At 72.5% G+C, this 57297-nt stretch carries 51 protein-coding genes and 1 pseudogene (1 of these 52 cut by a window edge); 17 read left to right on the top strand and 35 right to left on the bottom strand.

Going from position 1 to position 57297, the window contains the following annotated elements; translation table 11 throughout:
* Positions 1–700, top strand: the final stretch of a protein-coding gene (locus tag IH54_RS0119450; protein ID WP_052397641.1) for a hypothetical protein. It extends 1235 nt beyond the left edge of the window; only the last 700 of its 1935 coding nucleotides appear in the window; its start codon lies beyond the left edge, outside the window; it ends in the stop codon at positions 698–700.
* Positions 701–1239: 539 nt separating this feature from the next.
* On the opposite strand, the gene pulA is transcribed toward IH54_RS0119450, so the two are convergent.
* The gene (gene pulA / locus IH54_RS0119445) at positions 1240–6729 is read right to left on the bottom strand and encodes a pullulanase-type alpha-1,6-glucosidase (RefSeq protein ID WP_420711784.1); all 5490 of its coding nucleotides are present in this window, start codon (positions 6727–6729) and stop codon (positions 1240–1242) included.
* A 440-nt stretch (positions 6730–7169) separates the two neighbouring features.
* On the opposite strand from pulA, the gene IH54_RS0119440 reads away from it, so the two are divergent.
* The 6 genes from IH54_RS0119440 to IH54_RS39995 all read left to right on the top strand — a co-directional run bounded on the left by IH54_RS0119440 (position 7170) and on the right by IH54_RS39995 (position 14533).
* Positions 7170–8471 carry an extracellular solute-binding protein gene (locus tag IH54_RS0119440; protein WP_031518356.1) on the top strand — a complete coding sequence of 434 codons (1302 nt, stop codon included), beginning with the start codon at positions 7170–7172 and terminating at the stop codon, positions 8469–8471.
* A gap of 163 nt (positions 8472–8634) precedes the next feature.
* A complete protein-coding gene (locus IH54_RS0119435; RefSeq protein ID WP_078862354.1) occupies positions 8635–9633 on the top strand; it encodes a carbohydrate ABC transporter permease in 999 nt (332 codons plus the stop codon).
* A gap of 13 nt (positions 9634–9646) precedes the next feature.
* Complete coding sequence (locus IH54_RS0119430; protein WP_031518354.1) at positions 9647–10549, top strand: sugar ABC transporter permease; 903 nt, start codon at positions 9647–9649, stop codon at positions 10547–10549.
* 112 nt (positions 10550–10661) lie between these two features.
* Positions 10662–12398, top strand: a complete 1737-nt coding sequence (locus tag IH54_RS0119425) for an alpha-amylase family glycosyl hydrolase (RefSeq protein WP_031518353.1) — start codon at positions 10662–10664, stop codon at positions 12396–12398.
* A 34-nt stretch (positions 12399–12432) separates the two neighbouring features.
* On the top strand, positions 12433–13542 hold the full coding sequence (locus IH54_RS0119420) for a LacI family DNA-binding transcriptional regulator (RefSeq protein WP_052397640.1): 1110 nt from the start codon (positions 12433–12435) through the stop codon (positions 13540–13542).
* A gap of 37 nt (positions 13543–13579) precedes the next feature.
* Positions 13580–14533, top strand: a complete 954-nt coding sequence (locus IH54_RS39995) for a phosphatase PAP2 family protein (protein WP_078862353.1) — start codon at positions 13580–13582, stop codon at positions 14531–14533.
* A gap of 28 nt (positions 14534–14561) precedes the next feature.
* On the opposite strand, the gene IH54_RS0119410 is transcribed toward IH54_RS39995, so the two are convergent.
* The gene (locus tag IH54_RS0119410; RefSeq protein ID WP_031518350.1) at positions 14562–17567 is read right to left on the bottom strand and encodes a bifunctional [glutamine synthetase] adenylyltransferase/[glutamine synthetase]-adenylyl-L-tyrosine phosphorylase; all 3006 of its coding nucleotides are present in this window, start codon (positions 17565–17567) and stop codon (positions 14562–14564) included.
* Positions 17568–17661: 94 nt separating this feature from the next.
* Entirely contained in the window at positions 17662–18423 is a 762-nt protein-coding gene (locus IH54_RS0119405; RefSeq protein WP_031518349.1) for a group II truncated hemoglobin, read from the bottom strand.
* 76 nt (positions 18424–18499) lie between these two features.
* Between IH54_RS0119405 and IH54_RS0119400 the strand changes: the two genes are divergently transcribed.
* Positions 18500–18877, top strand: a complete 378-nt coding sequence (locus tag IH54_RS0119400; RefSeq protein WP_078862352.1) for a winged helix-turn-helix transcriptional regulator — start codon at positions 18500–18502, stop codon at positions 18875–18877.
* Between the two features lie 51 nt (positions 18878–18928).
* On the opposite strand, the pseudogene IH54_RS0119395 reads toward IH54_RS0119400, so the two are convergent.
* Positions 18929–19441, bottom strand: a pseudogene (locus tag IH54_RS0119395) (UTRA domain-containing protein); the annotation flags it as partial.
* A gap of 195 nt (positions 19442–19636) precedes the next feature.
* Here IH54_RS0119395 and IH54_RS0119385 point away from each other — a divergent pair.
* The 7 genes from IH54_RS0119385 (at position 19637) to IH54_RS0119355 (ending at position 27235) form a co-directional block, all read left to right on the top strand.
* Positions 19637–20164, top strand: a complete 528-nt coding sequence (locus tag IH54_RS0119385) for a hypothetical protein (protein WP_031518346.1) — start codon at positions 19637–19639, stop codon at positions 20162–20164.
* A 170-nt stretch (positions 20165–20334) separates the two neighbouring features.
* On the top strand, positions 20335–21231 hold the full coding sequence (locus IH54_RS46215; RefSeq protein ID WP_052397639.1) for a hypothetical protein: 897 nt from the start codon (positions 20335–20337) through the stop codon (positions 21229–21231).
* Positions 21232–21255: 24 nt separating this feature from the next.
* On the top strand, positions 21256–21927 hold the full coding sequence (locus IH54_RS0119375; protein ID WP_031518344.1) for a response regulator transcription factor: 672 nt from the start codon (positions 21256–21258) through the stop codon (positions 21925–21927).
* Entirely contained in the window at positions 21924–23468 is a 1545-nt protein-coding gene (locus IH54_RS39990; protein WP_043181530.1) for a sensor histidine kinase, read from the top strand. The genes IH54_RS0119375 and IH54_RS39990 overlap by 4 nt, the downstream gene beginning before the upstream one ends.
* A gap of 168 nt (positions 23469–23636) precedes the next feature.
* On the top strand, positions 23637–24506 hold the full coding sequence (locus IH54_RS0119365) for an alkaline phosphatase family protein (RefSeq protein WP_031518342.1): 870 nt from the start codon (positions 23637–23639) through the stop codon (positions 24504–24506).
* A 3-nt stretch (positions 24507–24509) separates the two neighbouring features.
* On the top strand, positions 24510–25877 hold the full coding sequence (locus IH54_RS0119360; RefSeq protein WP_031518341.1) for an MFS transporter: 1368 nt from the start codon (positions 24510–24512) through the stop codon (positions 25875–25877).
* 335 nt (positions 25878–26212) lie between these two features.
* The gene (locus tag IH54_RS0119355) at positions 26213–27235 is read left to right on the top strand and encodes a TolB family protein (RefSeq protein ID WP_031518340.1); all 1023 of its coding nucleotides are present in this window, start codon (positions 26213–26215) and stop codon (positions 27233–27235) included.
* Between the two features lie 106 nt (positions 27236–27341).
* Here IH54_RS0119355 and IH54_RS0119350 read toward each other — a convergent pair whose 3' ends face one another.
* From IH54_RS0119350 to IH54_RS0119210, 29 genes are all read right to left on the bottom strand, one after another.
* Positions 27342–27569 carry a DUF6059 family protein gene (locus IH54_RS0119350; RefSeq protein ID WP_031518339.1) on the bottom strand — a complete coding sequence of 76 codons (228 nt, stop codon included), beginning with the start codon at positions 27567–27569 and terminating at the stop codon, positions 27342–27344.
* 48 nt (positions 27570–27617) lie between these two features.
* Positions 27618–28199 (bottom strand): hypothetical protein, encoded by a 582-nt coding sequence (locus tag IH54_RS0119345; RefSeq protein ID WP_031518338.1) that lies wholly within the window; start codon positions 28197–28199, stop codon positions 27618–27620.
* 6 nt (positions 28200–28205) lie between these two features.
* The gene (locus IH54_RS0119340) at positions 28206–28658 is read right to left on the bottom strand and encodes an SRPBCC family protein (RefSeq protein ID WP_031518337.1); all 453 of its coding nucleotides are present in this window, start codon (positions 28656–28658) and stop codon (positions 28206–28208) included.
* Positions 28634–30082, bottom strand: coding sequence for an MFS transporter (locus IH54_RS0119335; protein ID WP_063762332.1), 1449 nt, complete (start codon positions 30080–30082; stop codon positions 28634–28636). The genes IH54_RS0119340 and IH54_RS0119335 overlap by 25 nt, the downstream gene beginning before the upstream one ends.
* 126 nt (positions 30083–30208) lie before the next feature.
* Complete coding sequence (locus tag IH54_RS0119330) at positions 30209–30967, bottom strand: SDR family oxidoreductase (RefSeq protein WP_043181529.1); 759 nt, start codon at positions 30965–30967, stop codon at positions 30209–30211.
* A 37-nt stretch (positions 30968–31004) separates the two neighbouring features.
* Positions 31005–31949, bottom strand: coding sequence for an aromatase/cyclase (locus IH54_RS0119325; protein ID WP_031518334.1), 945 nt, complete (start codon positions 31947–31949; stop codon positions 31005–31007).
* 21 nt (positions 31950–31970) lie between these two features.
* Positions 31971–32756 carry a 3-oxoacyl-ACP reductase FabG gene (gene fabG, locus IH54_RS0119320; protein ID WP_031518333.1) on the bottom strand — a complete coding sequence of 262 codons (786 nt, stop codon included), beginning with the start codon at positions 32754–32756 and terminating at the stop codon, positions 31971–31973.
* Positions 32753–33016, bottom strand: coding sequence for an acyl carrier protein (locus IH54_RS0119315; RefSeq protein WP_031518332.1), 264 nt, complete (start codon positions 33014–33016; stop codon positions 32753–32755). Before IH54_RS0119315 ends, fabG begins: the two co-directional genes overlap by 4 nt.
* Positions 33016–34269, bottom strand: a complete 1254-nt coding sequence (locus tag IH54_RS0119310; protein WP_052397638.1) for a ketosynthase chain-length factor — start codon at positions 34267–34269, stop codon at positions 33016–33018. The genes IH54_RS0119315 and IH54_RS0119310 overlap by 1 nt, the downstream gene beginning before the upstream one ends.
* Positions 34266–35537, bottom strand: a complete 1272-nt coding sequence (locus IH54_RS0119305) for a beta-ketoacyl-[acyl-carrier-protein] synthase family protein (RefSeq protein WP_031518330.1) — start codon at positions 35535–35537, stop codon at positions 34266–34268. Before IH54_RS0119305 ends, IH54_RS0119310 begins: the two co-directional genes overlap by 4 nt.
* 2 nt (positions 35538–35539) lie before the next feature.
* Entirely contained in the window at positions 35540–35863 is a 324-nt protein-coding gene (locus IH54_RS0119300; RefSeq protein WP_031518329.1) for a TcmI family type II polyketide cyclase, read from the bottom strand.
* 66 nt (positions 35864–35929) lie between these two features.
* On the bottom strand, positions 35930–37549 hold the full coding sequence (locus IH54_RS0119295) for an NAD(P)/FAD-dependent oxidoreductase (RefSeq protein WP_052397637.1): 1620 nt from the start codon (positions 37547–37549) through the stop codon (positions 35930–35932).
* 35 nt (positions 37550–37584) lie between these two features.
* Positions 37585–38160, bottom strand: coding sequence for an NADPH-dependent FMN reductase (locus tag IH54_RS0119290; RefSeq protein WP_031518327.1), 576 nt, complete (start codon positions 38158–38160; stop codon positions 37585–37587).
* An 88-nt stretch (positions 38161–38248) separates the two neighbouring features.
* Positions 38249–38827 (bottom strand): ester cyclase, encoded by a 579-nt coding sequence (locus tag IH54_RS0119285; protein ID WP_107060205.1) that lies wholly within the window; start codon positions 38825–38827, stop codon positions 38249–38251.
* Positions 38824–39372, bottom strand: coding sequence for a nuclear transport factor 2 family protein (locus tag IH54_RS0119280; RefSeq protein ID WP_052397636.1), 549 nt, complete (start codon positions 39370–39372; stop codon positions 38824–38826). The genes IH54_RS0119285 and IH54_RS0119280 overlap by 4 nt, the downstream gene beginning before the upstream one ends.
* Complete coding sequence (locus IH54_RS0119275; protein ID WP_031518324.1) at positions 39369–40862, bottom strand: FAD-dependent monooxygenase; 1494 nt, start codon at positions 40860–40862, stop codon at positions 39369–39371. The genes IH54_RS0119280 and IH54_RS0119275 overlap by 4 nt, the downstream gene beginning before the upstream one ends.
* A gap of 82 nt (positions 40863–40944) precedes the next feature.
* The gene (locus tag IH54_RS0119270; RefSeq protein ID WP_031518323.1) at positions 40945–41328 is read right to left on the bottom strand and encodes a hypothetical protein; all 384 of its coding nucleotides are present in this window, start codon (positions 41326–41328) and stop codon (positions 40945–40947) included.
* Positions 41329–41433: 105 nt separating this feature from the next.
* Complete coding sequence (locus tag IH54_RS0119265) at positions 41434–42345, bottom strand: MarR family winged helix-turn-helix transcriptional regulator (RefSeq protein WP_052397635.1); 912 nt, start codon at positions 42343–42345, stop codon at positions 41434–41436.
* A gap of 38 nt (positions 42346–42383) precedes the next feature.
* Positions 42384–43370 (bottom strand): questin oxidase family protein, encoded by a 987-nt coding sequence (locus IH54_RS0119260; RefSeq protein WP_031518321.1) that lies wholly within the window; start codon positions 43368–43370, stop codon positions 42384–42386.
* 224 nt (positions 43371–43594) lie between these two features.
* Positions 43595–44773: an acyltransferase family protein gene (locus tag IH54_RS0119255; RefSeq protein WP_078862349.1), complete on the bottom strand. Its 1179-nt coding sequence runs from the start codon at positions 44771–44773 to the stop codon at positions 43595–43597.
* Positions 44774–44895: 122 nt separating this feature from the next.
* Positions 44896–46368 carry an MFS transporter gene (locus IH54_RS0119250; RefSeq protein ID WP_063762331.1) on the bottom strand — a complete coding sequence of 491 codons (1473 nt, stop codon included), beginning with the start codon at positions 46366–46368 and terminating at the stop codon, positions 44896–44898.
* Between the two features lie 31 nt (positions 46369–46399).
* Positions 46400–47050: a hemerythrin domain-containing protein gene (locus tag IH54_RS0119245; RefSeq protein ID WP_031518318.1), complete on the bottom strand. Its 651-nt coding sequence runs from the start codon at positions 47048–47050 to the stop codon at positions 46400–46402.
* Positions 47051–47203: 153 nt separating this feature from the next.
* The gene (locus IH54_RS0119240; RefSeq protein ID WP_031518317.1) at positions 47204–47617 is read right to left on the bottom strand and encodes a VOC family protein; all 414 of its coding nucleotides are present in this window, start codon (positions 47615–47617) and stop codon (positions 47204–47206) included.
* Between the two features lies 1 nt (position 47618).
* Positions 47619–48056 carry a nitroreductase family deazaflavin-dependent oxidoreductase gene (locus tag IH54_RS0119235; RefSeq protein WP_031518316.1) on the bottom strand — a complete coding sequence of 146 codons (438 nt, stop codon included), beginning with the start codon at positions 48054–48056 and terminating at the stop codon, positions 47619–47621.
* A 111-nt stretch (positions 48057–48167) separates the two neighbouring features.
* On the bottom strand, positions 48168–48746 hold the full coding sequence (locus IH54_RS0119230) for a flavin reductase family protein (protein WP_234343628.1): 579 nt from the start codon (positions 48744–48746) through the stop codon (positions 48168–48170).
* 2 nt (positions 48747–48748) lie between these two features.
* Positions 48749–50443 (bottom strand): NAD(P)/FAD-dependent oxidoreductase, encoded by a 1695-nt coding sequence (locus tag IH54_RS0119225; protein WP_031518314.1) that lies wholly within the window; start codon positions 50441–50443, stop codon positions 48749–48751.
* 15 nt (positions 50444–50458) lie between these two features.
* Entirely contained in the window at positions 50459–52147 is a 1689-nt protein-coding gene (locus tag IH54_RS39985) for an FAD-dependent monooxygenase (protein WP_107060204.1), read from the bottom strand.
* A 5-nt stretch (positions 52148–52152) separates the two neighbouring features.
* On the bottom strand, positions 52153–52470 hold the full coding sequence (locus tag IH54_RS0119215) for a hypothetical protein (protein WP_031518312.1): 318 nt from the start codon (positions 52468–52470) through the stop codon (positions 52153–52155).
* 412 nt (positions 52471–52882) lie between these two features.
* Positions 52883–53395: a MarR family transcriptional regulator gene (locus IH54_RS0119210; RefSeq protein WP_159011953.1), complete on the bottom strand. Its 513-nt coding sequence runs from the start codon at positions 53393–53395 to the stop codon at positions 52883–52885.
* Between the two features lie 958 nt (positions 53396–54353).
* Here IH54_RS0119210 and IH54_RS0119205 point away from each other — a divergent pair.
* Positions 54354–55538 carry a sensor histidine kinase gene (locus IH54_RS0119205; RefSeq protein ID WP_052397631.1) on the top strand — a complete coding sequence of 395 codons (1185 nt, stop codon included), beginning with the start codon at positions 54354–54356 and terminating at the stop codon, positions 55536–55538.
* An 81-nt stretch (positions 55539–55619) separates the two neighbouring features.
* Entirely contained in the window at positions 55620–56234 is a 615-nt protein-coding gene (locus tag IH54_RS0119200; RefSeq protein WP_031518309.1) for a response regulator transcription factor, read from the top strand.
* A gap of 119 nt (positions 56235–56353) precedes the next feature.
* Here the strand turns inward: IH54_RS0119200 and IH54_RS46965 are convergent, their stop codons facing one another.
* Together IH54_RS46965 and IH54_RS39975 are read right to left on the bottom strand one after the other, a co-directional pair.
* Complete coding sequence (locus IH54_RS46965) at positions 56354–56617, bottom strand: helix-turn-helix domain-containing protein (RefSeq protein ID WP_234343627.1); 264 nt, start codon at positions 56615–56617, stop codon at positions 56354–56356.
* The gene (locus tag IH54_RS39975) at positions 56614–57123 is read right to left on the bottom strand and encodes an OvmZ protein (RefSeq protein ID WP_159011951.1); all 510 of its coding nucleotides are present in this window, start codon (positions 57121–57123) and stop codon (positions 56614–56616) included. Before IH54_RS39975 ends, IH54_RS46965 begins: the two co-directional genes overlap by 4 nt.
* Between the last annotated feature and the right edge of the window lie 174 nt (positions 57124–57297).

Raw genomic sequence — 57297 nt, 5'->3', positions numbered from 1 at the left:
CACGACCGGGCCCGTCCGCACACCCGGGGCGGGCGCGCCGGCCGGGCAGTGCGGTACGGCGTGGACTGCGGTCCAGCTGCGCTCCTCGACGAAGGTCGCCGAGCAGCACGCCTTCCTGCTCACCGACCTCGGCGACCTCAGCCCCGTCCACCTGACCTTCACGCCGCCGCCCGCGGCCGGGGTGCCCGCCGGTTCGCCGCGCGAGGCGACCGGCACGCCGGCCCTCGTGAGCTGGGCGCACAGCGCGTGCCGGCTCGGACAGCTGCGGGGCGAGGGCGTACGTGCCGTCAACGACTGGCAGTTCGCGCGCACCGCGCTCCCGGAGAAGGCGGGTGAGGCCCTCTGGACGTGCGACCGCGCCGACACATGGCGCGGGCCCGGCCGTGCGACCGTCCAGTTCGTGCCGCCGAGCGCACTCGCCGGGGCGCCCGGCACGCTTGCCGGGCAGCAGAGCGACGGAAGTGCTTGCAGCAGCTTCGGGCGGAACGTCATGGCGGGCGTGATGTGGCAATCGCCCGCGGGCAAGTGGTATCTGCTGGCCGCGGGCAGCCGTGACGTCACCTCGATCACCGCGTCCGGCGGCGTCAAGGCCCGCGCGACGGCCCCGGCCCTCGCCGCCCCCGCCACCCGCGGTGCCCGCGCGACCTTGACGGCGACGACGAAGTCGGGCCTGACGCTGCATCCCCTCACGGGGAACTGACCCGTACGCCGGCGGCTTCCCCGCCGCAGGGGTGCCCGCGCCTCCGGCGCGGGTGTTTCCCACCCCCACCCGTGCAAGTAGGAGCGAAAACTTCTGTCCACCTGCGGGGGTGACCCACCGTCGGGGCAACCCGCAGTCCCCGAAAACAGCACCCCCACCGGCAGGCAGCCGCCGACGAGACCCCGGGAAGGGGACGATCACCCCACCCACCCCCACCCCCACCGGCAGGCAGCCGCCCACGAGACCCGGGAGGGGGACGATCCGGGGGTGCCCCCGCAGGAATGCGCTTCCCAGCCCCTCAACAGCTCGGGAAGAGGGCGAACGCGCATTCCGAGGAGGTACCCCCGGAGTGGCCCCCGACCCCACCCCGTACGGACAGCGCGATGCCCCGCCGGGTAACACCAGGGGCGCGTGGGGGCACCCCCAGGCGAAGCTCTGGGGGAGAACGGCGCGAGCAACCACCCACGCACAGAAGGTCGCGCGGACTACCGCAACAGGCAGCCCGGGGCGCAGCCCCGACGACCCCGCGCCCAAGCGGGTCAGCCGGCCCGGAAGACGGCCACCGTGCGGGCCGGCACGGTGAAGGTGCCGGTCGCGGCGGTGTCGGCCGCGGCCTTGACCACCGGGTCGGAGCCGCGGGCCTGCACCGGGTGCAGGGCGTACGAACGCCCGGCCAGCGAGGCGACCCGCTGCGAGGTCACGTCAGGCGTCGCGTTGAACACCACCACGAGATCACCCGCGGTCATGGTGATGACCCCCGGCGTCTCGTCCGCCCCCGACAGGGGGAAGCCCACCTCGCGCTGGACCTCCTCCGCGGTCGTGAGCCGGAAAGCGGGCTCGGCGGTGCGGATCCGCAGCAGGTCCTGGTACGCGGCGGAAGCGGAGCCCATCTCCGCGCATCCCGGCACCGCCGCGGAACCGGTGAGCAGCGGCGTGGCGTAGGGCCACTTGTCCTGGTTGTCGGCGGCGGGGGGCAGCCCCCGCCCGATGCCGTTGCCCTGCGTGCAGTCCCAGTGGATCGCGTTGAACCAGTCGCCTGAGTCGAAGGAGTTGCGGTCCAGCGACTTGGACCGCAGCAGGTCGGATCCGGCCTGGTAGAGCGCGGGCCCCTGGGAGAGCGCCGAGGTGGCCTCGGCGAGGACCTGCATGCGGGCCCGGTCGGCGGCGGAGGTGTCCGCCGGGAGCTTGTAGGTGAGCGCGTCGTAGAGGGATTCGTTGTCGTGCGCGTCGGCGTACGCGAGCGCGTCGCCGGGCGCGTCGGCGTACCCCGCGGGGGCGCCGTTGTAGTCGATCTCCGCGCCGGTGACCTTCTTGCCCGCGGAGTCGGTGAAGCTGAACTGCCGCAGGTTGCCGGTGAGTCCGACCTCGATGAGGTCCTGGTAGTGCAGGAGGCGGGCCTTCTGCTCCGCCGGGGCCCCGTTCGCCGGGGACGCGTTGGGGTCGGTGTACAGGCCGGAGGCGAAGCCCTGGACGCCGGGGTCGGCGTCGAAGGGGCTGCCGCCGCGGACGGCGTCCCGCGAACGGTCGGAGAACGTCGCGATGCCGGTCCCGGCCATGTTCGCCTGCGTGGCCTGGACGAAGCGCGCGTTGTCGGCGACCTCGCCGAAGTTCCAGCCCTCGCCGTAGAGGATGATCTTCTTGCCGTCGACGCCGTCCTTGGCGAGGGTGAGCGCGTCGAGGGCCTTGCGGACGGCGAGGATGTTGGCCTTGGGGTGGTGGCCCATGAGGTCGAAGCGGAAGCCGTCGACCTTGTACTCCCTGGCCCAGGTGACGACGGAGTCGACGACGAGCTTGCCCATCATCGCGTTCTCCGGCGCGGTGTTGGCGCAGCAGGTGGAGTTGGCGACGGAGCCGTCGGGCATGAGCCGCTGGTAGTAGCCGGGCACGATCTTGTCGAGCACGGAGGTGTCGGCCTGGCCCGCGGCGGAGGTGTGGTTGTAGACGACGTCCATGACGACCCGCAGCCCGGCGCCGTTGAGCCCCTGCACCATCTGCCGGAATTCCCGGGTGCGGCCGGCGCCGTCCGGGTCCTTGGCGTACGAGCCCTCGGGCACGGTGAAGTGGTAGGGGTCGTAGCCCCAGTTGTACGCGTCGGTGGCCTGCTGCGCGGTGACGCACGCCTGTTGGGCGTCGCTCGCGGGCCCGTACGAGGCCAGGTCGCAGTCCGGGGTGGTCTGGTCGGCGGTGCGCTCGGGGACGGTCGCGAAGTCGAACGCCGGGAGCAGGTGGATGTAGTTGATGCCCGCGCCGGCGAGGTCGCGCAGATGCGTCATGCCCGCGGACGAGGTGTCGGTGAAGGCGGCGTACTTGCCGCGGTCGGCGGCGGGGACGGTGCTGTCGGCGGCGGAGAAGTCCCGGATGTGCAGCTCCTGGATCTGCGCCCGGCTCATCGGGACGGCGGCGGGCTTGTGCTCGCCGGTCCAGCCCTTGGGCGCGAGCTTCGGGTCGTCGAGGTTCACCAGCAGGCTCTGCTTCGAGTCGGCGGTGAGGGCGACGGAGTAGGGGTCGGTGACCTTGTTGACGACGAGTTGCCGGACGCTGGGCGCCCACACGGTGACGTCGAACAGATACGCCTTGCCCGTCCAGGACGTGGGGCCGCTGACCGACCAGACGCCGCTGGCGGCGTCCTCGCGCATCGGGACGGTCTTCCCGCCGATCTCCAGCGCGACCTTGTGCGCGGTCGGCGCCCACACCGACACGCTCGGCTTGCCGTGGGCGTCGAACACCGGGCCCAGCGTGGCGTGTTGGGCCGATCCTGCGTAGAGGTCGTCGAGCACGCCCTGGGTCTGCACGCCCGTCGCGGCCAACAGGGCCCCATTGGCCGCCCGCTGGGTCGCGACGATCTGGCCGCGCAGCGCCTCGCGGACCCGGGAGCGGTCGCGCGGGTCGACACTGAAGGCCGAATACCCCTTCAGCTGCGGGAATTCGGCGAGTTGGGCCGCGGTGAGGCCGCCGGGGACCTTCGCCAGTCGCAGCCACTTGCCCCCGCCGGACAGGGCACCGTCCTTGACGGTGATGCCGCCGTCCGCCGCGTAGACGAGCTGCTGGGAGGCGGAGGGGGCGGTGGTCTGCCAGGCGACGGTGTCGCGGTCGATCCACTGGGCCTGCGCCTTGCCGAGGTCCAGGTCGGCGCCGCTGCCCTGGGGCTGCGGCAGCAGGTAGGCGGGGGTGGCGTCCAGCAGCCACACCTCGTGGCCGGTGCCGGTGAGGTCGAGGGACTGGTCGCTGGGCAGGTCCTTGGTGTCGCCGTTGTGCAGGATGTAGCTGAGCGACGTGGCGCCCGCGGCGAGCGGCACCTCGAAGACGGCGCCGTAGGAGTCGATCCTGGTGGGCTTCAGCGGCGCGGTCCAGTCGGTGGGGTTCGCGGCGCCGGTCCAGGTGTGCAGGCCCCAGCCGTCGTAGTTTCCTCCCCCAGAGCCTCCGGCCTGGGAGGTGCCCCCAGCCCGGTGGTAGTGCAGTACGGCCTTCGCGGTGTCCTGCGGCGGGTAGGCGCCGTCCGGTGCGCTGGTGGCCACGGCCGAGCTGCCCTGGCTGATCCACACCTCGCCGCTGGTGGTGAGGTCGATGGTGCGGTCGCCGTCGGTGTCCTTGACGCCGTCCTTGTTCACGACGATGAAGCCGACGCCGGACGCCCCGGGCTTGAGCTTGACGTACGCGAAGGCGCCGTAGGCGTCGCGGCCGGTGAAGGCGTGCCCGGCGGGCCAGGTCGTGGCCTCGCCGTCGGCGATGTCGCCCCAGGCGTACAGGTTCCAGTCGGCGTAGTTCCCGTCCGACCTCGCGTAGTGCACGATCGCGTAGTCGTGGCTGACCGCGGTCGGCGGCGCCGTCACGGGGGCCGTGCCCGTCACCGTCGCGGCGGTCGCGGACGCGGTGCGTCCGCTGGCGTCCACCACAACGGCCTTGTAGCGCACGGGCGTTCCGGCGGGCGTGGCGGCGTCGACGACCTGCGCGACCCGGTACGGGGCGTGGTCGGCCGAACCGAGCACCTTCCAGGGGGCGTTGCCGACCTGCGCGGCGAACACGACGCGGTTCAGGCCGCCTCCGTTGACGTCCGCGGACAGCTCCACGGTGCCGGTGGCACCGGCGGCGGGCGCGGTGAGCGTCAGCTTCGGGGCGGTCGCGGGCTTCGGCAGCGGCTTCGCGGCGTGCAGCACGACGGCCTGGAGCGGCGGCACGGTCACGGTGAGGCTGCCGCCGTCACCCGTCACGAAGGAGCCGGTCGTGCCGTAGAGGCCGGTGTAGGCGGCGCCCGCCGTGTTGCCGGTCGGCACGGTCACCTTCTGCGCGGTGGTGGCGTTGTTGACGGCCACCAGGTAGTCGTCGCGGCTCGCCGTGTCGGTGCGGGAGTAGGCGTAGACGCCGGGCCCGTCGCCGGGGGCGGTCCAGCGCTCGGTCTGGACGCCGTCGCGCAGCGCCGGGTGGGCCTTGGTGAGCTGCGACAGCGCGGCGATCGTGCGGTAGAGGGGGTGCTGCGGGTCGTAGGCGTCGCTCGCGGCGGTGCGGTCGGTGCCGATCTCGTCGTCGTCGAGGTAGTCGGCGACCTGCGAGGCGAACATCGTCTGCCGGGCGTTCTTGTCGCCGCCGGGGCCGCCGGTGAAGCCCTGCTCGTCGCCGTAGTAGACGACAGGGTTGCCGCGGCCGAGGAACATCACCTCGTTGGCCAGCTCGTCGCGCCTGAGCAGCTCGGCGTCGCTCGCGCCCGGGTTGTCCTGGGCGAGGAAGCTGCCGATGCGGCCCATGTCGTGGTTGCCGAGGAAGGTGACCTCCTCGTACGCGTTGGCCTTGTCGGTGGTGTAGCGGTAGTCCTGGCCGTAGACCTTCCCGAGCTTCGCGGGCGAGGCGCCCTGCGAGGCGTAGGCGCGGGCGGCGTCCTGGAAGGGGAAGTCGAGCGTCGCGTCGAGGCGGCCCTGGGTGACGTACGGCGAGGTGACGGCGGGGTCGGCGTCGTAGGTCTCGCCGAACATGAAGAAGTTCTTCCGGCCGTGCTTCGCGGCGTAGTCGTCGAGCGCGGTGGCCCACTGCGTCCAGAACGGCATGTCGACGTTCTTGACGGTGTCGATGCGGAAGCCGTCGACCGCGAAGTCCTTGACCCACTTCTCGTAGATCTGCTCCATGCCGCGCACGACCTCGGGGCGCTGCGTCCACAGGTCGTCCAGGCCGCTGAAGTCGCCCTGGTCGGCGCTCTCGCCGGCGAAGGTGGAATCCCCGCGGTTGTGGTACATCGTCGGGTCGTTGAGCCAGTCCGGCACCTTGGCGTGCCGCTGGTCCGCGGGCACGGTGGGGGTGCGCGGGAAGGACGCGGCGGTGACCTTCGGGAAGGTCTTGGCGCCGTCGGCGTAGGTGTCGTCGTCGAAGGGGGTGCCGTCGGCGGCGATGTACGGGAAGGCGCCCTTGGCAAGGTAGTTGTACGTGCTGTCGGTGTTGCCGATGACGTCGGCGGTGTGGTTGGTGATGACGTCGAAGAAGACCTTCATGCCCTTGGCGTGGGCCGCGGAGATGAGGGTGCGCAGGTCGTCGTTGGTGCCGAAGTGCGGGTCGACCTGGGTGAAGTCGGTGATCCAGTAGCCGTGGTAGCCGGCCGAAGCATCGGCCCCCGTCCCCTGCACGGGCTGGTTCTTGAAGATCGGCGCCATCCAGATGGCCGTGGTGCCGAGGCCCTTGATGTAGTCGAGCTTCCGGGTGAGGCCCTTGAGGTCGCCGCCCTGGTAGAAGCCCTTGTCGGTGGGGTCGTAGCCGGTGGCGAGGCGGCTGCCGGTGAGGCCGCCGCGGTCGTTGGACGGGTCGCCGTTCGCGAAGCGGTCCGGCATCACGAAGTAGAACTGCTCGCGGGTGTCGTCGTGCCGGGCGGCCTGCCCGGCGAGCGCCCCGTCGGACGGCGGTGCGGGCGGCTGCGGTGCGCCGTGCGCGGCCGCGGCCGGTCCGAGGGGGACGAGGGCGGCCAGCGCCGCGAGGGCGGTGGCCGTGGCCACGCGCCGTATACGGCGGCGGCGTCCGATCCGGTACGCGGGCAGCCTGAACTCCAGGGCCACGGGCGGTTCTCCTTGCTGGGGACAGCCTCGCGCCCGGGTCCACGCGCATGAACCGGTCGCCACTGCGGCGTCGGTGCCGAAGCTGTCCGGGAAGGTATCCCCGCAAGGGTGCTTGCAGCAAGAGTCTGTAACCACTTCCCTTGATCAGGCAGTTCGCACCACGCCCGCACCCCCTCCCGCGCCGGTCGTACGGGCCGGGCACCCGCCCGTACGGCACGGGCTTGCGTACGAGCCGCCCGCCGTACGGCGTACGCCGGAGCACGTCCAGGTCACGGCGGCATCACGGATGAAGGATCTTGCAGAAAATTTCTTGCAGCCTCTTTCGCAAGGCATTACAACGCTGTTACCTTCCTGCCCAGCCCGACGGCCCGCAGGGACGACATGGCCGGCAGCAAGCCTGGCCAGGGCGAACGGGCACTTCCCTCATCAAGGAGTCAGGTATGCGACGCGGCATATCCGCCGTGGCGATGGCCGCGGCCATCGTTCTCGGGGCGACCGCCTGTGGCGGTAGCGGTAGCGACGACAAGAGCGACAAGGGGGCGCCCGCCAAGGACCCGGCGGCGGTCTCCGGGACGATCACCTACTGGGACACCTCGGACGCCAAGAACGAGGCCCCGACCTACCAGGCCCTCATCAAGGACTTCGAGGCGAAGTACCCGAAGATCAAGGTCAACTACCAGAACGTCGACTTCACCACCGTGGAGCAGAAGTTCAAGGCGGCGGCGCAGAGCGGCAAGGGCGCGCCCGACGTGGTCCGCACCGACGTCGGCTTGATCCCGGAGTACGCCTCGCTCCACTACATCGCCCCGCTGGACGGCACCGCGGCGCTGAGCGACACGCAGGACTTCCTCGCCGGCCCCATGAACACCACCAAGTACGAGGGCAAGACCTACGGCGTGCCGTCGGTCACCGACACCCTGGGCCTGCTCTACAACAAGGACATCTTCGCCAAGGCCGGCATCACCAAGCCGCCGGCCACGTGGGACGAGCTGATCGCCGACTCCGCCACGATCAAGGCGAAGGTGCCGGGCGTCGCGGGCACGTACGTCAACCCCGACTCGTACTTCCTCTTCCCGGTGCTGTTCGGCGAGGGCGCCGACCTCGCCGACCCGGCGGGCAAGAAGGTCACGGTCAACTCGCCGGAGGCCGTCAAGGCGGTCACCGAGGCGAAGAAGATCTACGACACCTCCTCGCTCAAGGTCGACTTCGCGAGCGCGTACGACAACATGCAGACGTCCTTCAAGACCGGCAAGGTCGCGATGCTGGTCCAGGGCCCCTGGTCGGTCGGCGACGACCTGACCGGCTCGGCCTTCCAGGGCAAGGCGGACAACCTCGGCTTCGCCCCCGTCCCGGCGGGCTCGACCGGCAAGGCGCAGGCCCCGACCGGCGGCCACGACCTCGCGGTCTACCAGGGCTCCAAGAACATCGACGCGGCCTACCTCTTCACGCAGTTCATGACGTCCTCGGCCAGCCAGCAGACGATCGCCGCGAAGAACGGCACGCTGCCCACCCGGACGTCGGCCTACACCGCCGAGGTGCTGAAGAACCAGACCATCGCGGGCTTCAAGCCGATCATGGACACCGCCCGGCCGCGCGTCGCGCTGCCGCAGGTCGGCAGCCTGTTCACGCCGCTGCAGCAGGAGTACATCAAGATCCTCCAGGGCAAGAGCTCGGTCCAGGACGGCCTGGACGCGGCGGCCAAGGAGTTCGGCAAGCTGCTGCCGGGCTACGCCGTGCAGTAGCCGCCCGTGCACTCCGGACCGGCCGGCCGGGGCCCCCGCCCGCACCGCGGGCAGGGGCCCACGCGCCCGGCCGGCCGGTCCGGTCCCCCGCCGCCGCACCCCACCGCCGCAACCCCGCCATCCCCACGCACCGCCGTGGCACAGCCGAGAGAGCCGAGGAGCGATGACCACCGCCACCATGGACGACCCCGCCCCGGGGACGGCCGCCCGCCCGCCGCGCCAGCCGCGGCCCGGCCTGATGACGACCCTCAGGCGCTCCTGGGACCGGTACTGGTACGCCTGGGCGATGGTCGCCCCGGTCGTCATCGTGCTGGCCGTCCTGGTGCTCTACCCGCTCGGCTACGGCACGTACCTGTCGCTGACGAACGCCAACGAGACGAACGTCGCCAAGGACATCGGCCCGGTGCACATCGGCGCCAGCTACCACTGGGTGGGCCTGCACAACTACTGGCAGATCCTGTCCGGCAAGGACGGCGACTTCTACCCGCGGCTCGAGTGGACGCTGGTGTGGACGGTCTCCTGCGTCGTGGTCACCTACGCCATCGGCCTGGGCATGGCGATGCTGCTCAACCGCAAGGTGAAGTTCCGGCTCTTCTACCGGCTGTGCCTGATCATGCCGTGGGCGGTGCCGGCCTTCATCGGCGTCTTCGCCTGGCGGCTCATGCTCAACTCGCAGTACGGCGTCTTCAACGACATCCTCACCAGCGTCGGGCTCCCCGCCCAGGACTGGCTCGGCTCACCGACGTCGCAGAAGATCGCCGTGATCATGGTGAACATCTGGGTCGGCGTGCCGTTCATGATGGTCGCCCTGCTCGGCGGCCTCCAGGCGATCCCGGGCGAGCTGTACGAGGCCTCCGAGATGGACGGCGCCTCCCCGTGGCAGCGCTTCCTCAACGTCACCCTCCCGGGGCTGCGCCCGGTGACCAGCACGGTGGTGCTGCTCAGCACGGTGTGGACGTTCAACATGTTCGCGATCATCTACCTGCTGCTGGGCAACAACACCACCGGCGACACGGACATCCTGGTCACCTACGCCTACGAGAAGGCGTTCACCGGGGTCTCCGACTACTCGGGGGCGGCCACCTACGGGATCGTCATCCTGCTGATCCTCGTGGCCTTCTCCACCTTCTACCGCCGCAAGCTGAAGCCCGAGCAGGCCTAGGAGCCGGATCACCATGACCGCCACCACCCACACCGGCCGGGCCTCCACCGCCGCGTCCGCCCGGCCCGCCGCCGCCACCCGCCGCCGCTCCCGGAACGAGCGCAGCCGCGGCGCCTCGATAGCCCTGCACGCGACGCTGCTGGCCGCGAGCGCCATCGCCGTCTTCCCCGTGCTGTGGATCCTCTTCATCTCGCTCGGCCCCAGCACCGCCTGGCAGGAGCCGCACGAGGTGCTGCACCACCTGGGCCTGGGCAACTACCGCTTCGTGCTGCTGCACTCGCACTTCCCGACCTGGTTCCGCAACTCGCTGATCGTGGCCGGCGCCACGACCGTGCTGGGCGTGCTGGTGTCCGCGAGCGCCGGCTACGCGATCTCGCGCATGCGCTTCCCCGGGCACAAGTCGCTGATGTGGACCTTCCTCGTCACGCAGATGTTCCCGATGGCCGTGCTGATCGTGCCGCTGTACAACCTGCTGGCGCAGCTCGACCTCATCGACACCTACGCCGGCCTGGTCCTGGTCTACTGCACGATCGCGGTGCCGTTCTGCGCCTGGATGCTCAAGGGCTACTTCGACACCATCCCGCGCGACATCGACGAGGCGGGCCGGGTCGACGGGCTCACGCCGTTCGGCACCTTCTGGCGGCTGATCGTGCCGCTGGCCCGGCCGGGCCTGGCCGTCACCGCCTTCTACAGCTTCCTGACCGCGTGGGGCGAGGTGGCCTACTCCACCCAGTTCATGAGCAGCGACCACTACACCCTGGCGTCGGGCATCCGCACCTTCGCCTCCGACCAGCGCGCGGACTGGGGCTCCATGACCGCCGCGTCGGTGCTGATCGCGATACCCGCCTCGATCGTCTTCCTGCTCGTCCAGAAGCACCTGGTGACCGGTCTGACGGCCGGCGGCACCAAGGGCTGACCCGCCCCGCGCATCCCCCCGCACCCGCACCGCACGCACGTACGTACGTCCGCCGCCCGCCCCCGGTCCGCTCCGGGGCAGGGCAGCGGACCCGCACCCGACAAGGGAATCCATGAGCCAGCACCTCTCCGACGCGCCCCGCTCCGCCGCCGCTCCCGCTGCCGCCGCCGGGCACAGAGACTGGTGGCGCGATGCGGTCATCTACCAGGTGTACCCGCGCAGTTTCGCCGACGGGAACGGTGACGGCATGGGCGACCTGCCCGGCATCACCGCCCGGCTGCCGTACCTGCGCGACCTCGGCGTGGACGCGGTGTGGCTGTCGCCGTTCTACGCCTCCCCGCAGGCCGACGCGGGCTACGACGTGGCCGACTACCGCGCGGTCGACCCGATGTTCGGCACCCTCAGCGACGCCGACGACCTGGTGCGCACCGCCCACGGGCTGAACCTGCGGGTCATCGTCGACCTCGTGCCCAACCACTGCTCCGACCAGCACGAGTGGTTCAAGCAGGCGCTGCGCGAGGGCCCCGGCAGCGCGATGCGGGACCGCTTCCACTTCCGTCCCGGCAAGGGCGCGGACGGCGAACTGCCGCCCAACGACTGGGAGTCCATCTTCGGCGGTCCCGCCTGGACGCGCACGACCGACCCGGACGGCACGCCCGGCGAGTGGTACCTGCACCTCTTCGCGCCCGAGCAGCCGGACTTCAACTGGGACCACCCGGCGGTGCACGAGGAATTCCGCTCCGTGCTGCGCTTCTGGCTCGACCTCGGCGCGGACGGCTTCCGTATCGACGTCGCGCACGGCCTGGTCAAGGCCGCGGGCCTGCCCGACATCGGCCACGCCGAGCAGCTCTCGCTGCTGGGCAGCGCGCCCATGCCGTACTTCGACCAGGACGGCGTGCACGAGATCTACCGCGGCTGGCGGCGGATCCTCGACGAATACCCCGGCGAGCGCATCGGCGTAGCCGAGGCGTGGACGCCCACCCTGGAGCGCGCCGCGCTCTACCTGCGGCCCGACGAGCTGCACCAGGCCTTCAACTTCGAGTACCTGGGCACCTCGTGGGACGCCGCCGAGCTGCGCCGGGTCATCGACCGCTCGCTGGCCGTCATGGGCGCGGTCGACGCCCCCGCCACCTGGGTGCTGTCCAACCACGACGTCACCCGGCACGCCACCCGCTTCGCCAATCCGCCGGGTCTGGGCACCCAGCTGCGCGAGGCGGGCGACCGCGAGCTGGGCCTGCGCCGCGCGCGGGCCGCGACGCTGCTGATGCTCGCGCTGCCCGGCTCGGCGTACCTCTACCAGGGCGAGGAGCTGGGCCTGCCGGACGTCACCGACCTGCCGGACGAGGTGCGGCAGGACCCGTCGTTCTTCCGCGCCGCCGGGCAGGACGGCTTCCGCGACGGCTGCCGGGTGCCGATCCCGTGGTCGGGCAGCGAGCCGCCGTACGGCTTCGGCCCGGTCGCGGGCGGCCCGAGCTGGCTGCCGCAGCCGGCGAGCTGGGCGGGGCTGAGCGTCGAGGCGCAGACCGGCGACCCGGACTCGACGCTGGAGATGTACCGCTCGGCCCTGGAGCTGCGCCGAAGCCTTCCGGCGCTGGGCGCCGGCACCGAGGTGGCGTGGCTGGACGCGCCCGAGGGCGTGCTGGCCTTCCGGCGGGACGCGGCGGACGGCGGCGAGGGCTTCGTGTGCCTGGTGAACCTCACCGCGCGGCCGGTCACGCTGACCGTGCCGGACGGCCGCGCGCTGCTCTCCAGCACGTCGGGGGGCGCGGGGACGAACGGTGATCTTCACGGCACGGACGGCGCTGCCGTCACAATCGCCGCTGACACGACAATTTGGTGGGCGATCTGACGTGGTGGCATTCCGTCCAATAACATCCGGTGGTGTGACCGCGCGGCTCGCAGACATCGCAGCGCAGGCGGGGGTCAGCGAAGCGACGGTCAGCCGGGTTCTCAACGGCAAGCCCGGCGTGTCCGCGACCACCCGCGAATCAGTGCTGGCCGCGCTCGACCTGCTGGGGTACGAGCGTCCCGTCCGGCTGCGCCAGCGCAGCGCGGGCCTGGTCGGGCTCATCACGCCCGAGCTGGAGAACCCGATCTTCCCCGCGTTCGCGCAGATCATCGGGCAGGCCCTGACCCGCGAGGGCTACACGCCGGTGCTGGCCACCCAGACGCCCGGCGGCTCCACCGAGGACGAGCTGGTGGAGATGCTGGTGGAGCGGGGCGTGGCCGGCATCATCTTCGTGTCGGGGCTGCACGCCGATTCCACCGCGGACATGGAGCGCTACGCCCGGCTCCAGGGCCAGGGCGTGCCGTTCGTGCTCATCAACGGCTTCACGGAGAAGGTCGACGCGCCCTTCGTGTCGCCCGACGACCGCGGCGCGATGCGGCTGGCGGTCACCCATCTGGCGGCGCTGGGGCACCGGAAGATCGGCCTCGCGGTCGGGCAGAAGCGTTTCATCCCCGTTCAGCGCAAGATCGAGGGCTTCGTCGCGTCGATGACCGAGGTGCTCGGCGTGTCGCAGGACGAGGCGCACGGGCTCATCCAGCACTCGCTGTACACCCTGGAGGGCGGGCAGGCCGCGGCCGGGGCGCTGATATCGGCGGGCTGCACCGCGGTCGTGTGCGCCTCCGACATGATGGCGCTCGGCGCGATCCGGGCGGCCCGCCAGCAGGGGCTGACGGTGCCCGGTGACGTGTCGGTCGTCGGCTTCGACGACTCGCCGCTCATCGCGTTCACCGATCCGCCGCTCACCACGATCCGGCAGCCCGTCACCGCGATGGGCCAGGCCGCGGTCAACGCGCTGCTGGAGGAGGTCGCCGGCACCCCGGCGCCGCACAGTGAGTTCGTCTTCCTCCCCGAGCTGGTCGTGCGCGGATCGACGGCGGCGGGCCCGAGCGGGCAGGGCGGACAGGCCGGACAGGCGGCGGCGCTGCCCGCGCAGGGCGGGGTGGCTCGTACCACCCGGTCAGGCGACGACCCGGCCGGAGTCTGAGCCTCACCAGGGGACACATCTGGCAGACTGGGGTCCTATGGGGGAACCGACTGCGAAGACCGCGAATGAGGCGGATGACCACTCCGGCTCGGCGCAGCGCTCCAGCGGATCCCGGGCCGCCCTCGACACGACCGGCACGTCCGGCGAGAGCGGCACCGGTGAGCCGGGCCTGGCCCGTACGCTGCTGGAGCGGCTGCGAACCCCACGTCAGCCCAAGTTCTGGTTCGAGATCCTGCTGATCGGCGTCAGCTACTGGCTGTACTCGCAGATCAGGAACGCCGTCCCGGAGCAGCAGGTCGCCGCGCTGCGGCACGCCGACGCCATCTGGGCCCTCGAACACCACCTCGGCCTGGCGTTCGAGCGCTCGGTCAACCACGCCGTCAACTCGGTGACGTGGCTGATCGTGGGGATGAACTACTACTACGCCACGCTGCACTTCTTCATCACCATCGGCGTGCTGACGTGGCTCTACCTCTACCATCCGTCGCGCTACGGGCCCGCCCGGCTGGTGCTGTTCGTGACCACCTGGGTGGCGCTCGTCGGCTTCTGGGCCTACCCGCTGGCGCCGCCGCGGCTGATGACGGGCGGCGGCTTCATCGACACGGTGCTGGTGCACCACACCTGGGGCTCGCTGTCGCAGGGCAGCCTGGCGAAGGTGTCCAACCAGTACGCGGCCATGCCGTCGATGCACATCGGCTGGTCGCTGTGGTGCGGGATCACGATCGTCACGCTGGCCAAACCGCTGTGGGCGAGGATCCTGGGCGGCCTGTACCCGGTGTTCACGCTGCTGGTGATCGTGTCGACCGGCAACCACTTCTGGATGGACGCGGTCGGCGGCGCGGTGTGCCTGGCATTCGGCTTCGGCGTGGTGTGCCTGATCTACGGGCGGTGGGTGTACGCGCTGCCGAAGTATTCGACGGGCGCGTTGATACTGGAGGACAAGGCCGGCGACGGCGGCTACATCGTGCGCGGCCGCAAGAGCCGGCCGTGAGGGCTCGGCCTCGTAGCGGCTCGTTGCGTCACCCCTCGTAGAAGAGCCGCTCCACGACCGCCCGCGCGCGGCGGGTGCGGCGGCGGTAGTCGTCGAGCATGTCGCCGACGTGGCCGGGCGGGAAGCCCAGGTAGCGGCTCACCGCGGCCAGCTCGCGGCCGTCGCCGGGGAAGGTGTCACCGGGGCGGCCGCGGACCAGCATGACGGCGTTGCGGACCCGGGTGGCCAGCACCCACGCCTCGTCCAGCACCTCCGCGTCCGCCGCGTCGACCAGGCCCGCTCCCGCCGCGGCGGCCAGTGCGGTCCGGGTGCCGGTGGTGCGCAGCTCGGGGAGCCGTCCGGCGTGCTGGAGCTGGAGCAGCTGCACCGTCCACTCGACGTCGGAGAGCCCACCGCGGCCCAGCTTGGCGTGCAGCGTCGGGTCGGCGCCACGCGGCAGCCGCTCCGACTCCATCCGTGCCTTGAGCCGGCGTATCTCGCGTACGGCCTCGTCCTCCAGCCCCCCGGCCGGGTAGCGCAGCGGGTCGACGAGCGCGGCGAAGCGCTCGCCGAGCCCCTCGTCGCCGGCGACCGGGGCGGCCCGCAGCAGCGCCTGGCTCTCCCACACCAGCGACCAGCGGCGGTAGTAGGCGGCGTAGGAGGCGAGGCTGCGGACCATCGGGCCGCTCTTGCCCTCGGGCCGCAGATCGGCGTCGACGAGCAGCGGCGGGTCGGCGGTGGGGATCTGCAGCAGCCGGCGCAGCTCGTTGGCGACGGCCAGCGCGGCGCGCCCGGCCTCCTCCTGGTCGGCGCCTTCGTGCGGCTCGTGGACGAACAGCACGTCGGCGTCCGAGCCGTAGCCCAGCTCGCGGCCGCCGAAGCGGCCCATGCCGATGACGGCGAAGCGGGTGGGCAGCGGCCGGGCGTCGTTGTCGGTCACGGCGTTGACGGCGGCCCGCAGCGCGCCCGCGACGGTCGCGGAGGTCAGACCGAAAACCGCGCAGCCGACCCGGTCGACCAGCGCGGCCGGGCTCACCCGGTCGCCCTCCTGCTCGACGTCGTCGCCGTAGGTGTCGATGAGGTCGGCCGCCGCGGTACGGAACAGCTCGCGGCGGCGCACCCCGCGGGCGGCGGTGACGGCCTGCTCGGGGCCCTCGGCGCGGCCCACGGCGGCGAGCACCTCCTGCTCCAGCGCGGTGTGGTCGCGCGGGGCCAGGCCCTCGGCGGACCCGAGCGTCGCGACGGCCTCGGGGGCGCGCATCAGCAGGTCGGGGGCGAGCCGCCCGGAGGAGAGCACGCGGGCCAGCCGCTGGGCGGTGGCGCCCTCGTCGCGCAGCAGCCGCAGATACCAGGGCGTCTTGCCGAGCGCCTCGGAGACCTTGCGGAAGCCGAGCAGGCCCGCGTCCGGGTCGGCGGAGTCCGCGAACCAGCCGAGCAGCACCGGCAGCAGGGTGCGCTGGATGGACGAGGCGCGGCTCACCCCGCTGGCGAGCGCCTCCAGGTGGCGCATCGCGGCGGCCGGGTCGTCGTAGCCGAGGGCCTGGAGGCGCTGCCGCGCGGCGTCGGTGCTGAGCCGGGTGTCGTCGGTGCCGAGCTGCGCGACGGACTCCAGCAGCGGGCGGTAGAACAGCTTCTCGTGCAGCCGCCGCACCTCCATGGCGTGCCGTTTCCACTCCCGGTTGAGGCTCGCGACCGGCTCGGAACGGTAGCCGAGGCCCCGGCCGAGCCGGCGCAGGCCCGCCTCGTCGTCGGGGACGAGGTGGGTGCGGCGCATCTTGTGCAGCTGGATGCGGTGCTCCATGAGCCGCAGGAAGCGGTAGGCGGCGTCGAGCGAGGCGGCGTCGGCGCGGCCGACGTAGCCCCCCTCGGCGAGCTGCCCGAGGGCGGTGAGGGTGGTGGCGCTGCGCAGCGAGGCGTCGGTGCGCCCGTGCACGAGCTGGAGCATCTGCACGGCGAACTCGACGTCCCGCAGGCCGCCGGGCCCGAGCTTCAGCTCGCGCTCCACCTGGGCGGCGGGGATGTTGTCGACGACCCGGCGGCGCATCTGCTGCACGTCGGTGACGAAGTGGTCGCGCTCGGCGGCCTGCCACACCAGCGGGCGGATCGCGGCCAGGTAGTCGGCGCCGAGCGTCGGGTCGCCCGCGACCGGGCGGGCCTTGAGCAGCGCCTGGAACTCCCAGGTCTTCGCCCAGCGCGCGTAGTACGCCAGGTGGCTGGACAGCGTCCGCACCAGCGGGCCGTTCTTGCCCTCGGGCCGCAGGTTGGGGTCGACCGGCCAGATCGTGCCCTCGGCGGTGGTGTCGGAGCAGATCCGCATCATGCGGACCGCGAGCCGGGTCGCGGCCTGGAGGGCCGCGTTCTCCTCGGCGGGCTCGGCGCCGTCGGCGGGCTCGGCGACGAAGATGACGTCCACGTCCGAGACGTAGTTCAGCTCGTGTCCGCCGCACTTGCCCATGCCGATGACGGCGAGGCGGGCGGCAGCGGCGTCCTGCGGGGTCTCGGCGGAGGCGATGGCCAGGGCCGCACGCAGCGTGGCGGTCGCGAGGTCGGCCAGCTCGGCGGCGGTACGCACCAGGTCGCTGGTCCCGCACACGTCCCGGGCGGCTATCCCGAGCAGGCAGCGCCGGTACGCCGCGCGCAGCGCGTCCGGGTCGGTCGCCGAGGCGAGGCCCCGCTCGAACTCGGCGACGCCCGGGTGCAGGTCGGCGGCCTCGTACGTGACGAGCGCGTGCCAGTCCGCGGGATGCCGGGCCAGGTGGTCGCCGAGGGCCTCGGACGCGCCCAGCACGCCCAGCAGCCGGTCGCGCAGCGGCTTCGCCGTCGTCACGGTGTCCAGCAGCGCCCGGCGCTCCTCGGGAGCGAGCGCCTCGACCAGCCGGACGAGCCCCAGCAGCGCGAGGTCGGGGTCCGCGGTGGCGCCCAGCGCCTCCAGCAGGACCGGATCGGTACGGACCTCCGCGAGCGCGTTCCCGTCGAGCAGCCGCTCGGCCCCCGCGGGGTCGGTGAACCCGTGCCGGAGCAGCCGGGTGAACGTACTGCTGCGGCGTCCCTGCATCGGCCCTCCCGGTCCGTCCCGTCCACCATATCGGCCCGCCCTGCGACCCGCGCCCCGGCCGGGCGCCGGTCCCGGGGCGGGCCGGGAGGCCGGGTCAGCCGCGGTAGGGCGGGGTGATGCCCCAGTCCCAGCGGGGCATCGGCGACTCGGGCAGCGGCGGCGGGTTCGGGCCGGAGTAGAGCAGGGCCATCCGCGTACCCCACTCCAGGTAGTACGCGAAGACGGCGCGGAATTCCGGGTCGGCCGGCAGCCCGACCTCGTCGGCGGTGTCGGTGAGCAGGGCGATCCAGCGCCGCCGCTGCTCCTCGGTGAGGCCGCGGCCCAGGTGCCGGGAGGCCATGTGGCGGTGGCCGCCGTGCTCGGTGCTGTAGCGGGCCGGGCCGCCGAAGACCTCGCCGAGCCAGGCGGCGACGTGCTGGGGGTGTTCCGGGTGCATCCCGGCGAAGACCGGCGCGAGCACCTCGTCCTCGGCGACGCGCGCGTAGAAGCGGGTGAAGAGCTTGTCGAAGGCCTCCGCCCCGCCCGCCCACTCGTACAGCGTCGGCAGCGAGCCGCCCTTCCCGGCCACATCGGTGACCTCGTAGTGCCGCATCTCCTCGACGGCCTCGACGTACGGCCCGACCGCGGCGAAGAAGGCCGGGAAGTGCTCGCCCTTGCGGAAGCCTTCGAGGTGGTCGGCAGCGGAGGTCCAGCGGATGCGGAGGGTGTAGGCGCCGGGATCGTCGGCGCACCGGGCCAGCTCGTAGTCCACGCAACTCTCGGCCTGCCCGAGCGGGACGGCGGCCCGCGCGTAGGCCTGCTCGAACGCCTGCCGGTCGGGTTCGGCGATCCGGTAGCGGATGTACTCGACAATCATGGGACGACCCAAACAAGGCGCCCGCCCGGTGGCAAGAACCCACCCCGTGGTGAGTACCCGGAACAGGACACAGCCGATGACGACCGCACCACCGCCGAGGAACGCCCCCGCGGACCGCCGGGGCCCCTCCTGCCCCGTCGAACTGACCCTGGAGGTGATCGGCGGCAAGTGGGCCACGGTGCTGCTGGCCCATCTGAAGGAGGGCGTCCACCGCTACGGCGAACTGCGCCGCCGGGTCCCAGGGGTGAGCGAGAAGATGCTGGTCCAGCGTCTGCGCGGCCTGGAATCCCGCGGCCTGGTCGAGCGCCGCGCCGCCGGGCCGAAGGGCTCCGAGGTCGTCGAGTACCGCCTGACGGAGGAGGGCGCGAGCCTGGTTCCGGTCCTGGAGGCCCTCTACGTCTGGGGCCAGGACCGGGCGGCCAGGACCGGTGTCCGGTTCCCGCCCCCGGAATGAGTGGTTCCGCTGCCGCGGGACCGCGGGAGGGTCGTTCTTGCGCCACAGCGCTCAGCTCTCGAAGGCGTACTCCAGGACGTAGGCGGCGGAGTCGAGCACCATCTCGTTGACCTCGACGGGGGTGCCGTCGCCCGTGTACGCCGTGCGGCAGACGAGCACCACGGGCGTGCCCGGCCCGAGTTCCAGCCGCCGGGCCTCCTCGGCGGAGGGCATCCGGGCGCGGACCTCCTCCCGGAAGCGCACGGGCTCGTGGCCCAGCTCGGCGAGCCGGGCGTAGACCCCGCCGGGTCCGGTGTCCTCCTCCGTGACGCGGGAGCCCGCGACGATCCCCGCGGGGAAGTACGAGACGGCGAGCAGCACCGGCTTGCCGTCCAGCACGAAGCGCCGCCGCCGCACGAGCACGGCGCCGGTCCCGAGCACTCCGGCGACCCCGTCCGGCGCTTCCGCCTCCCCGACCTCCCCCACCTCGACGACGAGCTCCCGCCCCTCGGCGTCCGCCTCCCACACCGACCGCCCGCCGCTCCACCCCTCCCGCGCGAGCCGTGCGATCCCCCGCCGCCGCACCGCGACCCCCGACGACGAGTCGCACCGCGGCCTCGCCCTTGTGGCAGCCCTCGCCGTCCGGCACGGCGTCACCCCGCGCCCGCACGGGATCGGGAAGACGGTCTGGGCGGAGATCGGAAGCGAGGCGGAGGGGTGAGGCGGAGGGCAACGCAGGGGGGCGTCGGAGCGGCCGCCGCGCGCGCATAGCATCCCGCCGTGGACCTCTACTTCGACGCGATACCTCTGCTCGGCGACGCGCGCGACGCGTTCCGGGGGCAGTGGTCGGAGCGGCAGTGGCTCAACGTGCCGGGGCCGTTCTACGGCGCCGAGACCGACAACTGCGGCACGGGCCGGATCCACGCCCCGGGGCTCGTCCTCTACGAGGCCGACTACTTCACCGAGTACGTGTACCGGCAGCCGCGGACCCCGGGGGAGCTCCGGCAACTGGTCGACGCGGCACAGGACGAGGTCTTCGGCGGTTACGGCTGCGACGGGGACAGCCACTGGACGCCGACGGGGGTGCGGGAGTGGTGGCGTGAACGGCGGCGGGTCAGCGAGTACCTGGCGGCTCGGCGGGCCGACTGGGAAGCCGATGACGCGAAGTTCGGGCAAGGGGTGGCGGCCGCCGCCCTGGAGTACGCCGCCTGCATCGAGGGCGAGTTGGCATCGCACCTCCGCGTCTACCTCTTCTGGCTGGAGGAGCGGCGCTCTCCGGCGACCACGGATCGGCTGCCCGTGCTCTGACGGGTGGAAGCTCTCCGGCCCACCAGCAGGAGAACGCGGGGCCCACCGTGCGCACGGCGGGCGTACCGCCGCGTCTGCACCCGACTTCCAAGGAAGTCCTAAGGTGCGGCGAGGGCGGCCCGAAGTGCCGGTTGGTGTGCTGGAGGCAGCCAATCGAGAGGAGGCGCACGATGCGCCACAAGACCACCGCGCTCGCCGCCGCGACCGCCCTGCTCCTCACCGCCGGGGCCACGGCCGCCACCGCCGCCAGCGCCGGGACCGGGGGCGCCAAGGACTCCGGCAAGCCCGGCGTCTGCGCGCCGGACCGGCCCGACAGCAGGCTGGAGAACGCGCTCCGGAACGTCAAGATCGCGCTGGGCGCGAACGGCGGGAAGCTCACCGACAAGGTCGTCGCGGGCTTCGCCAAGGACATGGGGATCTCCACGGCCCAGGCCCGCAAGCAGCTCACGGCCCTGTTCCTGGAGGCGAAGCCCGGTGAGGGCGGCAAGCCCGGCGACGGGAAGGTCCGGTTCCCCTTCACCGCCGCGCAGTTGGCCAAGGTCCTGGGCGTCCCGACGGCGAAGGCGCAGGCCGCGCTGGACGCCCTGGCGAAGCTGGCGACCGGCCCGAGGGGGTTCGTCGACGAGAGCACGCCCGCCTACGCGGCCGTCGCCCACCGGCTCGGGGTGAGCCCGCAGCAGCTGTCGAAGGCGCTCTTCCAGCTCAAGGTGGCCGCGGGCAAGTCCGCGTCCGGCGGGGACAGCAAGGGAGACAAGGGCGGCAAGGGAGACAAGGGGACCCAGGACGGCAAGGACAAGGGAAACGGTAAGGGGAAGGGCCAGGGCCAGGGCCAGGGCAAGGGCAAGGGCAAGGACCAGGGCAAGGGCAAGGGCAAGGGTCACGACAAGGGCAAGCCCGTCCCGTGCAAGCCGGGTGACGTCAAGCCGGCCCCGGGCGACTCCGGCAAGGGCACGGGCTCGGACGACGGCAAGGGCACCGGCAAGGGCACGGGCGGGAAGTCCGCCTCGGCGGACTCCGCGCCGGAAGCCGCCAAGCAGGCGGCCGTGCGCACGCTGATTCCGCGCTGACGCGGCATACGGCACCCTTGCGCCATGCGGCTGCTGGTGGTTGACGACGATGACGCGGTGCGCCGTTCGCTCGCGCACGCCCTGACCCGGGACGGGTACGAGGTCACGGTCGCGGTGGACGGTGCCGCCGCGCTCGCGTCGCTGGCCGCCGGCCGGCAGGACGCGGTGGTGCTGGACATCCTCATGCCGGAGCCGAACGGCCTGGAGGTGTGCCGCCGGCTGCGGGCGCGCGGCGACCGCACTCCGATCCTGATGCTCACCGCCCGCGACCTGGTCGACGACCGGGTCGCGGGCCTGGACGCGGGCGCGGACGACTACCTCGCCAAGCCCTTCGCGCTGGAGGAGCTGCGCGCCCGCATCCGCGCCCTGCTCCGGCGCAGCGGCGCGGACCAGGAGGTGCTGCGCTTCGCCGACCTGGAGATGGACACCGCCGCCTGCAGGGTGACCCGCGGCGGCCGCGCGCTGGAGCTGACGCGTACCGAGTACGCGCTGCTGGAGCTCTTCCTGCGCAACCCCCGCCGGGTGCTGAGCCGCAGCCTCATCTTCGACTCCGTGTGGGGGTACGACTTCGGGCCGTCCTCCAACGCCTTGTGGGTGTACGTGAGTTACCTGCGCGGCAAGCTGGAGGCGGACGGCGGCCCGCGGCTGGTGCAGACCGTGCGGGGGCTGGGGTACGTGCTGCGGGAGGAGCAGTGAGCCTGCGCAACCGGCTCGCGCTCGCGGGCGGCGCGGTGGTGCTCGCGGCGCTGGTGCTGGCCTCGCTCGTGCTCTACCCGGCGCTGAGCGCGAAGCTCAACGAGCAGCACGACGCCGACCTGATCACGGCCGCGGGCCAGGCGCCGGACCTGATCCGGGCCTTCAAGCAGAAGAGCCAGGCAGCCGCCGATGAGGCCGCGTCGGGCGGCGCCACGGACGGCACCAAGGACCCGGCCAAGGGCGGCACCAAGGGCGCCGCCCCGGAAGGCTCCGACGAGGGTACGTCCGGTGGTACCAAGGACCCCGCCAAGGACGGTTCCAAGGACGGTTCCAAGGACAGCAGCGGAGACGGCGGCGGGGTTTCGCCGCAGGTCGTGTTCCCGACCGTGCCGGTACAAGTCGGCTCGGCGCTGCTCCAGTTCGTGCTGCCGCCGGTCGCGGCCGGCCCCACCGACGACTTCGTCGAGGTCAGCCCAGTGGATGTGCTGGTCGCCCAGGGCACGAGGCCGGCGTACTTCCACGACGCCGACTACGACGGGCGCCACTACCGCATCTACACCACGGAGATGGCGGACTCCCCCGGCGTCCTGGTGCGTACCGCCGTGCTGACGGCGGTGGTGAACAGCACGCTGCGGCGGCTCGCGATGCTGCTGGTCGCGATCACCGCGGGGGGCTGCGTGCTCGCCGCGGTCGCCGGGCGGCTGGCGGCCGGGCGGGTGCTGCGGCCGGTGCGGCAGCTGACCGAGACCGTCGAGCACGTCACGGCCACCCAGGACCTGACGGCCCGGCTGACGTCGGACGGGCGGGACGAGATCGCCCGGCTCACCCGGTCGTTCGCGGCGATGATGGCGGCGCTGGAGGAGTCGGTGGGCGCGCAGCGGCGGCTGGTCGCCGATGCGTCCCACGAGCTGCGCACCCCGCTGACCAGCCTCACGACCAACCTCGAACTGCTGGGCGAGGGCCCGGGGGTGGCCGATCCGCAGGCGCCCGCGCTGGTGGCCGAGGCGCGCGCGCAGGCCGCGGAGCTGACGTCCCTCGTCAACGACCTGGTGGACCTGGGGCGTTACGGGCAGGCGCGGCCCCACACCGAGGACGTACGCCTCGACCTGCTGGCGGGCCGGGTGCTGGAGCGGGCGGCGGGGCGCTCGCCGCGGCCGGAATTCGCGGCGGAGCTGCTGCCGTGCCTGGTGCACGCCGACCCGGACGCGGTCGAGCGGGCGATCGGCAACCTGGTCGACAACGCGGTGAAGTGGAGCCCGGCGGGCGGCCGGATCACGGTGGCCACCGATGCCGCCGGAAACGTCACGGTGAGTGACGAGGGGCCCGGCATCCCGGCCGCGGACCTGCCCTTCGTCTTCGACCGCTTCTACCGCTCCCCCGCCGCGCGCTCGCTGCCCGGATCGGGGCTCGGGCTTGCGATCGTGCGGCAGGTCGCGGAGACGTACGGTGGAGGGGTCGCGGCGGAGCCGCTGCCGCAGGGCGTACGGATGCGGCTGTGGCTGCAGCCGGTGCAGCCGGTGAAGCCGCCCGCCGGGAGTTAGGCCGGAAGCCGGGCCGGCGGTACGCGGGGGGCTCACCCCGCGTACACCGGGCGTACCGCAGCGTTCGCCCGTTCTTCACCCGGCGCACCGTTCGCGCGTCTCCGGGGGCTCCTAACTTTGGCATGCACATCGCACGTCCTTCCCCCACCCCCTCACCGGAGGTAATCCGTGCGCAGCCGTAGCCGTACCGCCCTGTTGACCGCCTGCGGGATCGCCGCCGCCTCCGCCGGCCTGTGGGCCGGGCTCGGCGGGAACGCCCAGGCGGCCGGTTCCGTTCCCACGCCCGACCACACGGTCGTGGTCGTCCTGGAGAACCACGCCTACAGCCAGGTGATCGGCAGCTCCAGCGCCCCGTACATCAACTCGCTCGCGACCGGCGGCGCCAACCTGACGCAGAGCCACGCGATCACCCACCCGAGCCAGCCCAACTACTACGCCCTCTTCTCCGGCTCCACGCAGGGCATCACCGACGACAGCTGCATCACGATCGGCTTCAGCTCGGCAGCGAACCTCGGCTCCGAGGTGGCCGCCGCGGGCAAGACGTTCGGGAGCTACAACGAGACGCTGCCCAGCCAGGGTTCGACCACCTGCAAGAGCGGCAACTACGCGCAGAAGCACAACCCGTGGTTCGGCTTCTCCAACGTGCCGACCTCGTCCGCGAAGACCTTCGCGCAGTTCCCGACCGACTACTCGACGCTGCCCACGACGTCCTTCGTGGTGCCCAACCTGTGCAGCGACATGCACGACTGCTCGGTGTCGACCGGCGACACCTGGGTCAAGAACAACCTGGGCGCGTACGCGACCTGGGCCAAGACGCACAACAGCCTGCTCGTCGTCACCTTCGACGAGGACAACTCGCTGAGCGGCAACCGCATCCCGACGGTCTTCTACGGCCAGCCGGTCAAGGCGGGCTCGTCGACCTCGACCACCTACAACCACTACAACCTGCTGCGGACGCTGGAGGACCTGGCGGGCACGTCCTCGCACGCCGGGCAGGCCGCCTCGGCGTCGGACATCACCGGCATCTGGTCCAGCTGACCGATGTACGTCAGCGAGAGCCGCGCGAGCACACCCGCGGTGGCCTCGCCGGCCGTCGCCCGGGGCGGGACACGACGCCCCGGGCGGCGGTCCGCCGTGGCCTCCACCGTGCTCGCGCTGGGCGCGGTCAGCCTGATCACGGACGTCTCCTCGGAGATGGTCACCGCGGTGCTGCCGCTCTACCTGGTCACCGGACTCGGCCTGTCCCCGCTGGGTTTCGGTCTGCTGGACGGCGTCTACAACGGCTTCAGCGCGCTGGTGCGGCTCGTCGGCGGCCACCTCGCCGACCGCGGCGGCCGGCACAAGCGCGTCGCCGTGCTCGGGTACGGGCTGTCCGCGCTGTGCAAGCCGCTGCTGCTCGCCGTCCACACCCTGCCGCTGATCGGTGCGGTGCTCGCCGCCGACCGCACCGGCAAGGGCCTGCGCACCGCGCCGCGCGACGCGCTCATCTCGCTGTCCAGCGAGCCGCAGGCGCGCGGCCGGGCCTTCGGCGTGCACCGGGCGATGGACACGACGGGCGCGCTGCTCGGCCCGCTCGCCGCCTTCCTGATCCTGCGCCAGGCCGCGGAGGGCTACGACGCGGTCTTCACGGTGAGCTTCTGCGTGGCCGCGGCCGGCGTGCTGGTGCTGCTGCTTTTCGTGCCCTCACGGGTCCGGCAGGAGGGTGCGGCGCGCGCGGGAGGCGCCGTCCGCGGGGGTACGGGTTGGGGTACGGGTGGGGGCGCGGGTCCCGCCGCGGGCCCGGCGGGCAGGGGCGCGGGCGGCGGGGGTGACGCGCCGCGGGCCTCGCTGCGGGCCGCGGTCGCGCTGCTCGGGCGGCGCGAGCTGCGCGGGCTCGCGCTGTGCGCGATGGCGCTCGGGCTCGCGACCGTCAGCGACTCCTTCGTCTACCTCATGCTCCAGCGCCGCCTGGGCGTGCCCGACCGCTGGTTCGCGCTGCTGCCGCTGGGCACTGCGGCCGCCTTCCTGCTGCTGGCGGTGCCGCTCGGCCGGTGGGCGGACCGGGTGGGCCGCTGGCGCGTCTTCGTCGGCGGCCACCTCGCGCTGCTGCTCGCGTACGGGCTGCTGCTGTCGCACCTGCGGGGCGGCTTCCTGCCGTACGCGGTGCTCGCGCTGCACGGCACGTTCTACGCCGCCACCGACGGCGTGCTGATGGCGGCCGCGGCCGGTTCCGTACCGGCGGAGCTGCGCTCCAGCGGGCTCGCCCTGGTCCAGACCGGCCAGGCGGCCGCCCGCTTCTTCTGCTCGATCGCCTTCGGCGCGGCCTGGACCGCGTTCGGCGACCGCTCGGCGCTCAGCGGTGCGGCGGTCGCGCTGCTGGCGAGCGTGCTGCTGTCGATACGCCTGCGACCCGCGGAGAAGCTGTCATGAGCGAGGAATTCCCGGGGGTCCCGGGCGAGAGCGCCCCGACGACCGGTGGCGGCGGCCCGGCGGACGACCGCGGGCACGGCTCCCGTACGGGCGGCGGGGACGGCGGGCACGGCTCCCCCAACGGCGGCGGGGACAACGGGCACACCCCCCGCACCGACGACCGGGACAACGGGCACGGCGAGGGCCGCCCGGCTTCGGGCGCGGGCACGGACCCGGCCGCGGGCACGGACCCGGCCGCGGACCCGGACCCGGCCGCGGACCCGGCTTCGTGCGCGGGCGAATCCGGCGGCCCCGAGGGTGGCCCGGGCCAGGAGGGCGCGCCCGAGGACGCGCCCCTGAGCACGCGCGGCAAGCTGCTCGTGCTGCTCGCCGGGGTGCTGGTGCTCGCGCTCGTCGGCGGCGTCGCGGTGTGGCGGGCGGCGGACCGGGCGCACCGCAAGGACCAGGTGCAGGCCGGGGGGCCCGCCGTGCACGCCGGGGACGTGTCGCTCGCCCCGGGGGCGGGCCCGCGGATCGTCTTCCGCTCCATGGCGTGGGGGCCGCACCGCGACGAGCTGGCCACCGTCCCGGCGGCCGACCCGAACGGCCCGCGCACCGCCTCCGGCGTGAAGTGCCTGCGCTTCTACGCGGCGGGCGGCACCGGGGTGTGCCTCCAGGCCGAGCGCGGGGCGGTCAACGACAGCTACCGCGCCCTCGTTCTCGACCGGAACCTGCGCACCACCCGGCACGTCGACCTCGCGGGCATCCCGACCCGCGCCCGGGTCTCCCCCAGCGGGCGGATGGCGGCCTGGACGGTCTTCGTCGGCGGCGACTCGTACGCGGGCACCGACTTCTCCACCCGCACCACGATCCTGGACACCCGCACCGGCGCCCTCCAGCCCACCCTGGAGGACTACGCCCTGACCCGCGACGGCAAGCGCGTGCGCGCCACCGACCTCAACTACTGGGGCGTCACCTTCGCGGACGACACCCACTTCTACGCGACGGCCGCGGCCGGCGGCCACACGTACCTGATCCGCGGCGACGTGGCGACGCGCACCGCGGTCACGCTGCGCTCCAACGTCGAATGCCCCTCCCTCTCCCCCGACGGGACGCGCATCGCCTTCAAGAAGCGCGTCCCCGGCCTCGACCCCGACGCCCCCTGGCGCCTCTACGTCCTGGACCTGGCCACCCTGAAGGACCACCCCACCGCGGAGGACCGCGACGTCGACGACCAGGCGGTGTGGGTCGACGACCGCACCCTCTCCTACTCCCTGCCCGGCGACTACGGCTCCGACCTCTACACCGTCCCGGCGGACGGCAGCGGCGCCCCGGCGCTCCTGACCCCCTCGGCGCTCTCCCCGGCCTGGCTCGGCTGAGCCCGGAGAACACCCGGAGAGCGCCCGGAAAACAAAAAAGACCGCGCGGCACGAGGCCGCGCGGTCAGGGGTAAGTCCGGTCGTCGGTCGGGGGTCGTCCGGTCGTTCAGTGCGGTCCGGGTCCGTCGGCGGAACTGCCGTCGGCCAGGCGGGTTTCGAGGTCCTTCCACCACCGCAGCTCGTTTACGGGCAGCGGCACCACCCGCTCCGGGTGGCCCGGCGCGGGCGGCGCCCCGGGCTGCGGGGGCAGCGGCGGCGGGCAGACGTGGAAGTAGCCGTAGTCGCGCAGGGCCCGCCCCAGGAAGAGCAGGACCCGGCGCAGCGGTGCGGGCACGGGCGCGCTCTCCCTTCCCCGGGCGCTTCCCCGGGTGGACGCGGGCGGTCAGGCCAGGCAGTCCGCGGCGATCCAGCCGATCGCCGCCGGGACGGGCAGGGAGCGGTGGGCGGCCGCGACGGCGGCCGGGCGGACGGAGATCTCCCAGCGCGGCATGTACGGGTCGCGCGCCGTCGCGGAGGCGTAGGCGCACTGCAGCCCCGCCTCCGGGCGTACGGTGACGCCGAATTCGGCGCTCGGGCCGTCGCCGTCGATGTCGCCGAGGCCGAAGACCAGGGTCGCGCAGCGCACGGCGTCCACCGTGCCGCGGCGCAGCGGCAGCGGCACGGGGCCGAGCCCGGACAGGCGCAGGCTGCCGCCGGGGCCGGGCTCGATGGCCGCGTCGAGGTCCAGCGCGCCGGGGTCGGTGGTGTGCGGCGTGGTGCCGGTGCGCAGCCGCACTCCCGTGTGCCGGGGGCCGGTGGCCAGGTGCAGGGTCAGCGGGTGGATCAGCGCCCGGGTGACGCCGTAGCCGCGGTAGTCGCCGGCCCGGGTGTCGAGGATCGCGAGTGCCTGCCGGGTGAAGTCGGCGGTGTCGGCGATCCCGTAGCGCAGGGCGACGGAGTTCTCGTACCGGCTCAGGCCGCGCATCGCCGGCTACCCGCGGCCGGCTTCGACGGCGCGCTTGACCCGCTCCAGGGTGGTGCGCATGCCGTCGACCATGATCTGCTCGCGGTCCCGCCCGAGGAGCCTGGAGGCGGTGAAGATGCGGGCGGCGACGGGCATCGGGCCCGCGTGCTCGCGCCATTCGGTGAGCAGGGTGCCGCCGGCCTCGGGTTCCAGGCGGTAGCCCCAGCGCATGTTCGACTCGGCGACCTGGAAGGAGAAGCGCTTGGGCGCGTCGTACTCCAGGACCGTGCAGGTGGTCGTCCAGCGCATGACGCCGCGCTTGTTGGTGCCCTTGAAGACGGCTCCGGGGCGCGGGGCCGAGTTGTTGGCCCAGCGGCCGCCGATGTTCTCCGGGCTCAGCTCGCCGTAGCGGGCGGGGTCGGCCACGAGCGCCCACACCGCTTCGGGGGCGGCCTTCACCCAGATACTCGCCTCGTCCATGATCCTTGTCCTCCTGAGGTGACGCGCCGCGGCGGGCGCGGCAGCAGGTACGTGGTCAGTGCGGCCACCGGTCCGATCGCGCCGATCGCGACCACCAGCCATACCGCGGGCCGCAGCCCCCCGCTGCCGTTACCGCCCAGCCCGTTCTGGAAGAGGGCGGCCGCCAGGGCGGGGGCCACGACCGCCGCGATCTGGACGGCGCTCTGGTAGAGGGCCGCGGCGGCGCCCCGCTCGGCGGGGGCGAGGCCCGACGTGGCCTGGGTGTTGAGCGCGGCGAACGACAGCACGAAGCCCAGCCCGACCAGGACCATGGTCGGCAGGACCGCGGTCGCGTAGTCCGGGTGGGCGGGCAGCCGCAGGTAGAGCAGGTAGCCGGCCAGCGGCGGCAGGGCGCCGTACGCGATGAGCCGGCGGGTGCCGAAGCGGGCGATCATCCGCCCGGAGTGCAGGGCGACGAGTGCCAGCGGGACGCTGGCCGGGAGGATGGCCAGGGCCGTCTGCAGCGCCGACCATCCCTGCCCGACCTGGAACTGGAAGGTGACGACGATCAGCAGGCCCAGGTAGGAGCCGTTGAGCGCCCCTGCGCCGAGCGCGGAGCGCGCCATGGTGCCGCCGGTGCGCAGCGGCAGCCGCAGCAGCGGGTCCTTGCCCGTGCGCTCGACGGCGACGAAGACCGCGCACAGTGCGGCGAATCCGGCGGCCGCCGCGCCGACCTGGGCGCTGAACCAGCCGTGCGCGGGTGACGACGCGACGGCCAGGTCGAGGCACACCAGCGCGCCGGTGGCGCTCAGGGCGCCCGCGACGTCGTAGCGGCGGCGCGGTCCGGAGGCGGGGGCGGAGCGCGGGATCATCCGCAGGCCCAGGAGGAACAGCAGCAGCGCCGCGGGCGCCGGGGCGGCGAGCGTCCACCGCCAGCTGATGTCGGTGAGCACGCCGGACAGCAGCAGCCCGGTGGTGAAGCCGCCGGCGCCGAAGACGGTGTAGACGGAGATGGCGCGGCTGCGGTGCGGGCCTTCGGGGAAGGTGTTCATGATGATGGCAAGGCCCGTGGGCGCGGTCAGCGCGGCGCAGAAGCCCTTCACCACGCGGCAGGCGACCAGCAGCGCGAAGCTGCCGGTCACGCCGGCCACCAGCGACGCGGCCGCGAACGCCAGCAGCGCCCACAGGTAGGCGCGGCGGGCGCCGTGGATGGCCACGACCCGCGCGCCGAACAGCATCAGGCCGCCGAAGCCGATGGCGAAGGCGGTCATCGCCCACTGGGCGGTGCTCGGCGCGAGGTCGAAGTCCTGGCCGAGGGCGGGCAGGGCGACCAGGGTCGCCGAGACCTCCAGGGCGTCGATGAGCATGTTGCCGGCCAGGACGGCCAGCAGGCCCCCGCGCGGGGCTGCGGTGCCGGGCGCGGTCAGGTGCTGCGCGGTCTTCATGGCGGCTCCCGCGGTCGACGGCGAACGGGGACGGCGAACGGGCTCGGCGTACGGAGACGGGCGTACGGGGACGCGAACAGGCTCTGCGTACGGCGCCGGCGGCCGGCGCCGTACGCCGGCGGGCGCTCAGAGCAGCGTGCCGCCGCTGGCGTCGACGAAGGCGCCGGTGATCCAGCGGGCGTCCTCCGAGCACAGGAAGGCCACGACGTCCGCGACGTCCTCGGGCTCGCCGACCCGGTTGAAGGCCGACAGCGACGCCATCGCGGTGACGACCTCGGGCATCTGGAAGACCGGGTTGTCGTTGCGGGTGATGCCGGGGGCGACGCTGTTGACGGTGATGCCGCGCGGGCCGAGGTACTTGCCGAAGTGCAGCGCGAGCATCTCGACGGCGGCTTTCGACATCGCGTACGCGATCTCGTCCGGGTTGGAGGTGCGGGTCAGCCCGGAGGAGATGTTGACGATGCGCCCGCCGTCGGGCATGTTCCGCAGCGCGCGCTGGATGAGGAAGAACGGCGCCTTGGCGTTGACGGCGAGGATCCGGTCGAACTGCTCGGGGGTGGTGTCCTCCGGCTTGATGCCGCCCAGCACCCCGGCGTTGTTGACCAGGATGTCCAGCGCGGTGGAGCCGGCGTGCTCGGTCAGCCCGGTCTCCACGGCCTCGAAGAGCGTGGCCACGTCGCCGGGGACGCCGAGTTCGGCGCCCACCGCGAAGGCCTTGCCGCCGGCCTGCCGGGCGGCCTCGACGACGGCCTCGGCCTCGTCCTTGGCGGTGTTGTAGTGCACGGCGACCAGCGCGCCGTCGGCGGCCAGGCGCAGCGCCATGGCGCGGCCCATGTTGCGGCTCGCCCCGGTGACGAGCGCGGTCTTGCCGGAGAGCTTGCCCATGTGGTCCTCCTGAGGTGGGTGCGGCGTGGAGGGGGTCTCAGACCCGCGACTCGGCGTACGTCTTCGCGTAGCCGAGGGTGGTGCGGGAGTTGGTGCTCAGGGCGTGCTGGACGTGCTCGCGGCCCTCGGCGATGCCGGCGTCCGGGCCGAGCACGGAGGTGACGTTCTCCGGGCGCAGCACGACGGTGTGCTGGGAGGTGGCCGCGACGCCGGAGACGGTGGGGAGGAAGCTCCAGCGGCCGGTGTGCAGGCTCATCAGGACCGGCAGGGTGGTCTGCTTGTAGACGATCCGGTCGTAGGGGAAGCACACCCGGTAGGACTTGGTGGTGTGCACCGAGCCGTTGGGCGAGCGGGTGTCCATCTCCAGCTCCTGGAGGCCCGGTTCGGGCTCCTGGAGGTTCACCCGGGCGACGTGCGGCAGCCGTTCGGACCACAGGTCGGCCTCGTTGATGAAGTCGTAGACGTCCTTGGGGCTGCCGTGGATGTGGACGGTGTCCTCGAAGGACCAGGTCAGCTTCTCGGAGCCGACGACGAATTCGAGGTTGGCGCGCAGCGCGGCCAGCTCCGAGCGGGAGTTGCCGTCGACGGCCTGGTCGATCCAGGCCAGGCCGCCGGGGTCGTCGTCGATCGCCCGGTAGTCGTGCAGCAGCCGTACCCGGGACTGCCCGGCCGACAGCGGCTCGATGATCCAGGCGCCGCCCATCGCGGCGACGGGCGGCGTGGAGACCTCCTGGCGGAAGTCGATGCGCAGCGTGTCGGGGTGCAGGGCGCGCTGCGACGTCCAGTTCTTGGGCGCGCCGTTGGCGGTCGCCCAGACCCGGATGCGCTCCTGGCCGGCGCCCTGCGACGCCTGGTCGACGTGGATGGTGGGCGGGAAGATCCGCGGCCAGTTCTCCACCTCGGCGATCAGCCGGTAGACCTCGCGGGCCGGGGCGGCGACCGTGATCTCGTGCTCGACTTCGCGAACGACGGGCTGGGTCATGCTCGTTCCTCCTTCGCGGGGTCAGAAGTTGCCGAGGCCGCCGCAGACGTTGAGGGCCTGGGCGGTGATGGAGGCGGCCGCGTCCGAGGCGAGGTAGCCCACCAGCCCGGCGACCTCCTCGGGCGTGGAGTAGCGGCCGAGCGGGATCTTGGCGGTGAAGCGCTCCAGGATCGCCTGCTCGGTGGTGTCGTACGCGGTCGCGTAGCCCTCCCGGACGCGCTGCGCCATGGGCGTCTCGACGTAGCCGGGGCAGACCGCGTTGACGGTGATGCCGGTCGGGGCCAGTTCGTTGCCGAGGGCCTTGGTGAAGCCGACGACGCCGTGCTTGGAGGCCGAGTAGGGGGCGCCGAGGATGACGCCCTGCTTGCCCGCGGTCGAGGCGATGTTGATGATCCGGCCGCGGCTCTTGTGCCGCATGCCGCCGGTGGTCAGCACCTCGCGGGTCAGCCGGAAGACGCTGTTGAGGTTGGTGTTGATGACGTCGTTCCACAGTTCGTCGGGGATGTCGGCGGTGACACCGCCGCCGCTGCGCCCGGCGTTGTTGACCAGCACGTCGACGGTGCCGAGCTGGTCGACGGCGGCCGCCACGAACTCGCGGACGGCGGTGTCGTCGCGGACGTCGAGGCTGCGGCCGCCGACCTCGTGGCCCTCGGCCCGCAGCTCCTTGACGGTGGCCTCGACGTTGCCGGCGTCGCGGGCGCCGATGAAGACCCGGTGCCCCTGGGCGGCCAGCAGGCGGGCGACGGCCAGGCCGATCCCGCTGGTCGCCCCGGAGACCAGGGCGACGGGGCGGTCGGCGGCGCTCATGCCGAGACCGTCAGCAGCTCGTTGACCGCGGCGATCAGCTCGCGCGGGGTGACGTGCACCGACAGCACGTCCTCGTCGATGATGACGTCGTACTCGTTCTCGATCCGGCCGCCGGTCTCCAGGATGGCCAGGGACTCGTAGCCGATGTCCTCGAAGCCCTGGTCGAGGATGTCGCCGTCGAGGTCGACGGCGTCGTCGGCGCCGGCGCACTCGACGAGGATGCGTTTGAGGTCGTCCAGGGTGAACTGCCGGGCAGTCATCAGCGTGTCCCTTCGGTGGGGTCCGATCCGGTGGTGGCGCGCCGGCCGGCCCGTACCAGCAGCGCCGAGTTGAAGCCGCCGTAGCCGCGGGCCAGGACCAGCGCGGCCCGGACCGGGCGCACCCGGGGCCGGCCGGTGACCAGGTCGATGCCGTAGTCGGCGACCGGGTCGGAGTTGACGGTGGGCGGGATGACGCCGTCCCGGATCGCCAGCAGCGCGGTGGCGGTGTCCAGGGCTCCGGCGCCGGAGTAGAGCCGGCCGGTCATCGTCTTGGGCGCGGTGACGGGCACGCCGCGCTCGCCGAAGACCTCGTTGATCGCCACGGCCTCGGCGCGGTCCAGCTCGGGGATGCCGGCGGCGTCGGCGAAGACGACGTCGATGTCGTCCGGGTCCGCCCCGGCGTCCGCGAGGGCCACCTCGATGGCCTTGCGCAGGGCCCCCTCGCGGCCGGTGCCGGCGGGGGCGTCGAAGGTGGCGCCGTAGCCGGCGATCTCGCCGTAGACGCGGGCGCCGCGCAGGGCGGCGGCGTCGGCCTCCTCCAGGATCAGGATGGCGCCGCCTTCGCCGGGCACGTGGCCGCAGGCGTCGGCGTCGAAGGGCAGGTAGGCGCGGGCGGGCTGGTCGCTGGTGCTCATCCGGCCGCCGGCCAGCTGTGCGACCCAGCCCCACGGGCAGATGGTCGCGTCGACCCCGCCGGACACCATCAGCCGGGTGCCGCTGCGGATCTTGCGGCGGGCCTGGGCCAGCGCGTCCAGGCCACCGGCCTGGTCGCTGACGACGACGCCGCTGGGGCCCTTCATGCCGTGCCGGATGGAGATCTGGCCGCTGTTGACGGCGTAGAACCAGGCGAAGGACTGGTAGGCGCTGACGTACTGGCTGCCGCGGCTCCACAGCTTCTGCAGCTCGCCCTGGCCGAACTCGAAGCCGCCGGCGGAGCTGGAGGTGACCACGCCCATGCTGTAGCCGTCCAGGCCGCGCGGTTCGATCGACGCGTCGGCCAGGGCCCAGTCCGCGGCGATGAGCGCCATCCGCGTCATGTGGTCGGTCTGCACGATCATGCGGCCCGGCAGGTGGTCCTCGGCGACGAAGCCCTGGACCTCCCCGGCCAGCCGTGCGGGGTACTGCGAGGGGTCGAAGCGGGTGACGCGGCCGATGCCGCTCTTGCCGCCGCGGGTGGCGTCCCAGTAGGCCGCGGCGCCGAGCCCGTTGGGGGCGACGACGCCGAGGCCGGTGACGACGGTGGTGACGGTCATGTCTTCCTCCGGTCGACGCCGGCCAGGACCATGGCGCTCTGGAAGCCGCCGAAGCCGCTGCCGACGGTCAGGACCGCGTCGGTGCGCCAGTCGCGCGCGGTCAGCGGGACGTAGTCCAGGTCGCACTCGGGGTCGGGGGTGTGCAGGTTCGCCGTGGGCGGGACGACGTTCTCGGCCATCGCCAGCACCGAGGCGGCGATCTCGATCGAGCCGATCGCGCCGAGGGAGTGGCCGACCATCGACTTGATGGAGCTGACCGGGACCTGCCGGGCGCGCTCGCCCAGGCTGAGCTTGAACGCCGCGGTCTCGTGCCGGTCGTTCTGCTTGGTGCCCGAGCCGTGCGCGTTGATGTAGTCGATGTCCTCGGGGTTCATCCGCGCCTGGTCCATGGCGACCCGGATGGCCTCGGCCATCTCCAGGCCGTCGGGCCGCAGCCCGGTCATGTGGAAGGCGTTGCACCGGGAGCTGTAGCCGGCGATCTCGGCGTAGATGTGCGCGCCGCGCTTGCGGGCCGCCTGCAGCTCCTCCAGGACGAAGACCGCGGAGCCCTCGCCCAGGACGAAGCCGTTGCGGGTGCCGTCGAAGGGCCGCGAGGCGTGCTCGGGGTCGTCGTTGCGCGGGGTGGTGGCCTTGATCGCGTCGAAGCACGCCAGCGTGATGGGTGAGATGGGGGCGTCGGTGGCGCCGGCGACCATGACGTCGGCGGCGCCCTCCCTGATCACCTCGACCGCGTAGCCGACCGCGTCCAGGCCCGAGGTGCAGCCGGTGGAGACGACCGAGGTCGGCCCCTGGGCGCCGGCCCGCCAGGCGACCTCGGCGGCGCCGGCGCTGGGCACCAGGTAGTTGTAGAGGTGCGGTACGGCGTACTCGTGGTCGACCAGGTCCTGCCGGCCGCCGTCGCTGACGACGCGGTACTCCTGGTCCAGGCCCATCGTCGCGCCGACCGCGCTGCCGAGGGTGACGCCGGTGCGGTACGGGTCGAGGGCCTCGAAGTCCAGGCCGCTGTCGGCCACCGCCTCACCGGCCGCGACCACCGCGAGCTGCACGGAGCGGTCCATGCGGCGGATCTCCTGCGGGCTCAGGCCGAAGAGCTCGGGATCGAAGTCGATCTCGGCGGCGACCTGGGAGCGGAAGGGGGCGGGGTCGAAGAAGGTGACCCGCCGGGTCGCGGTGCGGCCCTCGGACAGCAGGCTCCAGAAGTTCTTGACGCCGATGCCGCCGGGGGCCAGCACGCCCACCCCTGTGATGACGACTCGCCGGGTGGCCACCGTCAGGCCTCCCAGTTGTAGAAGCGCGTGGCGAGCGCGTCGGCCGGGGAGCGCCAGGTGGCGGGGTCGTAGGCCTGGATGTACGGCTTGAGGTCCTCGCTGATCCGCACGAAGCGCGGGTCGGCCTTGGCCTCCTCGATGCGCTCGCCGCCGTTGTTCTCGTCGAAGTCCTGGACGTGGAAGTACAGGCCGCGGAACTGGAACAGCTGCCGGCGCCGGGTGCCCATCAGGTGCGGCATCTCGGTGCGGTCGAAGTCCGCGAACAACCGGGCCACGTCGCTGCCGCCGCCGGGTTCGATCCGCGCGACGATCAAGCTGCTGTGCATGTCAGTACCCTCTTTCGGTCCGGTCCGGTCCTGGTACCTGCCGAGGAGCCGGCGCGCTGGGGATGATCAGGCGAACAGCGACCGCATGTGCTGCGGGGACTGGGTGGTGCCCCACTGGCCGAGCCGTTCCAGCAGCTCCGGCGTCGCCTCGAAGTGGTGGTTGTCCGGGTCGCCCAGGGCGAAGGGCGCGGGGACGAACTCGCTGTCGCGCAGGTGCGCGAAGATGCGGTCGGCCGCGACGGCGGGGTCGAGGGTGCCCGCCTCCACGGCCTGGCAGGTGGTGCGGGTGAACGCGAGCAGCTCGATGATGTCCTTGGCCACGGGCGCGGGCATGCCGGGCGTCTCGTGGTTCTCCAGGTCGAGGAACACCTGCTCGTCGCGGGTCTTGAGGTAGTCGCGCAGCGCGTTCTCGATCCGCATCGTGGGCAGGATGCTGGTGACCTTCCACACCCGGATGACCGCGTTCCACAGCTCGTAGTGGCGGAAGCCCACGAAGGAGCTGTAGACGAGGTCGTCGTGCACGTCGTAGAGGCCCTGCTGGACCTTGTCGATGTACGCGAACCGCTCGGTGGACCAGTCGCCGTCGCGGGAGGCCGCGATCAGGCGCCAGGCCAGGGAGTTGACGACCTCCAGGGTGTTGGTGATGCCGCGCGAGTAGAGGGCGTCGATGAAGCCGGCGGCGTGCGAGGTGAGGGTGTAGCGCTCGCCGACGGTGTTGGACGCCGAGTACTGGAGCCGGCCGGTGCTGATCCAGGGCCGCACCGCGCGGGCGCCGGTGAACTGCTCGGCGATCTGCGGGAAGCGGGCGAGGAAGTCGTCGAACTCCTGCTGGGCGCCGACCTTGGGGTCCTTGGGGAAGACCCGCTCGTCCAGGGTCAGCCCGACGCTGCACAGGGTGCTCAGGGCGCCCTCGTGGTTGTCGAACGGGATGACCCACAGCCAGCCGCCGTCGAAGACGTGGTGCAGCGTGCCGTGGTGCCAGGGGCTGGGGTTCTTGTGCGCCTGGGCGGCGGAGGCGTCGTCGAACGGCGTCACGCCCACCATGTGGGTGAATATGCTGCGCGAGTGGTGCCGGGCCCGCGGCGGGTCGTCGCGCAGCCCGAACGCCTCGGCGGTCGGGGAGCGGTAGCCGCCGCCGTCCACGAGGTACTTCGCGCGGTATTCCGTGCCCTGCGTGGAGCGCAGCACGACCCCGCTGGCCGGGTCGATGTCGATGCTGGTGATGCGGGTGTCCAGGCACGGATCGGCGCCGAGCTGCACCGCGAGGTTGAACAGGTACGCGTCGGAGTCCTGCCGGAAGAGGTGGCACTCGGTGCGCTGCCACTCGGGGATCACCAGCTGGTTGATCTGGTCGGGCTGCTGGGGCCGGCCCTGCTCGTGGTAGACGAACCCGAAGTTCGACTTCCGTCCCGACATGGGGCTGACCTTCTCGTTGACGCCGCGAAAGCTGGCCAGCGGGGCGATCTCGGGGACGTCGTAGCGCTCGGCGATGATCTTGGTCATCGACGAGGTGTACGGGATCGTCGACTCCCCCACCGCGAAGCGCGGGTGGGTGCCGGCGTCCATCAGCAGCACCTTGACGTCGTTGCGGGCCAGCACCGCGCCGAGCATGCCGCCGGCCATGCCGGCGCCGAGGATCGCCACGTCGTAGGTCTGGTCGGCCAGCTCCTTGCCGGTCTCGTCCATGATTCGTCCTCCACGGGGGTGCGGTCGGGTTCGGCTCAGGAGTGGTAGGGGCGCTTGGCCTTCGCGGTGCGCAGCGCGTCGGCCCACCAGACGAGCTGGTCGAGCATGAGCTTGGCCGCGGCGTTGCAGCCCTCCGCCTCGGGGGCGAAGGCGCCGGCGGCGTCGAAGTGGCCGAGGATCCGCGGGAAGATCGCGATGTCCTTCATGCCGACGGAGTGGAACTCCGCGAAGATCTGCCGCAGGTGCTCCACCGCCCGCACGCCGCCGGCCATGCTCAGGCCGTACGTCACGAACCCGACGGGCTTGGCTTCCCACTCCGCGTTGTAGTTGTCGATGAGCGTCTTGAGCGGCCCGGGAATGCCGCGGTTGTACTCGGGGACGACGAAGACGAAGGCGTCGGCCGCGGCCAGGACCGGCCGCAGGGCGACCACCGCGGGCGCGGTGTCGTCCAGGTCGTCCGGCATCGGGTGGTCGACCAGGTCGACCACGTCGGTCACCAGGTCGGCGCGCTGCCCGGTCTGCCCGACGAACCACTGCGCCACCTGCGGCGCCAGTCGTCCGGCACGGGTGCTGCCGACGATGACCACGACCCGGATCGGTGCGGTGGACACGGGTGTTCCTCCCCTTGCTCGGTACCGGTGGGGGGCCCGGGGCCGCGGCCGCGCCCGTCACAGGCGCGGCCGCGGCCCCGGGAGTGGGTCAGGAGGGAGAACCCGCGGGCTGCGGGCGGCCGCCGGCGGGCGGACCGCCGGCCGGGGGGCCGCCCATCGGCGGGCCGCCCATCGGACGCCCGCCGGGACCCCCGGGGCCGCCCGGACCGCCCGGACGGCCGCCGGGGCCGCCGAGCGCGCCGGTGATGCCCTGGAGGGTGCGCATCAGCGTGAAGTTGTCGACGATGCCCCACCGCTCGGCGATCCGGTCGTCCTCGAACCGCAGGATCAGCAGCGCGTGGTGCTCGACCTCGCTGTTGGTGGCCGGAATGCCGAGGAAGGGCCCGGTGTGCTTGCCCTTCATGACCCAGCGGATCGCGGAGCGGTCGCCCTCGCTGACGACGTCGAGGACCTCGTACCTGATGTCGGAGAACGACCGGTGCTGCATCTCGATCGTCATCTTGAACGAGGCCGGGCCGCGCACCGAGTCGTCGTAGGAGCCGTGGCTCTGGTAGTCGGCGGTCAGGTAGCGGTCCGCCACCGACAGGTCGCCGTCGTTGAGGCCCTTGTTGTAGACGATGTCGATGATCTCCCGCTGCCTCTCGACACTGGGAATCTCCTTCGTCATGCTGTCCCGTCCTTCCATGTGGTGATTACCTGTTCTCCGTCGGTACCGGTCATGACCTGGGCGATCTCGCGGATGCCCGGCCCGGTGGTCCACACCACGCGCAGCTCCAGCCGGCTCAGCCGCCAGCCGTCGGCGGTGCGCCGCGCCACGCCCTCGAACCGGCCGCCGAGGTAGAAGTGCGGCGCGGAGGCGGGCGGCGGCGGCGAGCCGGGGTGCACATGGATGGCGACGACGTTCCAGGCGACGGTCGCCCGGTCGCCGTCCAGCTCGATGGCGTAGTGCGAGACGTTGTGGTGGGTGCGGTCCCAGTGGCCCATGAAGCCGCGGGTGAAGTCCGCGACCCCTTCGATGCCCTGGTGGCTGCCCGGCGGGAAGTCCAGTTCGACGTCGCCGGTGAAGACCGAGCGCGCCCACGGCTGGTCGAACTCGCCGCCGTCCAGGGCGCGCAGGTAGCGGTCGGCGAGGTCCGCGAGGTCCGCGCGGTCGGTCAGCCGGCGCAGCGCGGCGACGGCCTCGGCCGGCAGCGACAGGTCGAGCGCCGTCACGACCGGTCCCCGGCGGCCGGCCGCGGCGCGCCGAACCAGCGGCCCAGGGCGTCCTCCAGGCCCGCGGCCGAGCCCGGCGCGGTCCAGGCGATGTAGCCGTCGGGGCGGACCAGCACCGCCGCGGTGCCGGTCAGCGGGTCGTCGCCGGCCAGGCCGGTGAAGGGGGCGCTGACCACGTCGACCCGGTCGGTCCAGGGCGCCGCCGTGCGCTGCAGCTCCGCGTCGCCGGTGGCGTCGAGCAGGACCGGGCGGGCGGTGTGCATCAGCTCGTAGAGCGGGCGCGGGCCGGTCGCGGTGGCCACCTTCCGGTTGGGCATCCGCTTGCCGAGCAGCGGGTGGTCGCCCTCGCCGACGTCGTAGCGGATCTCCAGGCCGCTGATCATGCCGATCAGGTGCTCGGCGACCACGTCGTAGCCGATCAGCTCGGTGAACAGGTCGCGCATCGGCTGCACCTCGTCGCCGCTGAGGAACAGCAGGCCCTGGGCCTGGGTGTTCATCAGCAGCCGCTGCCCGATCCGGTGGCGCTCGCCGTGGTAGCTGTCGAGCAGCCCCTCGGGGGCCCAGCCGTGGACCTGCGCGGCGAGTTTCCAGCCGAGGTTGACGGCGTCCTGGATGCTGGTGTTCATGCCGAGCCCGCCGGCCGGCAGGTGGATGTGGGCGGCGTCGCCGGCCAGCAGGACGCGGCCGCGCCGGTATTCGGTGGCCTGCCGGGTCGCGTTGCCGAAGGAGCTGAGCCACACCGGTTCCGCGTGGCTGATGTCCTCGCCGGTCAGGCGCTTCCAGGCGTCGGAGATCTCGCCGAACTCGATCGGCGTGGTGCGCCGCTTGGGCAGCGTGCCGCGCTCGCACACGATGAAGCGCTGCACGCCGTTGGTGGGCGGGGTGGCCATGACCATGCCGCCGGGGTACGACTCGCCGATCATCCGCGGCCGTACGTCGGTGCCGCGCAGGTCGGCCAGGAACATCTCCATCGACGCGGCCGTGCCGGGGAAGTCGAACCCGGCGGCCTTGCGGACCGTGCTGCGCCCGCCGTCGCAGCCGACCAGGTACTTCGCCCGCAGCTCCTCCCGGCTGCCGCCGGGGCCCTGGATCTCGGCGGTCACGCCGTCGTCGTCCGCGGCCAGTGCCACGCACTCCCAGCCGCGGCGGAAGGTGACGCCGGGGCCCGGGGCCCAGCCGGCGAGCATCGCCTCGGTGTCGGACTGCGGCAGCGTCTTGCCCGCGAAGTGCGCGCCCTGCACCTGCCCGAAGTCCAGCGGCAGCCCGCCGAAGTGGCCGACGTTGCTGAGCTCGAAGTGCGGCAGCCGCGGCAGCAGCCCGCGCTGGTCGAAGACCTCCATGGTCCGGGCGGTGAAGCCCAGGCCGCGCGACTCGCCGGTCGGCCGTTCCAGTCGCTCCAGCACGACCACCTCGACACCGGCCAGGCGCAGTTCGCCGGCCAGCATCATCCCGGCCGGTCCGGCGCCGACCACGATCACATCCGTATTCATGGGTACCTCTCTTGTCGGGCTCGTCGAACTCGTCGAAGTCCGCACCGGGGACGTGGCTGGTCAGCCCTCCACAGCCGGCCTGTCACTTGGCCGGCGAGAGCTGCGCCCTGGTCTCGGCGGCGATGGAGAAGATCACGTTTCCGGCGGCGTCGAAGACCTCGGCCGTGCCGGTGCCGAGGAAAGCCGTGTCGAAGAGCTTCGCGTCGATGTTGATGATCAGGTGGTCGATGCCGGTGACCTCGGTGTCACCGGAGACACCCGAGTCGCCCTCGTCGAGGCGCTCGGTGATGGTGAAGACGAAGGTGTCCTCGCCGGTCCTCCGCCAGGTGCCCTCACCGCCGGTCTCCGCGGTCTTGAGCTGGGCGGAGCCGTCGCTCTCCAGGTTGACGGTGAACTCCTCGACCGTCGTGCCGTAGAACACCGTGCCGGCCCACAGGCCGATCGGCGCGTCGACGACTTGGGACATGACTTCCCTACTTTCTGCAGCTGTCGTGGGGTGGGCGTGGGCAGCAAAAAGCGGCCCGCCCCTTGGGGGGCGAACCGCTTGCGTGGAAGAAAAGGGGGGCCGGGCTCAGCCGGTCCGGTCGGCTCCGGCGGGCACGGGCGCTGCGAGCATCTTGTGGATCAGGGCGTGCAGCTCGGCCTCGGCCTGCTCGCCGCCAAGGGCCCGCACGATCTCCGCCTGCATGTGGTCGACCGCTCCGGTCAGGTACGCCAGCCGCTCCCGGCCGAGGCCGGTCAGCTCCAGGGCGTAGCGGCGGCGGTCGTCGGGGTCCTGGCCCCGGGTCACCAGACCCTTCTCGACCAGTTCGTCGACGATCAGGGCCGCGGCGGGCTCGGTGAGCGCGAGGTAGCGCGCGAACTGCTGCTGCGGGCAGGGCCCGAGCTTGCCGATCCCGGACAGCGCGCCGAAGTCGCGCACCCGCAGGCCGGCGTCGGACACCAGGGCGTCGCCGCGGCGCCGCAGCAGGTAGAAGACCTGGGTGATCAGGTACTCGGTGCTCAGGCCGCTCGGGGCGCCGGCCGGCTCGCCGAGTACGGTGCGCAGCAGCTCGTTGAGGCGTACGCGCTCGGCCGCGGTCAGGTTCGCCGTCAGCATCCGGTCGCGCTGCAGGACCGCGGGCTGCATGCGGGCCAGCTCGCCGCGGCCGGAGTCGGTGAGCGCGAGCAGGTAGGAGCGGCGGTTGTCGGGGTTGCGGGTACGGGTGACGTACCCGGCGCCCTGCAGCCGGTCGATCAGCTTGACCATGATCGTCCGGTTGATCTCCAGCCGCTCGGCGAGTGCCTGCTGCGAGGTGCCGTGCCCGGCGGCGAGGGCCGCCAGGACCGCGTAGTCACGCGCCTGGGTGCTCCGGTCGGCGCCGGCCGCGACATGGGCGAACGCCCGGCGCATCAGATAGGGCAGGTAGCGCGTGAGTTCCGGGGCCAGTTCGGCGCCCGCGACCTCGGCCGACCCGTGCCCGTGGCCGTGCGGCTCCGCCATGAGCGTGCGCCTCCTTCCGGCCGGTCCGGGCTCCGTGATCAATCATAGAACGAATGCGCGCTGAGGAATTTCCGCAGCCGCTTCGTCGCCGCGTCGGCCGCGGCCGCGTACCGGTCGTCGGGGCGCAGCGCCTGGTGGCGGACCGCCACCTCGGCGAGCTTGATCGCGTGCTCGTCGCCGAGCTCGACGGCTTCGGCGATGAGCTGATCCTCCCGCGGCACCGCCGCGGCGGGGGCGGTGGCGGGGCCGCGGGAGGAGCTGTAGTAGCCGCGGATGCCGTCGCTGCAGTGCCGGGCCGCCAGGTAGGAGGTCCACTGCAGGTCGGACGGCAGGTGCGGCAGGACCAGGCGGACGGCTGCCGGGCCGGTGATCGCGTGGATCAGCGGTACGGGGTGGCCGGTCTGCACGGTCGCGTAGTGGCCGCAGGCATCGGCGACCAGTTCGTCCAGGGCGGTGAAGGCGGCGCCCTCGGGCCGGGCCGCGGGGGTGGTCCCCCGCAGCTCGGCGTCGATGGCCTGGGCGTCGCTGAGCGAGTAGCGGGCGGCCCAGTAGCCCAGGCCGTGGGCGAGTTCCTTGCGGTAGAGGGCGTTGTCGGCGTCGCTCGCCTGGGCGATGGCCCGTACCGCGTGGGCGGTGCGGATCACGCCGTGCGTCATGACGCCGGACATGCCCGACACCAGCCGCGGCCACCAGAGGTTCAGCACCTCCTGCCAGGGCTTTTCGGCCAGCTCGCGGTCGAACATCTCCCACCAGTCGGTGACCCGGTCGAAGTCGCCGAGGGCGGGCCGCCAGTCGCTCTCGTCCAGGGCTGACAGCGGGAAGCGGGGGGTGGGCAGGTCCTTGTAGCGGCGGTGGGCGAGGTTGTCCTCGACCCAGGTCGCGATGTCGTCGGCGTAGCCCAGGGTGGCCATGGCCTCGGCGGCCATCGGCGCGTGGTTGACAAGCATCGTGCCGTGCTCGTAGCCGATGCTCCGGAGCCGGTCGAGCGCCCCGCTCATGGCGTCGGTGTACGTCAGTCCGGTCATTTTCGCTCGCTCCCAGCCCGGTGTCCGTCGCCCTCTGTCCGGGCGTCCCGATCACGAACTCTGCGTCCCACCCGGCGGCGGCCGGCCAGATCCGCGGCCCCGCCCGGTGGCGCCTGCCTGGCGCTCTCCCCCTTTCACCGCTTTCCACGTTATCGGATACTCACGTAACCGTCAACGCTTATAACTAATAATGGCGCACCGACGGCTCACCGGCCCGTGCGGACTCAGACGCCGGCCTTCGCCGTGATCCGGTCCTGGCCGCCGGGCGTGAGCGGTGCCCGGCGCGACCGGCTGAAGTGCCGCATCATCGGCGCCTCGACGCACCTGCGCAGCAGCTCGGCCAGCACGAGGCAGATCACCAGCCACAGGGCCACCAGGCCGATCGCCCCCGGCAGGCCGGAGTGCAGGTCGGGGCCGTAGAGCTTCCAGCTCTCCTCGATGACCAGCGCCTGCACCATGTAGAAGGCGAACGAGACCTCGCCGAACCAGACCGCGGCCCTGCTGCGCAGGATCGACCGCTTCCCGCCGGTGTCCGCGACGGCCGCCGCGGGGACCAGCAGGGCGAACGGGACGACGACGCAGGCCTCGAAGGTGTAGAGGATCGGGACGTGCAGGGATATGACGTACGCGGCGACGAGCAGCACCGTCGCGGGCAGCCGGCCGATCCGCAGCCACTTGCCCTCGATCACGATCCGCGCCATCAGCATGCCGAGCACGAACTCCAGCAGCCGCACCGGCGGGAAGACGTAGACGAACCACAGCTGCCGCGCGTTCACCGGGTAGCCGGGGCCCATGAACGGGTGGCTGGCCATCGTCGCGTACACGATGGCCGGCATGGCGACGGCCAGTGCGGCGACGCCGCCGGCCCAGGCCCACAGCCGCTCCGCGCGGATCCGCAGCGCCCCCCGCAGGAGCAGCGGAAACAGCAGGTAGAAGAAGATCTCGCAGGACAGCGACCAGCTCGGGACGTTGACGCTGAAGAACGTGGCCGGGTCTCTGCTCCAGTTCTGCACCAGCAGCAGGTTCGGCAGCCAGGAGTGCCAGGTCGTCGCGGCCGAGGCGAACAGCAGCATGGCGACGGCGAAGGTCACGACGTGGTTGGGGAAGATCTTCACCGCACGGCGGCGCCAGAAGCTCCGCGTCCGCTCCCCCGGCCGGGCCGACCACGTCAGGACGAAGCCGCTGAGGACGAAGAAGAAGCTGACCCCGACGTATCCGAGGTTGGCGCCCCAGCGGGTCAGATCGGACGCGACCTTGCCGGTGAACGGGCTCGCGTCCGGGGCGGTCATGTGGAACAGGAACACGCTCAGGGCGGCGATGCCCCGCATGCTCGTGAGGAGGTTGAGGTTGGCTCTTCGACCGCGGGCGGCTCCTAGCTCCCCCGGCGACAGCTGACTGGACATGGCGTTTCCCTTTCTCGCAGCGCCGGACCGCGCGGTTCGCGCCGTCGGCAGACCGCCGCCCAGCCCTCCGCGCACGGGGCGGGAGGACTGGGCGGCGGTCTGCTGGTCCGGCGGAGTTACGGTCAGGCCTTCTGTGGCTGCGGCATCTGCTGCTGCCCCTCCTTGACCGGCCTGATGGTGAGGAACGTGATGACGACGCAGAGCAGGTACAGCCCGACGGCGACCTTGAAGCCGGCGACGTAGCCGTTGGTCAGCGCGTCCGCCGGCGAGGTGCCGGCCGCCGCGTGGTGGGTCGTGGTCGCCGCGACGGTTCCCAGCAGGGCCACACCGAGCGCGCCGCCGACCTGCCCGCCGGCCGTCAGCAGCGCGGAGCCGATGCCGGCCTCCGAGCTGTCGATGCCGCGCACGCCGATGGCGGTGCTGACGACCTGCATGATCCCGACCCCCACCCCGGAGACCACCGACGCGGGGATCAGCACCTCGAACACTCCCGAGTCCGGGGTGATGAAGCAGAACCACACCGTGCCGGCGGAGGCCAGCACCAGCCCGGACGACAGCGCGATCTGCGGCGCCGTGCGGGCCAGCAGCTGCGGGCCGACGCTGCCGGCCGCGAGGCCGGCGCCCACCGCGAACGGCAGGTACATCAGACCGGTCCGCACCGCGGAGTACCCGAGGACCTGCTGCATGTAGAGGGTGAGGAAGTAGTACGAGGAGAAGATGCCGATCGACATGACCAGGGTGACGATGTTCGCCCCCACCCGGCCTGGGTCGCTGAGCACCTCGCGCGGGATCATCGGCAGGTCGCCGGACCGTTCGAAGTACACGAAGACGGCCAGCAGGACGACCGTGGCGATCATGCACCCGATCACGGTCGGGTCGCTCCAGCCGTGCAGGCCCACCCGGTTGATCCCGTAGATCAGCGCGCCGATGCCGAGGGTCACCGTGAGCGCGCCCCACACGTCGATCCTGCTGCGTCGGGTGTCGAGATCGACCAGCTTGTTGACGCCCAGCAGGATGACGATGACGATCGGGATGTTCACGAACAGCACCCAGCGCCAGCCGGCATAGGTGGTGAGCACACCGCCCGCCAGCAGACCCATGACCGCGCCCATCGCCGTCGCGGCGCCGTACAGCCCGAACGCCTTGGTGCGCTGCTGCCCCTCGGGGAACGTGCTGACCAGCAGGGACAGCGCACCGGGCGTGGCGATCGCGGCGCCGATGCCTTCCAGCCCGCGGAAGAGGATCAGGGTGGTCCCGTTGCCCGCGAGGCCGCCGCCGAGCGAGGCCAGGCCGAACAGGACCACGCCGATGCGGAACATCAGCTTGCGGCCGTAGACGTCGCCGAGCCGGCCGGCCAGGAGCATCAACCCGCCGAATGTCAGCGAGTAGGCGGAGATCACCCAGTCCAGGTTCGCCTGGGAGATGTCCAGGGAGCGCTGGATGGTCGGCAGGGCGACGGTCATGATCGTGCCGTCCAGCACGACGATGAACCGCGCCAGGGCGATGACGAGGATCGCCATACCGCGCCCGCCTACGGGGGCCGGATCCGCAACGGCGACGGGCACGTCCGTCACGGGTCCTTCAGACTGTGACATGTCGGGGGTCCTCCCGGGATGAGCTCGAAGATCAGCCGGCGGTGCCGGCTGCCGGCGTCCAGAGAGAGAGCTGGTCGTACGCGGCCTTCCACTCGCCCTCGTACTTGACGCGGCCCCAGCCCGGCAGCCGGCCCAGCACGGTCTCGACCCAGTCCGCGGCGGCGTCGTCCAGCAGCCAGGGCATGTACGTGCCGATGTCCTCGCCGACCTTCTTGAGGTGGACGGCCGCGAAGCGGCTCCACTCCTCCTGCGTCAGCGTCGAGTCGACCAGGGACAGGCCCTCGGCCTCCTCGTGCTGGAGGTGCCCGCGCAGGCTGGTGTTGAGGTCGCCGACCAGGCCGCCGAGCCGCTCCGCACCCTTCTCGGGGTCGGCCAGCGCCTCGTCGATGCTCGCCAGCAGCGGGTCGATGGCGGCGTGCTCGGCCTCCATCGCGTGCAGCAGCGCGAGGTCGGGGGCGTCGGCCAGCCGCTCCTCCATCAGGCCCCACACCGTGTCGTCCTCGGAGGTGTGGTGGATGTGCAGATAGGTCTTGAACAGCTTCCAGCCCAGCGCGGTCCGCATCACGGTCCGGGGGTCGTCGCTGACGCCGTCGGCCACCTTGGCGATGCGGTCCAGCTCACGACGGAAGGCGTCGTGGATGGTCAGCATCATCGTCATGTCGAGCTTGTACTCGCCGCTCATGGGACAGCTCCTCTCTCCGGTGTCCACGCTACGGGAAACACCGACAACCATCAACCCCTACAACTAATGATTCGCCTAACCGCACACCCATGTAACCGTCAAGGTTGGTAACAGGTAAGCGCCGGGTAAAGCGGGCGGGCGCCCGCCGCCGGATCAGGCCTCGATCTCGTCCGGGGCCGGGGTGTCGAAGGAGTAGACGTGCAGCTTGATGCCGTCCGGGTCGTGGAAGAAGACGATGTAGCCGATGGCCGCGATGCGCAGGCCGGAGTTCTCGACCCCCTCGGCGTTGAGGTGGTCGACCCAGGACTGGACCTCGGCCTTGCCCTGGACCGCGAAGCTGACCGGGTCGAAGCCGGACAGCGACTCGGACAGCTCGGCGTTCTCGCGGAAGGCCAGCAGCGTGTTGTCGAGGCCGGTGAGCTTGCCCACCGAGCCGCGCACGATGCCCTCGTCGTCCTTGAACTCCATCGTGGTGGTGAAGCCGAAGACGCGGCCGTACCAGTCGATGGACCGCTGGATGTCGCTGACCGCGAACTTCACGTGGTGTATTCCGCCGAGAGCGGGCATGTCAGTTTCCCTTCGTTTGTGAGGTCTGTCGTGCGTCTTTCGTCGGATGTGGCACGGGTTCGGTCGTGGGGACCAGGATGAGGAACTCGGTGACCCTCAGCGCCGAGAGCGCCAGCCGCAGGCCCCACCGGATGCGCACCGACTTGTCGTCGGTGACCACCACGGGGTCGGTCATGTGCAGCCGGCGGCGGCGTACCAGCAGGTCGCAGCCGCCGGCGGCGCGCACGTTGCGGACCCAGTCGGTCTTCGAGCCGTACGGCAGGGTGATGACGTAGGCGCCCTGGTGGCGGAAGACCTTCACCGGGGTGCGGAACTCCCGTCCGGACTTCCGCCCGCGGTGCAGGACCAGGCCGAAGCCCGGCATCCGCCCGAAGAGCGGGCCCGCGATGCGGTTGCCCACGGACTTGTTGAAACGCGCCCATCCGCGGCCGAGTGTCATGGGTGCTCCTCCCGGAGGCAGGGGTGTGGGTGACAGTGGCGGGAATCCAACGGTCCCACCGGGGGCGGCCGGTGCGGCGCTTTCCCGCCAGCCGGCGCGCGTCCCCTTGGCTCAGCCGTCCCACCGTGCGTACGCTGCTCGCAGCTCCTCCTCCAGGCGCCCGAAGGACCCCTCGAAGAACGTCAGCGGTTCCTGCCGCTGGCGGTGCACCCCCAGCTCGGCCACCTCGCCCAGCACGATGACGTGGTCGCCGCCGGGGTATTCCGCCCGGATGTCGCAGTCCATGTAGGCCAGCGACTCGCTGAGCACCGGCACGCCCCGCCGGCTGCGGCCGGAGAACACCCGCTCGCTGGCCGGTACCTGACGGCCGGCGAAGGTCGTCGCCAGCTGCTCGTGCCGGCGTGCCAGCAGGTTGACCGCGAAGCGCCCGGTGCGCGCCAGCTCGTCGCGCAGCCGGGAGTCGCGGTGGATGCAGAACAGGATCAGCGGTGGATCCAGGGAGACGGAGGTGAAGGAGTTCACGGTGGTGCCGTCGCCCTGCTCCCCGTCCCCGGTGGAGATGACGGTGACACCGGTGACGAACAGTCCGCTCACCGTCCGCAGGGACCGGCCGTCGACCGGGAAGACCTGGTGCGTGGGCCCGGGCGGGTCGAGATGCCCGCCGGGGCGTGCGGTGCCCGCCGCCGGCACCGTTACATCAGCTTCCGCGCGCGCGGCCCGGCCTTCAGCCCGCCGGAGACCACGAAGCGTGTCAGCTTGCGCATGTCGGGGCCGGCCGACATCAGGCCCCACCGCACGAACTTGGCCAGGTCCCAGGTGCTGGGCGCGACGAAGCGGGTGGCGGGGTCCTTCCAGCCGAAGGTCGGGTTGACCTCGGGGCTGTCCTGGACGACCTTCAGGATGATGTCCGCGGCCTGGTCGCCGGTCAGCTCGCCGACCTCGAACTTCTCGCAGGTCTCCGCGGTGACCTCCAGGATGCGCTGGAAGGTCTTGCTCTCCGGCCACCACAGGCCGGGGTTCTCGGTCTTCTCCAGCGCCGTGAAGTGCGAGTCGTCGTTGTCGACGACGTAGCGCAGCCGGGCGCCGGTCAGGCGCATGACGCCGGGGGTGATGAAGCAGCCCCACACCCGGAAGACCGCGTTCCACAGACGGAAGTGCGAGAACGAGATCACGGCGCTGTTGACCAGCTCGTCGTTGAAGTCGAGCAGGCCCGCCTCCAGCTGCTCGACGTAGCTGAAGCGCTCCTCGGAGAAGTCGTTGTCCTTGAGCGCCTCCAGGACCCGGGAGGCCAGCGCGTCCACGACCTCCATGGTGTTGGACAGGCCGCGCGAGAACAGCGGGTCGATGAAGCCGGCCGCGTGCGACATCAGGCACCAGCGCGGGCCCACCGACTTGCGCGACGAATACTGCAGCCGGTCGGTGGAGACCCACTCGCGGACCGGGCGGGCGCCGACGAACTGCCGCTTGATGGCCGGGTACTTGTCCAGGAAGGCGTCGAACTCCTGCTGGGGCGTCATGTCCTTCGGCTTGGGGTAGACCCGCTCGTCCAGCTGCAGGCCGACGCTGACCAACGGGTTCTTCGACTTGCGGTAGTTGTTGAACGGGATGATCCACAGCCAGCCGCGGTCGATCATGTGGTGCATGGTGCCCTTGTGCCACTTGATGGGCGGGCGGTGCTCGGCGGGGAAGTCGACGACGTCGTCGAACGGCTTGATCCCGATGAAGTGGTTGAACAGCGACCGCGAGTGGTGCTTGAAGCGGGCCGGCTTCTCGCGCAGGTCGAACTTCTCGGCCAGCAGCGAGCGGAAGCCGCTGGCGTCGACCAGGTAGCGGGCGCGGTAGACGTCGCCGTTGGTGCCGCTGACGGTGACGCCGTCGTCGTCGAAGTCCATGTCGGCGGCCCGCCACAGCTGGCGCACCTGCACGCCGTACTTGACCGCGACCTGGAACATCCACGAGTCGGTGTCCTGGCGGAACATGTGGCTGTTCTGCGCCAGCAGCCGCGGGATCGCGAACTGCGTGGACTCCGCCGGGTTCGGCTCCTTGCCCACCTCGTGGCGGACGAACCCGAAGTGGACCTTCACCCCGTGGGTCGGGCCGACCACCTTGTTGGTGACGCCCACCTTGGCCAGGGACGCCAGCTCGGGCACTCCGTAGCGCTCGGCCAGGATGTGCAGCCACTCGGCCAGCTGGGGGGTCTGGGACTCGCCGATCGCCATCCGGGGGTGCTGGGCCGCGTCGACGAGCACCACCTTGGCGCCCTGCGCGGCGAGGACCGTGGCGATCGTCGAGCCGGCCAGGCCGGAACCCAGGACGAAGACGTCACAGTGCTGCGCCTTGCTGAGGTCCGCTCCTGAGGCCTGCGGCGGCGGGGCTTTGGTCGCCATGAGATTCTCCCATCGTCAGACTTGGGTTCGTACGGGGATGGCACCGGCCACCGCAGGGGATGCGGCGCCGAACCAGCGGGCGACCGCGGGCCCGGGATCGCTGTAGCGGTCACCGGCCCAGGCCACGTAGCCGTCCGGGCGAAGGAGCAGCGTCTCCAGCCCCTCCAGCGGACCGCCGGGCGGCGCCGTGGCCGCCACCAGGTCCACCCGCTGCGCGAACGGGGCCGTCCGGCCGGTCAGCCAGTCGTGCCGGCCGGCGCATGCGGCCAGGTCGAGCAGCACCCCGCGGCCGCGCCGCAGCAGGGCGGTCGTACTCGTAGCCGAGCCGTCCACGGTCAGAGCCGCGTGCGGGACGGCGGCCCCCGCGAGGCGGGAGCCGCCGTCACCGTCGCCGCCGCCGTCGCCGTCGCCTTTGACGGCCGGACGGTGCGCGGCCGCGGTGGGGTCCGCGTACGGGGAGGCGCCGTCGGGACGGTGGCGGAACTCGGGGGTTTGCGCGGGGTCGTCGGGAACGGGGTAGCGGATGTCGACGCCGGCGATCATGGCCGCCAGGCGGTCGTTGACCACCTGGTGGCCGATCAGCTCGCGCAGCACGGTGCGGGTGGCGTCGACCTCCGGGCCGCCCAGCAGCAGCAGGCCCTGCGCGCGGATGTTGCCCAGGACCCGGCGGGCCACCTCGTGCCGCTCGTCGTGGTAGGTGTCCAGCAGGGACGGCGGGGCCGCGCCGGTCGCCACCGCGGCCAGCTTCCAGCCGAGGTTCGCCGCGTCCTGGAGGCCGAGGTTGATCGCCTGCCCGCCCGAGGGCATCTGGACGTGCGCGGCGTCGCCGGCCAGCAGCACCCGGCCCGCGCGCAGCCGGCGGGCGAGCCGGCTGGTGTCGTCGAAGGCGTTGCGCCACACCGGTGTGCCGTGCCGCAGGCTCTCGCCGGTGACCTTCTCCCACACCGAGCAGATCTCGTCGAACTCCGGCGGCCCCGGGCGCGGTCCGACCGGGGCGCCGAAGACCGAGACCATCACCCGCGTGGCGCCGTTCGGCAGCCGCGAGGAGATCGCGAGCCCGGCGGGCAGCCGCTCGAACCGCCGCTCGGCGATGTCGACGCCCGCCACGTCCGCGCGCAGCAGCTCGTGGGTGCCGGCCGAGCCGGGGAAGTCGATGCCGGCCAGCACCCGGACGGTGCTGTCCTCGCCGTCGCAGCCGACGGCGTAACGGCACGTCAGCTGCACCTGGCCGGACGGCGTCCGGGCGTGGACCCGCACCACCCCGGCGTCGGGGTCGGGGTCGTGGGGGTCGTGGACGTCCGGGTCGAGGACGTCCGGGTCGAGGGCGCACACCTCGTGCTCTCGGCGGATGTCGGCGCCCAGTTCGGTGGCGCGCCGCGCGAGGACCTGCTCGACCTGCGCCTGGAGCACCTTGTACTGCCCCGGGAAGCGGGTCGGCAGCGCGCTGAAGTCCAGCGGGATGCCGCCGAAGTGGCCCGACCGCTGGATCGGCGGCGAGCCCAGCTGCTCCAGCAGTCCGCGCTGGTCGAAGAACTCCATCGTCCGCGCGTGCAGGGTCGAGGCGCGCGATTCGGTCGTCGGCGACGCGAGGCGCTCCAGGACGGTCACCCGCGCCCCGCCCAGCCGCAGCTCGCACGCGAGCATCAGACCGACGGGGCCCGCGCCGACGACGACGACGTCCGTGTCCACACTCGTCACGTCCACGCCGCTCAGGCGCGCCGCGATCCGGTCACGCCGATCTTCGGCAGCAGCCGGCTGACCTTCGAATGCCCGGAGAGGGTGTCCCCGACAAAGGTGACGTCGAATTCCAGGTTGAGCTTCGCGGGTTTGGTGACCGACTGCTTCCAGGTGAGCCGCCGGCCTTCCGCGGTGTCCTTGCTGACCACATTCGCCAGCGGCACCGTCTCGGCCTCGCTGGAGGCCGTACCGGCAACCGTGCCCGCGGAGTCGGTGAAGATGTAGACGACCGCCAGATCGCCGACCGGCGATTTCACGGTCACGTCCCAGGTTCCGGCAATGGAACTCACAGCGGATTCCTTTCGGCAGCGGGAACACGAAAAGCCCGCGCCCCGGGCCTGGTGAAAAGGGCCGGGGCGACGGGCTGGGCAGTGAGGGAATCGGCGGGAGCTGCCCGGTCCGTTGTCCGGGCACAGCTCGACCGCCGGAAGTAGCGTGACATAGCCGGACGAACCATGTCAACTCCCCTGTGCCAGGGCACGAAAAAAGCGGCGCGAGGTGCGCCGCAGGGTAGTGCCCCGACACGCCGTCACACCGGCCGCGGGGCCGGTCGGGAGTGTTCGGGGGGAGTGAGCCGATCCGGAGTCAGGACACAGATCTGGCGCCGCCGGAAATCGTGACACGCACCGGAACGCGGCGTCAATCCCCGCCCGTCTCCCGGTCGTACGGGCCCGGCCGGCACCGCGGGCGCCGCGGCGGTCCTCATGACAGGCCCCCCGGCGGGACCGGCCGGCCGCCCCGCGGGAGACGCCGGCGTGGCCGCGGAACCGCCGGGCGCTCCATCAGCTCGGCGTCGATCCGGGCGGTCACCTCCACCAGCGTGCGGCTGGTGACGCTCAGGTCCTCCGCGGGAATTCCCAGGTAGAGCCGGTCTATCGCCTCGTCGAACACGTCCCGGATCCGGCGCTGGAGGGCCAGCCCCTCGGCCGTCGCCCGCACCGGACAGCTCGCTCCCGGCAGCGCCACCAGCAGCCCGGCCGCGAGCATTTCGGCCACCACGGCGCCGGCCACGTGGCGGTCCGTCTTGGTCGCGATGGAGAGCCGCGCGACAAGCCGGTCCCGGTCCAGTTCGGCCCGGCCGAGCGTGCTGATGTTGAGCGCGATCCACTGCTGGTGCGACGCCCCGGCCTCCCCCAGCACGGCTTCCATCAGCGCCCGGTGGGCCGTCTCGGCACGGCCGAGAACTCGCGGGTCGAGAATCGGACCAGTGGTCATGGCTGCTCCCTGGTAAGGCCCGGCGGCCCCGGCGGCCTGCCCGAGCGTGCGTCCGGCGGGCCGCGGGGACCGTACCGGCTTCGTGTGTCGACAACTGGGTTCTTCCAGAAAACCCGCCCATGCACACTCCTCCCGCCCACCACCGCACCACCTATCCCACCACCGCCGCAATCCGGAGAAGCCGGACCGGCCGGTTCCGGCCCCGGGACGGGCGCGGCGCCGGTGCGGCGCCGGTGCGGCGCCGCCACGGGTGCGGCCGCGGGGCCGTCCCGGGACGCGGCGGGAGGGGGGCGGGGCTGGTGCGGGCGCTGGGATTGATGGGGACAGTGGGGGGAAGTCGCCGCGGACCGCGCGGGATTCACCCGCGCCGCCCTCCGGTTCGTGAGGCTCCCGGAGTCGCGCGCCCTGACCTGGCACGTCGCCGTCCGGGGCCTTCCGCGACACGCCGTGGGAGGCCTCGAATGGCTGTCCGCATGTGGGATCCCGACTACCGTTGGGCGGGAGCCTCACGCATACTGCGGACAATCAAAACGTCGAGAGACCGTCGTCCCGGAAGGCCGCGAAGCGGGCGAGCCGATCGTCCGCGCCCGGCCCGCCGCGCCACCGCGGGGGGACGGGCGACGCGGCACTGCCCGCTCGTGCGCCATCAGCGTCCCCGCCGCCGTCTCCGTGCCCACCCGGCGACCCGCCGTCAGCTCCGCGCCCTACCGGCGACCCGCCGTCAGCTCAGAGCTCCACCGGCAACCCGCCGTCAGCTCCGCGTCCCACCGGCGACCCGCCGTCAGCTCAGAGCTCCACCGGCAACCCGCCGTCAGCTCCGCGCCTTACCCGGACAGCAGGGTCCGGGGCTCCGCGTCCGTTCCCGGCAGACCCGCCGGACCTGCCGGAAGAACAGCGACAAGCCCGGTCACGAGTCGTTCCGCATCCGCGCCTGTACCCACCGCTCCCGGAGGTTGTGATGCTCTTCGCCGCAGACCGTGACGGCGGCCCGTCACCCGGCCCCGGTTCACCCCCGGCGGGCGCCCCGGCCTGCCAGGTCCGCGCGATCACGTCCACGGTGCTCGCCTGCTGGCTGCTCATCTTCCTGGTCACGGTGTGCGCGGGCCAGTCCACCGGCGCCGAGGTGGCCGCAGCCGCCCTCTCCGCCGCGGGCGTCTTCGCCACCCAACACCTGCACTCGTCGCCCCGCGCCGCCCGCTGGGGCCGGGGCCGGAAGCTCCTCTCCCTGAGCGCCCAGGCAGCGTGCGTCCTGATTCCGCTTGCCGTCTCCGGCCACGCCTGGAACCCCGACACGGGGTTCCTGGCCGGATCCTGTCTGCTGCTCTTCTCGGGCCCGGCCGCATGGGCGCTGTCGGCCCTGCCGGCCGCGCTGGTGCTCGCCACCGCCCTGTACGCCCGCACACCGTGGCCGACCACCGCGGCCCACACCGCCACCACCGTCCTGACCGGCCTCGCCGTCTACGCGCTGGCCCGCCTGGCGCAGCTGGCCGCCCGCGGCCAGGGCGGCACCACGCAGCGCGAGGCCGCCCGCAAGGCCGTCACCGAGGAGCGGCTGCGTATCGCCTCGGACCTGCACGACCTGCTCGGATACAGCCTTTCGGCCATCGCCCTCAAATGCGAACTCGCCGGTCGCCTCGTCACCCGCCATCCCGACCGCGCGCTCACCGAGATCGGCTCCGTCCTGGACATCACCCGCCAGGCGATCACCGACGTCCGCACCATCGCGCAGGGCTACCGCGACCTGTCGCTCGCGGAGGAGACCGCCGCCGCCCAGGCGCTGCTCACCGCGGCCGACATCAAGACGACCGTCTCCAACGAGTGCGGGCCGCTGCCCCAGGCCCAGGACACCGTCCTGGCCACCGCGCTGCGCGAGGGAGTCACCAACATGCTGCGCCACGGGGATGTCCGCGCATGCGAGATCTCGGCCGTCGACAACGGGCGGACCGTCCGGCTGGAACTGGTCAACGACGGGCTGCGGCTGCCCACCGTCGTGCCCGCGCGGCGCGGTACGGGGCTGGAGAGCATCGAACGCAGGGTGTCCTCGGTGGGCGGCACCGTCACGACCAGAATCGCGGAGGACGGCCGCTTCCATCTCGTCGTATCCGTCCTGCGGAATACCGTCGGACACCGGCGCTCCGCGTAAACGCCATAACCGCTGTAAAAGCCGCAGAACCTGACCACTGCACGGCTGGACACCGGACACTGTCGATCTATGGGGGCGGCAATGAGGCAGCTCAGAATTCTTTTAGCCGAAGACGTACAGATGGTCCGCGGAGCACTCGTCGCCCTTCTCGAACTCGAGGACGACCTGACCATCGTGGCCGATATCGGCCGCGGCGACGAGATCCTCCCGACAGCCCTTCACCACAACCCGGACGTCGCCGTCATCGACATCGACCTCCCCGGGCTCGACGGACTCAGCGCCGTCACCCAGCTCCAGCAGCGGCTTCCCACCTGCCGGACCCTCATCCTGACCAGCCTCGGGCGGCCCGGCACGCTGCGCCGCGCGCTCAACGCGCGCGTCACCGGTTTCATGCTCAAGGACTCGCCGCCCGACCAGCTCGCGGAGTGCGTGCGCCGCGTCGCCACCGGGCAGCGCACCATCGACCCCGAACTCGCCCTCGCCGCGTGGGACGCCGGGGAGTGTCCGCTCTCCGACCGCGAGCTGAGCGTCCTGCAGCTCGCCGCGACCGGCGCCGAGCCGCACGAGATATCCGACATGCTCTGCCTCTCGCTCGGCACCGTCCGCAACTACCTCACCACCAGCGTCACCAAGCTCAACGCACGCAACCGCATCGACGCGATCCGTATCGCCCACGACACCGGCTGGATCATCTGACGCGGTGCCGGGCGCGGGGTGCTCCGGTCCGGGTCCGGGCGCGGCAGGCGCGCCGCCGGCCGCGGCGGCCGGACCGCCGCGGCCGGTGGCGCGCTGTCGTGGTCGGGCCGGGGTGCGTCTCACGCGGGCTCCGCGGCGGCGGGGCCCTCCGGCTCCGCGCCGCCGGCGCCGCCGCCCGCGCCGTGGCCGCCCGCGGCGCCCGTACGCGCCTCGGCCAGTGCGAACAGCTCGTCGAGGTCGTACTCCGCCCGTCCGGGCCGCCCGTAGCGCGTCAGCTTCCCCCGGCTGGCCCACTTCCGTATCGTCGCGGGCGGCACCCCGAGGGCCAGCGCCGCGAGTTCCGTCGGCACGACGCGCGGCGGCACCGCGCGGGCCGCGTTCACGACGCCGCCCGGCGGCCGAGCAGCAGCCACTGCTGCGGGGTGAGCACATGGCCGGTGCCGCAGCTCACCGCGAAGTCCCCGCCCGGGAGCACGCCCGACTGCACCGCGCTGTCGCATCCGGGTTCCGGACAGCGCCCCAGCTCGCGGGAGGTCCCGCCACCCTCGACGGCGCGCAGCGCGGCCTCCTCGACCATCACGATCTCGCTCACGAAGTCGTCGGCGGCCGGGTGCGCGAGCAGCCAGTCCAGATGGCCGGCGACGAATCCCGCGAGGTCCCGCACCGTCCGCCCGCGCGGCGCGGACGCGCGCCGCTCGCCGACCACCATGTCGGCCCAGGACGCCAGCACGCCCACCATCTCGCTGCGGGCCTCCATCGCACGCTCGTTGAGCGCCATGCCCATGTTCTTGCTCCCGCTGACCCGCTGCCGGAAGCCGCTCGTCACCGGCCCCAGCGCGTGCTCGCACGCGGCGTACAGGCGCGGCAGCGCCCGTAAGGACCCTCCCACCCGGTCACCGCACGCCCGGCAGGACCGCAGCCCCGTCATGAGCCGCCGCGGCCGATGCCCACCCAGCGCGTCGAACCCGGAGCAGTACCCCCCCTCGGCGGCCTGCTCGACCACCGTCTCGTGAGCGCCGCTCCGTCCCCGCTGAGCCTGATACACACCCATCACCCCGCAGTC

Origin of the sequence: Streptomyces sp. NRRL F-5123, from assembly GCF_000721495.1 — a bacterium.
In the GTDB taxonomy this organism is placed as follows: domain Bacteria; phylum Actinomycetota; class Actinomycetes; order Streptomycetales; family Streptomycetaceae; genus Actinacidiphila.
This window is presented reverse-complemented; position numbering and strand designations above follow the sequence as displayed.

Coding starts and splice junctions, on each gene's coding strand:
- IH54_RS0119210 (WP_159011953.1), bottom strand. CDS start 53,395: ATGACCACTGGTCCGATTCTCGACCCGCGAGTTCTCGGCCGTGCCGAG.
- IH54_RS0119235 (WP_031518316.1), bottom strand. CDS start 48,056: ATGACACTCGGCCGCGGATGGGCGCGTTTCAACAAGTCCGTGGGCAAC.
- IH54_RS39995 (WP_078862353.1), top strand. CDS start 13,580: ATGGGGGAACCGACTGCGAAGACCGCGAATGAGGCGGATGACCACTCC.
- IH54_RS0119325 (WP_031518334.1), bottom strand. CDS start 31,949: ATGACCCAGCCCGTCGTTCGCGAAGTCGAGCACGAGATCACGGTCGCC.
- IH54_RS0119360 (WP_031518341.1), top strand. CDS start 24,510: ATGTACGTCAGCGAGAGCCGCGCGAGCACACCCGCGGTGGCCTCGCCG.
- IH54_RS0119270 (WP_031518323.1), bottom strand. CDS start 41,328: ATGTCCCAAGTCGTCGACGCGCCGATCGGCCTGTGGGCCGGCACGGTG.
- IH54_RS0119240 (WP_031518317.1), bottom strand. CDS start 47,617: ATGCCCGCTCTCGGCGGAATACACCACGTGAAGTTCGCGGTCAGCGAC.
- IH54_RS0119375 (WP_031518344.1), top strand. CDS start 21,256: ATGCGGCTGCTGGTGGTTGACGACGATGACGCGGTGCGCCGTTCGCTC.
- IH54_RS0119295 (WP_052397637.1), bottom strand. CDS start 37,549: ATGGACGAGACCGGCAAGGAGCTGGCCGACCAGACCTACGACGTGGCG.
- IH54_RS0119300 (WP_031518329.1), bottom strand. CDS start 35,863: ATGCACAGCAGCTTGATCGTCGCGCGGATCGAACCCGGCGGCGGCAGC.
- IH54_RS0119400 (WP_078862352.1), top strand. CDS start 18,500: ATGACGACCGCACCACCGCCGAGGAACGCCCCCGCGGACCGCCGGGGC.
- IH54_RS0119255 (WP_078862349.1), bottom strand. CDS start 44,773: ATGTCCAGTCAGCTGTCGCCGGGGGAGCTAGGAGCCGCCCGCGGTCGA.
- IH54_RS0119265 (WP_052397635.1), bottom strand. CDS start 42,345: ATGGCGGAGCCGCACGGCCACGGGCACGGGTCGGCCGAGGTCGCGGGC.
- IH54_RS0119340 (WP_031518337.1), bottom strand. CDS start 28,658: ATGGACGAGGCGAGTATCTGGGTGAAGGCCGCCCCCGAAGCGGTGTGG.
- IH54_RS0119285 (WP_107060205.1), bottom strand. CDS start 38,827: ATGACGAAGGAGATTCCCAGTGTCGAGAGGCAGCGGGAGATCATCGAC.
- fabG (WP_031518333.1), bottom strand. CDS start 32,756: ATGAGCGCCGCCGACCGCCCCGTCGCCCTGGTCTCCGGGGCGACCAGC.
- IH54_RS0119405 (WP_031518349.1), bottom strand. CDS start 18,423: ATGATTGTCGAGTACATCCGCTACCGGATCGCCGAACCCGACCGGCAG.
- IH54_RS0119345 (WP_031518338.1), bottom strand. CDS start 28,199: ATGCGCGGCCTGAGCCGGTACGAGAACTCCGTCGCCCTGCGCTACGGG.
- IH54_RS0119250 (WP_063762331.1), bottom strand. CDS start 46,368: ATGTCACAGTCTGAAGGACCCGTGACGGACGTGCCCGTCGCCGTTGCG.
- IH54_RS0119275 (WP_031518324.1), bottom strand. CDS start 40,862: ATGAATACGGATGTGATCGTGGTCGGCGCCGGACCGGCCGGGATGATG.
- IH54_RS0119440 (WP_031518356.1), top strand. CDS start 7,170: ATGCGACGCGGCATATCCGCCGTGGCGATGGCCGCGGCCATCGTTCTC.
- IH54_RS0119410 (WP_031518350.1), bottom strand. CDS start 17,567: ATGCAGGGACGCCGCAGCAGTACGTTCACCCGGCTGCTCCGGCACGGG.
- IH54_RS0119435 (WP_078862354.1), top strand. CDS start 8,635: ATGACCACCGCCACCATGGACGACCCCGCCCCGGGGACGGCCGCCCGC.
- IH54_RS0119200 (WP_031518309.1), top strand. CDS start 55,620: ATGAGGCAGCTCAGAATTCTTTTAGCCGAAGACGTACAGATGGTCCGC.
- IH54_RS0119260 (WP_031518321.1), bottom strand. CDS start 43,370: ATGACCGGACTGACGTACACCGACGCCATGAGCGGGGCGCTCGACCGG.
- IH54_RS0119430 (WP_031518354.1), top strand. CDS start 9,647: ATGACCGCCACCACCCACACCGGCCGGGCCTCCACCGCCGCGTCCGCC.
- IH54_RS0119425 (WP_031518353.1), top strand. CDS start 10,662: ATGAGCCAGCACCTCTCCGACGCGCCCCGCTCCGCCGCCGCTCCCGCT.
- IH54_RS0119335 (WP_063762332.1), bottom strand. CDS start 30,082: ATGAAGACCGCGCAGCACCTGACCGCGCCCGGCACCGCAGCCCCGCGC.
- IH54_RS0119315 (WP_031518332.1), bottom strand. CDS start 33,016: ATGACTGCCCGGCAGTTCACCCTGGACGACCTCAAACGCATCCTCGTC.
- IH54_RS46215 (WP_052397639.1), top strand. CDS start 20,335: ATGCGCCACAAGACCACCGCGCTCGCCGCCGCGACCGCCCTGCTCCTC.
- IH54_RS0119330 (WP_043181529.1), bottom strand. CDS start 30,967: ATGGGCAAGCTCTCCGGCAAGACCGCGCTCGTCACCGGGGCGAGCCGC.
- IH54_RS0119245 (WP_031518318.1), bottom strand. CDS start 47,050: ATGAGCGGCGAGTACAAGCTCGACATGACGATGATGCTGACCATCCAC.
- IH54_RS0119205 (WP_052397631.1), top strand. CDS start 54,354: ATGCTCTTCGCCGCAGACCGTGACGGCGGCCCGTCACCCGGCCCCGGT.
- IH54_RS0119225 (WP_031518314.1), bottom strand. CDS start 50,443: ATGGCGACCAAAGCCCCGCCGCCGCAGGCCTCAGGAGCGGACCTCAGC.
- IH54_RS0119310 (WP_052397638.1), bottom strand. CDS start 34,269: ATGACCGTCACCACCGTCGTCACCGGCCTCGGCGTCGTCGCCCCCAAC.